Annotated in this window: 52 protein-coding genes, 1 pseudogene and 1 riboswitch (1 of these 54 cut by a window edge); of the genes and pseudogenes, 39 read left to right on the top strand and 14 right to left on the bottom strand. The window is 72.1% G+C overall.

What is annotated here, in order from left to right:
- Positions 1-1424 carry the 3' portion of an ABC transporter permease gene (locus tag H0524_RS05500; RefSeq protein ID WP_180197678.1) on the top strand. It extends 199 nt beyond the left edge of the window, so only the last 1424 of its 1623 coding nucleotides appear in the window; its start codon lies off the left edge, out of view; the stop codon is at positions 1422-1424.
- Between the two features lie 26 nt (positions 1425-1450).
- On the opposite strand, the gene H0524_RS05495 is transcribed toward H0524_RS05500, so the two are convergent.
- From H0524_RS05495 to H0524_RS05485, 3 genes are all read right to left on the bottom strand, one after another.
- The gene (locus tag H0524_RS05495; RefSeq protein ID WP_180197677.1) at positions 1451-2410 is read right to left on the bottom strand and encodes a hypothetical protein; all 960 of its coding nucleotides are present in this window, start codon (positions 2408-2410) and stop codon (positions 1451-1453) included.
- A 273-nt stretch (positions 2411-2683) separates the two neighbouring features.
- Complete coding sequence (locus tag H0524_RS05490; RefSeq protein WP_026322186.1) at positions 2684-3331, bottom strand: CatB-related O-acetyltransferase; 648 nt, start codon at positions 3329-3331, stop codon at positions 2684-2686.
- 97 nt (positions 3332-3428) lie between these two features.
- Positions 3429-4415 carry a LacI family DNA-binding transcriptional regulator gene (locus H0524_RS05485; protein ID WP_180197676.1) on the bottom strand — a complete coding sequence of 329 codons (987 nt, stop codon included), beginning with the start codon at positions 4413-4415 and terminating at the stop codon, positions 3429-3431.
- 161 nt (positions 4416-4576) lie between these two features.
- Here H0524_RS05485 and H0524_RS05480 point away from each other — a divergent pair, with 161 nt between their 5' ends.
- On the top strand, positions 4577-5791 hold the full coding sequence (locus H0524_RS05480; RefSeq protein ID WP_309225018.1) for an MFS transporter: 1215 nt from the start codon (positions 4577-4579) through the stop codon (positions 5789-5791).
- 74 nt (positions 5792-5865) lie between these two features.
- Positions 5866-6336, top strand: coding sequence for a hypothetical protein (locus H0524_RS05475; protein ID WP_180197675.1), 471 nt, complete (start codon positions 5866-5868; stop codon positions 6334-6336).
- Here the strand turns inward: H0524_RS05475 and H0524_RS05470 are convergent.
- Complete coding sequence (locus H0524_RS05470) at positions 6329-7984, bottom strand: FAD-binding dehydrogenase (protein WP_180197674.1); 1656 nt, start codon at positions 7982-7984, stop codon at positions 6329-6331. The genes H0524_RS05475 and H0524_RS05470 overlap by 8 nt on opposite strands.
- 192 nt (positions 7985-8176) lie before the next feature.
- Here H0524_RS05470 and H0524_RS05465 point away from each other — a divergent pair, with 192 nt between their 5' ends.
- From H0524_RS05465 to cobA, 16 genes and pseudogenes are all read left to right on the top strand, one after another.
- Positions 8177-9394: a CdaR family transcriptional regulator gene (locus H0524_RS05465; RefSeq protein WP_180197673.1), complete on the top strand. Its 1218-nt coding sequence runs from the start codon at positions 8177-8179 to the stop codon at positions 9392-9394.
- 141 nt (positions 9395-9535) lie between these two features.
- Complete coding sequence (locus H0524_RS05460; protein WP_018215709.1) at positions 9536-9880, top strand: hypothetical protein; 345 nt, start codon at positions 9536-9538, stop codon at positions 9878-9880.
- A 66-nt stretch (positions 9881-9946) separates the two neighbouring features.
- Positions 9947-10206 (top strand): annotated as a pseudogene (locus tag H0524_RS05455) (IS110 family transposase); the annotation flags it as partial.
- Positions 10207-10228: 22 nt separating this feature from the next.
- Positions 10229-10708, top strand: coding sequence for an HAD domain-containing protein (locus H0524_RS05450; protein ID WP_180197672.1), 480 nt, complete (start codon positions 10229-10231; stop codon positions 10706-10708).
- Positions 10709-10826: 118 nt separating this feature from the next.
- Positions 10827-10957: riboswitch (cobalamin riboswitch) on the top strand.
- A 380-nt stretch (positions 10958-11337) separates the two neighbouring features.
- Positions 11338-15006 (top strand): cobaltochelatase subunit CobN, encoded by a 3669-nt coding sequence (cobN, locus tag H0524_RS05445; protein WP_180197671.1) that lies wholly within the window; start codon positions 11338-11340, stop codon positions 15004-15006.
- Positions 15003-17195, top strand: coding sequence for a VWA domain-containing protein (locus H0524_RS05440; RefSeq protein ID WP_180197670.1), 2193 nt, complete (start codon positions 15003-15005; stop codon positions 17193-17195). Before cobN ends, H0524_RS05440 begins: the two co-directional genes overlap by 4 nt.
- On the top strand, positions 17195-17806 hold the full coding sequence (cobO, locus tag H0524_RS05435; protein ID WP_180197669.1) for a cob(I)yrinic acid a,c-diamide adenosyltransferase: 612 nt from the start codon (positions 17195-17197) through the stop codon (positions 17804-17806). Before H0524_RS05440 ends, cobO begins: the two co-directional genes overlap by 1 nt.
- Complete coding sequence (locus H0524_RS05430; RefSeq protein WP_180197668.1) at positions 17800-19158, top strand: cobyrinate a,c-diamide synthase; 1359 nt, start codon at positions 17800-17802, stop codon at positions 19156-19158. The genes cobO and H0524_RS05430 overlap by 7 nt, the downstream gene beginning before the upstream one ends.
- Complete coding sequence (gene cobI, locus H0524_RS05425; RefSeq protein WP_180197667.1) at positions 19155-19898, top strand: precorrin-2 C(20)-methyltransferase; 744 nt, start codon at positions 19155-19157, stop codon at positions 19896-19898. Before H0524_RS05430 ends, cobI begins: the two co-directional genes overlap by 4 nt.
- Entirely contained in the window at positions 19895-20716 is an 822-nt protein-coding gene (cobM, locus tag H0524_RS05420; RefSeq protein WP_180197666.1) for a precorrin-4 C(11)-methyltransferase, read from the top strand. The genes cobI and cobM overlap by 4 nt, the downstream gene beginning before the upstream one ends.
- Positions 20716-21858 (top strand): cobalt-precorrin-5B (C(1))-methyltransferase, encoded by a 1143-nt coding sequence (locus H0524_RS05415; RefSeq protein ID WP_180197665.1) that lies wholly within the window; start codon positions 20716-20718, stop codon positions 21856-21858. Before cobM ends, H0524_RS05415 begins: the two co-directional genes overlap by 1 nt.
- Entirely contained in the window at positions 21825-23210 is a 1386-nt protein-coding gene (gene cbiE, locus H0524_RS05410) for a precorrin-6y C5,15-methyltransferase (decarboxylating) subunit CbiE (protein WP_180197664.1), read from the top strand. The genes H0524_RS05415 and cbiE overlap by 34 nt, the downstream gene beginning before the upstream one ends.
- Positions 23207-24940 carry a precorrin-3B C(17)-methyltransferase gene (gene cobJ / locus H0524_RS05405; RefSeq protein WP_180197663.1) on the top strand — a complete coding sequence of 578 codons (1734 nt, stop codon included), beginning with the start codon at positions 23207-23209 and terminating at the stop codon, positions 24938-24940. Before cbiE ends, cobJ begins: the two co-directional genes overlap by 4 nt.
- A complete protein-coding gene (locus tag H0524_RS05400; protein WP_018724761.1) occupies positions 24928-25182 on the top strand; it encodes a 4Fe-4S dicluster domain-containing protein in 255 nt (84 codons plus the stop codon). The genes cobJ and H0524_RS05400 overlap by 13 nt, the downstream gene beginning before the upstream one ends.
- Positions 25179-25769 carry a precorrin-8X methylmutase gene (locus H0524_RS05395; protein WP_180197662.1) on the top strand — a complete coding sequence of 197 codons (591 nt, stop codon included), beginning with the start codon at positions 25179-25181 and terminating at the stop codon, positions 25767-25769. The genes H0524_RS05400 and H0524_RS05395 overlap by 4 nt, the downstream gene beginning before the upstream one ends.
- The gene (gene cobA / locus H0524_RS05390) at positions 25766-27421 is read left to right on the top strand and encodes a uroporphyrinogen-III C-methyltransferase (protein ID WP_180197661.1); all 1656 of its coding nucleotides are present in this window, start codon (positions 25766-25768) and stop codon (positions 27419-27421) included. The genes H0524_RS05395 and cobA overlap by 4 nt, the downstream gene beginning before the upstream one ends.
- A 69-nt stretch (positions 27422-27490) precedes the next feature.
- Here the strand turns inward: cobA and crcB (H0524_RS05385) are convergent, their stop codons facing one another.
- Together crcB (H0524_RS05385) and crcB (H0524_RS05380) are read right to left on the bottom strand one after the other, a co-directional pair.
- Complete coding sequence (crcB, locus tag H0524_RS05385; protein ID WP_180197660.1) at positions 27491-27856, bottom strand: fluoride efflux transporter CrcB; 366 nt, start codon at positions 27854-27856, stop codon at positions 27491-27493.
- Positions 27853-28356, bottom strand: coding sequence for a fluoride efflux transporter CrcB (crcB, locus tag H0524_RS05380; protein WP_180197659.1), 504 nt, complete (start codon positions 28354-28356; stop codon positions 27853-27855). Before crcB (H0524_RS05380) ends, crcB (H0524_RS05385) begins: the two co-directional genes overlap by 4 nt.
- A 169-nt stretch (positions 28357-28525) precedes the next feature.
- On the opposite strand from crcB (H0524_RS05380), the gene paaI reads away from it, so the two are divergent.
- Complete coding sequence (gene paaI, locus H0524_RS05375) at positions 28526-28969, top strand: hydroxyphenylacetyl-CoA thioesterase PaaI (protein WP_018724766.1); 444 nt, start codon at positions 28526-28528, stop codon at positions 28967-28969.
- A 92-nt stretch (positions 28970-29061) separates the two neighbouring features.
- On the opposite strand, the gene H0524_RS05370 is transcribed toward paaI, so the two are convergent.
- Positions 29062-30423 (bottom strand): right-handed parallel beta-helix repeat-containing protein, encoded by a 1362-nt coding sequence (locus tag H0524_RS05370; protein WP_180197658.1) that lies wholly within the window; start codon positions 30421-30423, stop codon positions 29062-29064.
- Between the two features lie 401 nt (positions 30424-30824).
- Between H0524_RS05370 and H0524_RS05365 the strand changes: the two genes are divergently transcribed.
- A complete protein-coding gene (locus H0524_RS05365; RefSeq protein WP_180197657.1) occupies positions 30825-32264 on the top strand; it encodes a hypothetical protein in 1440 nt (479 codons plus the stop codon).
- Positions 32265-32358: 94 nt separating this feature from the next.
- Here the strand turns inward: H0524_RS05365 and H0524_RS05360 are convergent, their stop codons facing one another.
- The 4 genes from H0524_RS05360 to H0524_RS05345 form a co-directional block, all read right to left on the bottom strand.
- Positions 32359-33165 carry a helix-hairpin-helix domain-containing protein gene (locus H0524_RS05360; protein ID WP_180197656.1) on the bottom strand — a complete coding sequence of 269 codons (807 nt, stop codon included), beginning with the start codon at positions 33163-33165 and terminating at the stop codon, positions 32359-32361.
- A gap of 209 nt (positions 33166-33374) precedes the next feature.
- Positions 33375-34727, bottom strand: coding sequence for an FAD-dependent monooxygenase (locus H0524_RS05355; RefSeq protein ID WP_180197655.1), 1353 nt, complete (start codon positions 34725-34727; stop codon positions 33375-33377).
- A 7-nt stretch (positions 34728-34734) separates the two neighbouring features.
- Positions 34735-35082: a TcmI family type II polyketide cyclase gene (locus tag H0524_RS05350; protein WP_018724771.1), complete on the bottom strand. Its 348-nt coding sequence runs from the start codon at positions 35080-35082 to the stop codon at positions 34735-34737.
- 78 nt (positions 35083-35160) lie between these two features.
- Positions 35161-35985, bottom strand: coding sequence for a BTAD domain-containing putative transcriptional regulator (locus H0524_RS05345; protein WP_180197654.1), 825 nt, complete (start codon positions 35983-35985; stop codon positions 35161-35163).
- A 392-nt stretch (positions 35986-36377) separates the two neighbouring features.
- Here H0524_RS05345 and H0524_RS05340 point away from each other — a divergent pair, with 392 nt between their 5' ends.
- The 12 genes from H0524_RS05340 to htpG all read left to right on the top strand — a co-directional run bounded on the left by H0524_RS05340 (position 36378) and on the right by htpG (position 48382).
- Positions 36378-36710, top strand: coding sequence for a TcmI family type II polyketide cyclase (locus H0524_RS05340; RefSeq protein ID WP_180197653.1), 333 nt, complete (start codon positions 36378-36380; stop codon positions 36708-36710).
- Positions 36707-38401: an acetyl-CoA carboxylase carboxyltransferase subunit alpha gene (locus tag H0524_RS05335; RefSeq protein ID WP_180197652.1), complete on the top strand. Its 1695-nt coding sequence runs from the start codon at positions 36707-36709 to the stop codon at positions 38399-38401. The genes H0524_RS05340 and H0524_RS05335 overlap by 4 nt, the downstream gene beginning before the upstream one ends.
- Positions 38398-39003 (top strand): acetyl-CoA carboxylase biotin carboxyl carrier protein, encoded by a 606-nt coding sequence (gene accB / locus H0524_RS05330; RefSeq protein ID WP_180197651.1) that lies wholly within the window; start codon positions 38398-38400, stop codon positions 39001-39003. Before H0524_RS05335 ends, accB begins: the two co-directional genes overlap by 4 nt.
- Positions 39004-39016: 13 nt before the next feature.
- Positions 39017-40393: an acetyl/propionyl/methylcrotonyl-CoA carboxylase subunit alpha gene (locus tag H0524_RS05325; RefSeq protein ID WP_180197650.1), complete on the top strand. Its 1377-nt coding sequence runs from the start codon at positions 39017-39019 to the stop codon at positions 40391-40393.
- A complete protein-coding gene (locus H0524_RS05320) occupies positions 40390-41109 on the top strand; it encodes an SRPBCC family protein (RefSeq protein ID WP_180197649.1) in 720 nt (239 codons plus the stop codon). Before H0524_RS05325 ends, H0524_RS05320 begins: the two co-directional genes overlap by 4 nt.
- On the top strand, positions 41102-41506 hold the full coding sequence (locus H0524_RS05315) for a cupin domain-containing protein (RefSeq protein ID WP_180197648.1): 405 nt from the start codon (positions 41102-41104) through the stop codon (positions 41504-41506). The genes H0524_RS05320 and H0524_RS05315 overlap by 8 nt, the downstream gene beginning before the upstream one ends.
- A gap of 22 nt (positions 41507-41528) precedes the next feature.
- A complete protein-coding gene (locus H0524_RS05310) occupies positions 41529-42800 on the top strand; it encodes a beta-ketoacyl synthase (protein ID WP_180197647.1) in 1272 nt (423 codons plus the stop codon).
- The gene (locus tag H0524_RS05305; protein ID WP_180197646.1) at positions 42797-44041 is read left to right on the top strand and encodes a beta-ketoacyl synthase N-terminal-like domain-containing protein; all 1245 of its coding nucleotides are present in this window, start codon (positions 42797-42799) and stop codon (positions 44039-44041) included. Before H0524_RS05310 ends, H0524_RS05305 begins: the two co-directional genes overlap by 4 nt.
- On the top strand, positions 44041-44400 hold the full coding sequence (locus tag H0524_RS05300) for an antibiotic biosynthesis monooxygenase family protein (RefSeq protein ID WP_180197645.1): 360 nt from the start codon (positions 44041-44043) through the stop codon (positions 44398-44400). Before H0524_RS05305 ends, H0524_RS05300 begins: the two co-directional genes overlap by 1 nt.
- A 356-nt stretch (positions 44401-44756) precedes the next feature.
- Positions 44757-45017 carry a hypothetical protein gene (locus H0524_RS05295; RefSeq protein ID WP_180197644.1) on the top strand — a complete coding sequence of 87 codons (261 nt, stop codon included), beginning with the start codon at positions 44757-44759 and terminating at the stop codon, positions 45015-45017.
- An 84-nt stretch (positions 45018-45101) separates the two neighbouring features.
- A complete protein-coding gene (locus tag H0524_RS05290; RefSeq protein ID WP_375371992.1) occupies positions 45102-46340 on the top strand; it encodes a D-alanyl-D-alanine carboxypeptidase family protein in 1239 nt (412 codons plus the stop codon).
- A gap of 131 nt (positions 46341-46471) precedes the next feature.
- Positions 46472-48382, top strand: a complete 1911-nt coding sequence (gene htpG / locus H0524_RS05285) for a molecular chaperone HtpG (protein ID WP_180197643.1) — start codon at positions 46472-46474, stop codon at positions 48380-48382.
- A 64-nt stretch (positions 48383-48446) separates the two neighbouring features.
- On the opposite strand, the gene H0524_RS05280 is transcribed toward htpG, so the two are convergent.
- Positions 48447-48782 carry a hypothetical protein gene (locus tag H0524_RS05280; protein WP_180197642.1) on the bottom strand — a complete coding sequence of 112 codons (336 nt, stop codon included), beginning with the start codon at positions 48780-48782 and terminating at the stop codon, positions 48447-48449.
- Positions 48783-48902: 120 nt separating this feature from the next.
- Between H0524_RS05280 and pdxY the strand changes: the two genes are divergently transcribed.
- The 5 genes from pdxY to H0524_RS05255 all read left to right on the top strand — a co-directional run bounded on the left by pdxY (position 48903) and on the right by H0524_RS05255 (position 53448).
- Complete coding sequence (gene pdxY, locus H0524_RS05275) at positions 48903-49754, top strand: pyridoxal kinase PdxY (protein WP_180197641.1); 852 nt, start codon at positions 48903-48905, stop codon at positions 49752-49754.
- A 133-nt stretch (positions 49755-49887) separates the two neighbouring features.
- Positions 49888-51225, top strand: a complete 1338-nt coding sequence (locus tag H0524_RS05270; protein WP_180197640.1) for a nicotinate phosphoribosyltransferase — start codon at positions 49888-49890, stop codon at positions 51223-51225.
- Positions 51226-51234: 9 nt separating this feature from the next.
- Positions 51235-51855 (top strand): L-threonylcarbamoyladenylate synthase, encoded by a 621-nt coding sequence (locus H0524_RS05265; protein WP_180197639.1) that lies wholly within the window; start codon positions 51235-51237, stop codon positions 51853-51855.
- 152 nt (positions 51856-52007) lie between these two features.
- Complete coding sequence (locus H0524_RS24475) at positions 52008-52580, top strand: hypothetical protein (RefSeq protein WP_309225016.1); 573 nt, start codon at positions 52008-52010, stop codon at positions 52578-52580.
- Positions 52581-52725: 145 nt separating this feature from the next.
- Positions 52726-53448, top strand: coding sequence for a GAP family protein (locus tag H0524_RS05255; protein WP_180197638.1), 723 nt, complete (start codon positions 52726-52728; stop codon positions 53446-53448).
- Between the two features lie 6 nt (positions 53449-53454).
- On the opposite strand, the gene H0524_RS05250 is transcribed toward H0524_RS05255, so the two are convergent.
- Entirely contained in the window at positions 53455-54672 is a 1218-nt protein-coding gene (locus tag H0524_RS05250; protein WP_180197637.1) for a D-alanyl-D-alanine carboxypeptidase family protein, read from the bottom strand.
- Between the two features lie 268 nt (positions 54673-54940).
- Here H0524_RS05250 and glpK point away from each other — a divergent pair, with 268 nt between their 5' ends.
- Positions 54941-56458, top strand: coding sequence for a glycerol kinase GlpK (gene glpK / locus H0524_RS05245; protein ID WP_180197636.1), 1518 nt, complete (start codon positions 54941-54943; stop codon positions 56456-56458).
- Here the strand turns inward: glpK and H0524_RS05240 are convergent, their stop codons facing one another.
- Positions 56459-57439 (bottom strand): DUF817 domain-containing protein, encoded by a 981-nt coding sequence (locus H0524_RS05240; protein ID WP_180197635.1) that lies wholly within the window; start codon positions 57437-57439, stop codon positions 56459-56461. It lies immediately after the preceding gene.
- Positions 57440-57671: the final 232 nt, after the last annotated feature.

The raw sequence follows: 57671 nt of genomic DNA, 5'->3' as shown, positions 1-57671 counted from the left end.
ACGGGCCGATCTTCAACGCCGACCTGGGCTCGATCGTCGTCGCCGAGGCGTACCTGACGTTAACCCTGCTCGCCGCCCTGGTCAGCACGTTCGCCGTCGTCCGGCACACCCGACAGAACGAGGAGACCGGCCGGGCGGAGTTGCTCGGTGCGGCCGTCGTCGGTCGGCACGCGTTGCTCACCGCCCCGTTGCTTGTTGTCGTCGGGGCAAACGTCGCCGCCGCCCTCCTCCTCGGGCTGGCCTTCGCCGCCGCCGGCCTGCCGCTGGCCGGATCCCTCGCCGCCGCCGGTGCGGTCGGCGGCGTCGGCGTCGCCTTCACCGCGGTCGCCGCCGTCACCGCCCAGCTCACGGTTACCTCCCGTGGTGCGAACGCGTTGGCCGCGGCCACCATCGGGGTGGCCTTCCTGCTCCGCGCCGCCGGGGATGTCCTCGGTGAGCGGGACGGCCTGCAACTGGTGAGCGCCTGGCCGTCCTGGCTCTCCCCGCTCGGCTGGGGCAACCAGGTACGCGCGTTCGGTGCCGAGCGGTGGTGGGTTCTGGGCCTGCCGATCGTGTTGCTGGTCGGCGCCACCCTGGCCGCGTTCGGTCTCGCCCGTCGGCGGGACCTCGGCGCCGGGTTGCTCAGTGACCGGCGGGGGCCGGCCCGTGCCGCCGCCAGCCTGCTCAGCCCGAGCGGACTGCTCTGGCGGCTGCACCGCGGCGCCCTGGTCGGCTGGTCGGTGGCGGTGGTGATCCTCGGGATCTCGATGGGCTTCGCCGCGGACGAGGTCAACGACGTGATCGCCGAGAATCCGGCCGCCGCCGAGCTGATCGCCGCGATGGGCGGCGGGGTCGACGACCTGGTTGACGCGTTCCTCGCCGCGATGCTGGGGATGTTCGCGTTGGTCATCGGCGCGTACGTGGTGCAGGCGTTGCTGCGTACCCGCGCCGACGAGTCCGGCGGCGTCCTGGAGGCGGTACTCGCGACCGCGGTGGGCCGGGTTCGCTGGCTGGCCACCCAGGTGGTGGGCGCCGTCCTGGGCGCGGCGGTCCTCGTGCTGCTGGCCGGGCTCGCGACCGGCCTCGGCTACGGACTCGCGGCCGGTGATCCGGGCGGGTGGGCGCTCCACCTGGGCGGGGCCGGGCTGCTGCAGCTACCGGCGTTGCTGGTGGTGGCGGGTTTGGTGACCGCGCTGCTCGGGTTGGTTCCCCGGTGGTCGGTGTCGCTGTCCTGGGCGGTGCTGATCGGATTCCTGCTGTTGGGGCAGCTCGGCGCGGCGCTCGACCTGCCGCAGGCGGTGCTCAACCTCTCGCCGTACACCCATGTTCCGGCGGTGCCGGCGGTCGAGGTGACCGTGCTGCCGCTGGTGCTGCTCACCGCGGTGGCCGGTGCGCTGCTCGCCGCCGGGCTGGCCGGCTTCCGCCGCCGCGACGTCCCCAGCTGAGTGGCCCGCAGCCCGATTCCGGGACGTTAGCCGGAGACCTCCGGCTCCGCTTCGGACTCCGAGCGGGTGTGGCGTTGGCGTAGCAGTTCACCGCTCCACCGCGCGGCGTCCCGCTGTTCGGAGAGGGTCCGCTCCCGGGCGCGGGCCAGCTCCTCACGGACCGCCTCCGGGACGTCGGCGTCGGGCAGATCGGCGAGGATCGCCGACCAGCGTCGGTTGAGCTGCTCGGCGTAGCGGGCGCGGCGTAGCAGCTCCTCGTGCCGGCAGTCCAGCGCGATCACCCGTTCCCAGTAGGGCTGGAGGGCTTGGCGGACCCGCTCGTCGAGTTGCACCCACGCCTCGGGCCGGCAGGTGACCGTCTGACCGCCGCGTGCGAACGACCACGGCTCCTGCCCGGCGAGCTTCCGCTGCAGCTGCGCTTCCAACTCGCCGGCCCGGTGCGGTGCGACGGTGCGGGCGAGATCGGCGGCGATGCTGGTCAGCCGCTGGGTGGCCGGTGGCAGAAAGTAGTGGGCGTACCAGGCCAGCTGATCCGGTCGCAGTCCCTGCGAACGCCAGGTGAGATCGGCGCGGATGGTGAAGGTGAAGACGTAGCCGCGGGCGAAGACGGTGATCGGACCGGCCGGCTCACGCCGCTCGATCGGGTCCTGTGGTGGGGGTGGGGCTGGGCCCTGTTTTGCCGCCGTGTCGACCGTACGGGCCAGCGTGAGCAGCCACCGCCACAGCCGCCCGGCAGCCGGTGCCAGCCGGGCGGCGAGTCGCCGGGCCGCCCAGGTCAGCTGGGCAGCGAACCGACGGGTCGCTGGTGCCAGCCGGGCGGTTACTCGCCGCACTCCGGCTGCCAGCAGGGTCGCGCTCCGTCGGCACGCCCGCACCGGCCGGGCCCAGCGGCCAGGCCGCGTGGCGTCCGGAGCGCCCGGGCGATGCTGATCCGGATCGGGGGCTTCGGGCGGCGGGGGCGCCTCCGCCGCCGGGCCGTCGGCCATGTCGCCTCCCTCGTCCGTCAACCGGTCCGCCGGGTCGAAGGGTGGTGCGGTCGGTGCCAGGTACGAGGGGAGTGCCGGCGGGTGCGGTGTCGCTGCGTACTCACGTTAACAAGGACCGGGCCAGTGGGGCGGCAGCGGCGCGGCGTGCCGATCGGCGCTCGGCTGACTGCGCGGGAGCCGGCGCGGCGGACGTCCGATGGTGGGCCGGCCTTGGGGCGCCCGGCCTCACCCCCGCAGCGGCCTCGCGTCGCTGTTGCGGGAGGACCAGAGTCCTCAGCTCGCTGGCGGCGCCACGGTCTCCAGGGCGTCAATGCTGCCGGACATGATCGTGCGAATGTGCTCGGTGATGAGTGGTAACGGCCAGTCCCACCAGGCAAGCGCCATCAGGCGGGCGACCTCCTCGTCGGGGAAGCGGCGGCGGATCACCCGGGCCGGGTTACCGCCGACGATGCTGTATTCGGGGACATCGTCAACAACGACAGATCCCGAGGCAACGATCGCCCCGCTGCCGATGCGGACGCCGGGCATTACCGTGGTGCGGTAGCCGAACCACACGTCGTTACCCACCACCGTGTCTCCTCGCCCGGGCAGGTTGGTGATGAGGTCAAGGTGTTCGCTCCAGGAGCCACCCATAATCGGAAACGGGAAGGTCGAGGGCCCGTCCATACGGTGATTGGCGCCGTTCATGATGAACCGTACGCCCTCGCCCAACGCGCAGAACTTGCCGATTACCAGCCGTTCCGGCCCGTAGTGATAGAGAACGTTGCGCACCTCGAAAGCCGTCGGATCGTCCGGGTCGTCGTAGTAGGTGAACTCCCCGACCTCGATCAGTGGCGAGGTGATCAGTGGCTTCAGCAGCACCAGACGTGGCTGTTCGGGCATCGGATGTAGGACACCCGGGTCGGCTGGAGTGCCTGTCATCGCAACGTCCTTCTGGGGGTGAAAAGGAGAAACCGGGACTGTAGCGCCCAAGGCGGGAGATTAGCACCGCGCCTGTTCTGCGGAGTAGCGCGTTGTGTCAGCCGCTCATCCGGTGCACCGGGCGGGACGGAAAGAGCGTTGGCGGCAGGGTCGCGTTGCCGGCCAGTACGGCGGTCACCGCCGCTGTCGCGATTCCGGCCACCGGGTGGGTGGACGTGGTGAGCGAGGGGTTGGTCATCGCGGCCAGTGGGGTGTCGTCGAAGCCGGTCACCGCGATGTCCCCGGGGACCTGGACGCCATCTCGGAGGAGCCCGCTGAGTACGCCGAACGAGGTCACGTCGCTGGCACCGACGATCGCGTCGGTGTCTGGCCAGCGGGCCAGCACCTCCCGGGCTGCGGCACGCCCGCGGCCCGCGGTGAAGTCACCTCGCACCAGCCGGGGCGGCAGCCCCGCTGCGCGCAACACTCCCCGGTAGGCGCGCACCGAGCGGCCGGCGCAGGGTAGCCAGCGAGAACCACTGATCATGGCGATGCGGCGGCGGCCCGTCGCGTACAGGTGCTCCACCAGCGCGGTGGTGCCGCCACCGTTGTCGATGTCGAAGGAGGCCACCACGGGGGAGCCGACGCCGAGCGAGGCGACCCGCCCGCGCAGCGTGGGCGGCACAGCGGCCAGGACCGTGGGGGTGGTGTTGACCAGGATCAGCCCGCTCACCCCGCGCTGTTCGCCGAGTTGGCGCAGCTGGGCCAGGTCCCGGGTCGGCAGCCAGTGCAGGGCCACACCGACGCCGTGCGGGGCGCACACCCGGGCGGCGGCGCCGACAACCTGGTCGACGTACGGGTCCTCGAGCACCCGGGGTGAGGTGCCGTGGACCACCGTGACCAGTCGCACACCGGTGCCCCGGACCAGGGCGCGGGCGGCCGGGTCCGGCACGTAGCCGAGCTTTTCGGCGGCGGCGGTGACCCGGTCGCGGGTATGGGCCGCGGCGTACCCGTTGTTGGCCAGTACCCGAGAGGCGGTGGCCCGGGAGACGTCGGCCACCCGAGCCACATCCGCCAGGGTCGGCGCGCGCTGCGGTGCCGGCATCGTGGTCCCCCCGTTCCCGTCGCCGGGGCGACGCTTGTCGTCAGGACATTATTGCTCGGCCCGACGACGGTGACCTGTGACTACTTTTCGGTTTGCAATGAGAACGTTCTCAGGGGTGTGCTCGTGCAGCCAGGCCAATACTGAAGCGAAAGGAACCTCTGGTGAGCAGCGTCACAACCTCGGCCGCGCCTGCTGCCGTACACCGGTTGGTGCGCACCGCCCGTACCGGTGTCGCGGTGGTGTTCGCCCTCAACGGCCTCGCCATCGGGTCCTGGTTCGCCCGGGTGCCGGCGGTCCGGGAGGCGCTTGACCTCACCGCCGGTCGGCTCGGGCTGCTGTTGCTCGCGATGTCGGCGGGAGCCGTACTGGCGATGCCCACCTCCGGTCTGGTCGCCCAGCGACTGGGCACCGCCCGGACGGTGGCGGTGGCGACCCTGTTGGTCTCCGTGGGCTTGGGGATCGCCGGCGTCAGCGCGAGCGCGGCGGGCTGGCTGCCCGGGGTGGCGGTGGGTCTGGTTGTCCTTGGCTACGGCACCGGTACCTGTGACGTCGCGATGAACATTGAGGGCGCCGTGGTTGAGCGGCGGCTCGGTCGTACGGTGATGCCACGGTTCCACGCGGCGTGGAGCCTGGGCTCGGTGGCGGGGGCTGGCCTCGGTGCGGTGGCCGCTGAGGTGGGGCTGGCGTTGGCGGTCCACCTGCCGCTCGTTGGCGCGGCGGTGCTGCTCGGCACGGTGTCCGGCACCCGGGCGTTTCTACCGGTCCCCGAGCCGGCGTCGGACGCCGACGGGGGCTCCCCGGCGGCCCGCCGCCGAGCGGTGCTGGCCGCCTGGCGGGAACCACGGACCCTGCTGATCGGCCTTTTTGTGCTGGTAGCGGCGTTCAGTGAAGGGGTCGCCACCGACTGGGTCGCGGTCGCGTTCGTCGATGGCTACGGCGTCACCGAGGCGGCCGGCGCCGCCGTCTACGGCGTGTTCGTGATCGGCATGACCGTGGGACGGACCGTCGGCACCCTCGCCCTGGACCGTTGGGGCCGGGTGCCCGTGCTCGGCGCCACGATCCTGCTCGCCGTGGTCGGCGTGATCGTGGCGGTGCTGGCCGGTTCCGGACCGGTTGCGGTCGCCGGTGTGGCGCTGTGGGGCCTCGGCATTTCCCTCAGCTTCCCGGTGGGGATGAGCGCGGCGGCCAACGCGGAGGAGCACGCCGCGGCCCGGGTCAGCGTGGTGGCCGTGATCGGCTACACCGCGTTCCTCGCCGGGCCACCGCTGCTGGGCCTGATCGGGGACCGGGTCGGGACGCTGCACGCCCTGCTGGTCGTGCCGGTCCTGCTGCTGCCGTCGCTGGCGTTGCTGCCGGTGACCCGCCCTCCCCGCTGACCGTCCCGGCCCGGGGGCAGCGAACGCTCGGACGGCCGGTGCGTATCCTCAATGGACGTCGTTGGGAGGCGCAGTTGATCCGAACCCTTGCCCACCACCTTGCCGGTGCCGCCGCCGCCTGGCTGGTTTTTGTGGGACAGGTGCTTCTGCTCTTCCTCGGACGCCATGGGTTCCCCCTGATAAGTGATGTGGATCGCAATTATCCGGTCAGCGTGCTGGGAATGACGGCGCTGCTCGTGCTGGGGGGCGCCGTCCTGGTGCCGACGCTGTTCGTGCCGGCCAGTCTTCTCGGTGAGGTTGCCGCAAAGCGGCGCGGGGCGCTCACCCGATGGGTGGTCGCGTTGGTCGCGGCCGGCGTCCTGGCCCCGACCTACGCGGCCGTCCTGGCGGTGGCAACCGACGCGTCGCCGGGCCGCACCCTGCTGACGTGCCTGGTCGCCGCGGTCGCGGTGCTCGGCCCGACCGCGGTGCAGGTTGGCGTCGCCCACGGCCTGTGGAGCTACACCTCGCAACGGCGGCCCCGCCCGGCCCAGCCGGTCAGCTGAGCTGGCGGGCGGCGGCGCGGCCGGCGACCCGGCCGGAGAAGAGGCAGCCGCCGAGGAAGGAGCCCTCCAGGGCGTTGTAGCCCATCATGCCGCCACCACCGAACCCGGCCACCTCGCCGGCGGCGTAGAGGCCGGGAAAGGCGTCGCCGTCACGGGTCCGGCAGCGACCGTCCAGGTCGGTCTCCAGCCCGCCGAGGGTCTTGCGGGAGAGGATATTGAGCCGTACGGCGATCAACGGCCCGGCCTTCGGATCCAGGAGGCGATGCGGCGCGGCGACCCGCAGAAGCCGGTCACCGCGGTAGTTGCGGGCGGAGCGGATCGCCTTGACCTGGGCATCCTTACCGAAGGTGTTGGTGAGCTGCCGGTCCCGTTCGGTGACGAGCGTACGGATCCGGCCGACCTCGATCGCCGGCACGTCCGGGTCGGCGATGCGGTTCATCCCGGCGACGAGGTCGTCGAGGGTGTCCGCGACGACGAAGTCCTCGCCGTGCCGCTTGAACGCCTCGACCGGCCCGGGAGCACCGGCCCGTACCCGGGACAGCAGCAGCTTGAGGTCCTTGCCGGTCAGGTCCGGGTTCTGCTCGGAGCCGGAGAGCGCGAACTCCTTCTCGATGATCTTCTGGGTGAGCAGGAACCAGGAGTAGTCGTAGCCGCTGTGGCGCAGGTGGCGCAGGGTGCCGAGGGTGTCGAAGCCGGGGAAGTACGGAGCCGGCAGCCGGTTGCCGGCGGCGTCCAGCCAGAGTGAGGAGGGGCCGGGCAGGATGCGAATCCCGTGGTTCTCCCAGATCGGATCCCAGTTCCGTAGCCCTTCGACGTAGTGCCACATCCGGTCCGGGTTGATGATGTTGGCGCCGGCCTCCTCGGCGATGCCCAGCATCCGGCCGTCCACGTGGGCTGGCACTCCGGCCACCATCCGCTTCGGCGGGCTGCCGAGCCGCGCCGGCCAGGCCCGGCGGATCAGATCGTGGTTGCCGCCAATGCCACCGCTCGTGACGATGACGGCCTGGGCCCGGGCCTGGAACTCGCCGACCACGGTGCGGCTGCTCGGCCGGCCTCGCTCGGCCGTGGTCGGCTCCAGCCGGCGGCCGTGCACCCCGACCACCGCACCGGCTTCCACCAGCAGCCCGTCAACCTGGTGGCGGAACGCGAACCGGATCCGCCCGGTGTCGACGTGCGCCCGTACCCGTCGCTCGAACGGCGCCACCACGCCGGGACCGGTGCCCCAGGTGATGTGGAACCGTGGAACCGAGTTGCCGTGCCCATCGGGCCGGCCGTCGCCGCGTTCGGCCCAGCCGACCACCGGGAAGACGCGATGCCCGTACTGCCGCAGCCAGGACCGCTTCTCTCCGGCGGCGAACTCCAGGTACGCCTCGGCCCAGGCGCGCGGCCACCGGTCCTCGTCCCGGTCGAACTGGGCGCTGCCGAACCAGTCCTGCCGGGCCAACTCGAGGGAGTCCTGGACGCCCATCCGCCGCTGCTCGGGGCTGTCAACCAGGAACAGCCCGCCCAGGCTCCAGAAGGCCTGCCCGCCCAGGTTCTGCTCCCCCTCCTGGTCAACGAGGAGCACGCTCCGGCCGAGGTCTGCTGCCTCGGCGGCGGCGACCAGCCCGGCCAGACCGGCTCCGACCACGACGATGTCAGCTTCCACGGCTGCCTCCTATCGGTGCGGCGGGCATTGACCCGCTTCCGGGCCGATCGCGGGGAGCGGGGCGGCGCCGGGGGTTGCCCCACCGTGCCGCAGTCAACCGGGTGACGCCACCACTTCCGCGCCCGGTGAGCATGAGTATTGTCAATCCGCGCGGTCCGGGGGTGGTCGGGCCGGCTGTCAGCGCGAGGGGCGGTGACCGGGGTGGGCCTCGCGGAACGGCTGATCGTACATCGGCTGCTCACCGAGCGTAGCTCGACTCTCGTGGACGAGCTGGTCGGCGCGGTCGTCGACCAGGTCCCGATCTACCGAGAACTCAGCGACACCCAACTGCGGGAGGTCACCGCCATCACCCGGTGGGCCGTCACCCGGCTCACCGAGATGTGGGTCGACGGCACTCGGCTGACCACCCGGGACGTCAACCGCTTTCGGGGCATCGGCGCCACCCGCGCCACCGACGGTCGACCACTGCTGGCGGTGCTGCGCGCCTATCGGGTCGCGGCGGCCGTCATCACGGACGCCATCGCCGCGCATGCCCCGCCCGGGCTGACCGTCGCCGACCTCGCCGCGCTGGTGCAGGCCCTGGTCGCCGCGCTCGACGAGTTGTCCGAGGCGTTGGCCAACGGCTATCAGCACAAGGCCGCCGAGTTGATCACCGACCGGCGCCGGCTGATTGACGAGTTCCTGCACGATCTGCTCGCCGGTCGTCAGACCTCGTCCGGCGCCCTCGCCGACCGCACCGAGCAGCTCAACGTCCGCGTTCCCACCAGCTTCGGCCTCCTCCTCGCCGGTGGCGATCCGAAGAGCCCGGAGACCCACCCGGCCCGCGTCGCCACCCTCGTGGCGTCGCCGGCCGCCGGCGCGGACCACGGCCCGGTCGACCTGAGTACCGGTGCGCTGTTGAGCACGGTGCGGGCCGGCGCGGGTGTCCTGCTGCTCCCGGACGGGCACGAGCAGTCCGAGGTCGTGGCGGCCGTGGCCGCTGGCGGTTGGCGGGCCTGTCTGATCAGCGGCGCCTCCCCGGCGACCCTGCCCCAGGACTACCGGGCTGCGGTAGCCGCGCTCGAGCACGCACCCGTGGCGGCGTTCGCCCGCCGGACCGTGCTCGACCGCGGCGACGCGCTCACCGTCGCGGTACTGCACGGCACGCCTCCCGTTGACCGTGCCGCACTGCACGCCGCGGTTCTCGGGCCGGTGCTCACCCCCGCCAACGCCCACCTGCTCGAAGGGCTCGACGCGTACCTCACCCACGGGTCGGCGATCGAGGCCGCGACCGCGGTCGGACTGCACCCGCAGACCATGCGCCATCGGCTCCGCCGGCTCACCGAGCTCACCGGTCGCAGCCTGACCCACTCCTGGGACCGGCTCGTGCTCGCGGTGACGCACGCCTCACTCCCGCCCCCGGGACGGTGAGCCGGCCGACGCCTCCCTGCGGGCTTGGGCCCACCCGCCGGCAGCGCGTCCTCAGCGCGTCATCAGGGGGCGTACAGGCGGCGCTCAGCCAAGGGTGGTGCACTGGAGGCCGGCGGCACCGGAGATGCGAGGAGGAGCGGCATGGGCTGGTTCAGTCGGAAGCGGTCGCGTACCTGGGAGTCTGACGGGGTGCCGACGAAGCTCGACCGGGAGGGCACCCGCGCGGACCTGGTGGCGCTGGAGCAGTTCGTCGCCAGCCGGACCGGGGTCGAGTTCTACCTGGAGCCGGAGACGACGGCGACGGACACGACGGTGGTGGCGATCGCGCACGACGGCGAGTGGATCCGCCGCCGTACCGGGTCGCCGCGGGTTGCCGCGTCACTCGCCCGCCGGCTGGCCCTGCCGCTGTACGAGGCAGCCAAGATGGGCTATCCGGAGCGGATGCGCGCCTGGAACCGGGCCCACCCGGAGCGGCGCCTCCGGTAGCCGCCGTGACCGTTACCTTTTTGATCGTCCCCACCCGGGGGCCCTCGGTCACCCGGCCCGGTATGACGATCCGGCAGCAGCATCCGCGGCGAGCACCCACCGCGAGGCGGCAACAAAACCTCAAACGAGCGTTCTTCCTCGCCGCGTTCGCAGCCCTCACCGACCCCGTCAGCCGCGCCTACTACGACCGCAAACGCGCCGAAGGCAAACGCCACGACGCCGCCCTCATCTGCCTCGCCCGACGCCGCTGCAACGTCCTGTTCGCCATGCTCCGCGACAAGATTCCCTACCAGCCAAGACCAATCGTCGCGGTCACCCCCGGCTGACCACATCAGGCAAAATCCGCAGATGACCCGGCCCCTGCTCCTGCTCGACGTCGACGGTGTCCTCAATCCCTACGGAACTGTTCAACCACCGGCCGGCTACACCGAGCACCACCTGTTCCCCGACGAGGAACCCGTCCGTGTCAACTCCGCACATGGCGCCTGGATCACCGAAGCGAGCACCGTCCTGGACGTCGCCTGGGCCACGGCCTGGAACGACGAAGCCAACCAGCTCCTCGCACCGCTACTGCACATCACCTCCCTGCCCGTGATCACCATGCCAGCCGCACCGTTCCACCCCAGCGACAAAATCCCGCTCATCGCCGCCTACGCCCAGCAACGGCCCGCGGCATGGATCGACGACCTCCACACACCCCAAGCCCACACCTGGGCCGCGACCCGCACCAGCCCCACCCTGCTGATCACCCCCGACCCAACGATTGGCCTGACCCGTGACGCCATCGACCACATCATCGTCTGGGCCAAAGCCCTCGATGCGCGTTGACAAACCCATTAGGGACACCCCCGGGGCGGCGGCTCCGGGACTGGTCGACCGCTGCTCTGCCCTCGTTTCGTTGACCGGGACGTATTGGTGTGGCAGAGTTCGCGGCCGGACGGCAGTGAAGGAAGCCGGTGTGAATCCGGCGCGGTCCCGCCACTGTCACCGGGGAGTGATCCCCCTTGTGGAGCCACGACCGTGCGTCGCGCGGTTGGAAGGCCGGGGGTGAGCGTCGATCCGGGAGCCAGGATACTTCGGCCGTCGGTGCACCCCAGGGCGTGGATACCCGAGGAGGACCCGATGACGTGTAGCGTCCCATCCATCGACAGTTGTCGCATCAGTCTGGCCGGCGGCGGTATGCCCGCCACCGGTCCGCGGCCCGACCCCGCCGCGATTGGTCCCGCTGCCGCGATTGGTTTCGCCGCCGCGACGGGTCCCGCCGCCGAGAACGTCCCTGCTGCCGTGCGGGGGGGCCGCCGTTCTCGGCCCTGCTGCCCGCGGTTGATCGCCGCCTGACGCGCGCCCGGTCGGCCCGCCCGGTCGGGTGGCCCGAGACGGTGCCCGCGAAGCCGAATCACCTCCCGCTTCACTGATCGCCCGCGCCACAACGTGGGCGTCACTCTCCGGAGTTTGCTGTGCGCATTCTGCTGCTCTCCACCGCCGACACCGACCTGCTCGCCGCGCGGGCCAGCGGGGCCGACTATCGCCTGGCCAACCCGAACCGCGTGGCCGTCGACGGCGTCCCGGAACTGCTCGACGGCGTGGACCTGGCCGTCGTACGCCTGCTCGGCGGTCGGGCCGCATGGCCGGACGGACTGGCCGCGGTCCTCGCCGCGAACGTGCCGACGGTGGTGCTGGGCGGGGAGAGCGTCCCCGACGCCGAGCTGACCGCCGCCTCCACCGTGCCCGCCGGTGTCACCACCCAGGCCCTGTCCTACCTGGTCGAAGGGGGACCGGAGAACCTGGCGCAGCTGGCCCGGTTCCTCTCCGACACGGTGCTGCTCACCGGCGCGGGGTTCGCGCCCCCCGCACCGACCCCGGCGTACGGGATGCACGGTGCCCGGTCGACCAGCCCGGACCGGCCGACCGTCGGAATCGTCTTCTACCGGGCGCACGCGCTCGCCGGCAACACCGCCTTCGTGGACACGCTCGCCGACGCCGTGGAGGCCGCGGGAGGAAACGCGGCGCCGATCTTCTGCGGCTCGCTGCGCGGGCTGACCGCCGGCGCGGGCCCACTGGAACTCTTCGCCCGCTGCGACGCGCTGCTGGTCACCGTACTCGCCGCCGGGGGCACCGTGGCCACCGACGCGGCCGGCGGTGGCGACGAGGACGCCTGGGACGTGGGCGCGCTGGCCGCCCTCGACCTGCCGGTCATCCAGGCGCTCTGTCTCACCAGCACGCGGGAGCAGTGGGCCGACAGCGACGCCGGGTTGTCCCCGTTGGACGCGGCGATGCAGGTGGCGATCCCGGAGTTCGACGGGCGGATCGTCACCGTGCCGTTCTCGTTCAAACAGCTCGACGCGGACGGGCTGTCGGTCTACGCGCCGGACCCGGAGCGCGCCGCCCGGGTGGCCGGAATCGCCGTCCGGCACGCCCGGCTGTGGCACCTGCCGAACGCCGGCAAGCGGGTGGCGGTGGTGCTCAGCTCGTACCCGACGAAGCACTCCCGGGTCGGCAACGCCGTCGGCCTGGACACCCCGGCCAGCGCGGTGCGGCTGCTCGCCGCGCTCGCCGCCGCCGGCTACGACCTCGGCGCGGCGCCCCTACCGGACGACGGGGACGCCCTCATCCACGCCCTCATCGCCGCCGGCGGCCACGACGTCGAGTGGCTCACCCCCGAGCAGCTCGCCACCGCCAGCGCACGGGTACCGCAGGAGACGTACCGGCGGTGGTTCGACCAGGTGCCGGCGCAACTGCGCGCAGACATGGTCCGCCACTGGGGGGAGCCGCCGGGCGAGCTGTACACCGACGGCGGTGGCCTCGTCCTGGCCGGCCTGCGGTTCGGCAACGTGGTCCTGCTGATCCAGCCGCCCCGCGGCTTCGGGGAGAACCCGATCGCCATCTACCACGACCCGGACCTGCCCCCGAGTCACCACTACCTGGCCGCGTACCGGTGGCTGGCCGCCCCCGCCACGGCGGGCGGCTTCGGCGCGGACGCCGTGGTGCACCTGGGCAAGCACGGCACCCTGGAGTGGCTGCCGGGCAAGGGCCTCGGGCTGGCCGCCGACTGCGCTCCGGACGCGGTCCTCGGCGACCTGCCGCTGGTGTACCCGTTCATCGTCAACGACCCGGGGGAGGGGACGCAGGCCAAGCGCCGCGCGCACGCGGTCGTCGTCGACCACCTGGTGCCGCCGATGGCCCGCGCCGAGACGTACGGGGACCTGGCGAAGCTGGAGCAGCTACTCGACGAGTACGCCACCGTGCAGGCGCTCGACCCGGCGAAGGTGCCCGTCGTCCGGGGACAGATCTGGGAGCTGGTGCGCACCGCGGAGCTGCACCACGACCTGCACCAGTCGGAGATGCCGGCCGCCGACGACTTCGACGACTTCGTGTTGCACCTCGACGGCTACCTCTGCGAGGTCAAGGACGTGCAGATCCGCGACGGCCTGCACGTGCTGGCCGAAGCACCTGGCGGCGAGGCGCGGGTCAACCTGGTGCTCGCCGTGCTGCGCGCCCCACAGGTGTGGGGCGGGACCCGGGCCCTGCCCGGCCTGCGGCAGGCCCTCGCCGCCAGCTACGGCCTGGACGAGTCCGCGTTGCTCGCCGCGCCCGGAGCCCGGGTGCGGGTGCCGGCCGCGCTGACCGACGCGGCCGGTGGGCCGGCCGGCACCGCCGCCGACGCCGTCGACCTGATCGAGGGTCTGGCCCGGCGCCTCGCCCTCGGGATGGAGACGCTCGGCTGGCCCCCCGACCGGGTGGAGGAGGTCGTCGTCGAGGTCACCGGCCGGGCGATTCCGGCAGCCGCCGCGGTGCTGCGCTTCGGCGCCACCGAACTGGTGCCGCGGCTGGAGCGCACCACCGACGAGCTGGCGCACACCCTCGCCGCCCTCAACGGGCGGTTCGTGCCGCCCGGCCCGTCCGGGTCACCCACCCGGGGCCTGGTCAACGTGCTGCCCACCGGTCGCAACTTCTACTCGGTCGACCCGAAGGCGATCCCGAGCCGCAACGCCTGGGACGTCGGCGTGGCCCTGGCCGACTCGCTGCTGGCCCGGCACCTCGCCGACACCGGGACGTACCCGCGCTCGGTCGGGCTCACCGTGTGGGGTACCAGCGCCATGCGCACGCAGGGCGACGACATCGCCGAGGTGCTCGCGTTACTCGGCTGTCGACCCACCTGGGACGACCGGTCCCGACGGGTGACCGGGGTCGAGGTGGTGCCCCTGGCCGAGTTGGGACGCCCCCGCATCGATGTGACCGTCCGCATCTCCGGCTTCTTCCGGGACGCCTTTCCGCACGTGGTGGCGCTCATGGACGACGCGGTACGACAGGTGGCCGCGCTGGACGAGTCAGCCGCGGACAACCACCTCCGGGCGCACGTGGCCGAGGACCTGGCCGGGCACGGCGACGAGCGCCGGGCCACCGCGCGGATCTTCGGATCGAAGCCGGGCGCCTACGGGGCCGGGCTGCTTCCGCTGATCGACGCCCGGAACTGGCGCAGCGACGCCGACCTGGCCGAGGTGTACGCGGTGTGGGGCGGCTACGCGTACGGGAGGGGGCTGGACGGCCGGGAGGCCCGCACCGACATGGAACGCGCCTTCGCGCGGATCGCCGTGGCGGTGAAGAACCAGGACACCCGGGAGCACGACATCGTCGACTCCGACGACTACTTCCAGTACCACGGCGGGATGGTGGCGATGGTCCGGCACCTCACCGGCGCCGCACCGGCCGCGTACGTCGGCGACTCGGCGATGCCGCACGACGTGCGGACCCGCACCCTCAGCGAGGAGACCCGCCGGGTGTTCCGGGCCCGGGTGGTCAACCCGAGGTGGATCGCGGCGATGCGCCGGCACGGCTACAAGGGCGCCTTCGAGCTGGCGGCCACCGTCGACTACCTGTTCGGCTACGACGCCACCGCGGGCGTGGTCGACGACTGGATGTACGAGCGGCTCGCCGAGGCGTACCTGTTCGACGCCGAGACCCGGGAGTTCCTGGAGCGGTCCAACCCGTGGGCGTTGCGGGGCATGACCGAACGGCTGCTTGAGGCCGCCGACCGGGGGCTGTGGGCAAAGCCGGAGCCGAGCACCCTGGACCGGCTCCGGGAGACGTATCTGGCCAGCGAGGGCGATCTGGAGGAGCGCGGATGAGCACGACGAGTGAACCGGGCCTGCGGGTTGCACGGCGGCCGCGCCCGGAGGCGGCCGTGGCGAACTACCCTTTCTCGGCTGTACTCGGCATGGCCGACATGCGCCTGGCGCTGCTGCTGAACGCGGTCAACCCGGCCATCGGCGGGGTGCTGGTACGGGGCGAGAAGGGCACCGCCAAGTCGACCGCGGTGCGCGCCCTCGCCGCCCTGCTGCCGCCGGTGGTCCGGGTCGCCGGCTGCCGGTTCGCCTGCGATCCGCAGACGCCCGACCCCGGCTGCCCGGACGGGCCCCACCCGGCGGCGTCGGCGACCGAACGTCGCCCAGCCGCGTTGGTCGAACTGCCGGTCGGCGCCGCCGAGGACCGGGTGGTCGGCTCGCTCGACCTGGAGCGGGTGCTCGCCGACGGGGTCCGCGCCTACGAGCCCGGCCTGCTCGCCGCCGCCCACCGGGGGGTGCTCTATGTCGACGAGGTGAACCTGCTCCACGACCATCTGGTCGACCTGCTGTTGGACGCCGCCGCGATGGGGCGCTGCCACGTCGAGCGGGAGGGGGTGTCGGTCCGCCACGCGGCCCGGTTCCTGCTGGTCGGCACGATGAATCCGGAGGAGGGGGAGCTGCGTCCACAGTTTCTCGACCGGTTCGGGCTGACCGTGGAGGTGACCGCCAGCCGTGACCCGGCCGTCCGGGTGGAGGTGGTGCGGCGCCGGCTCGACGCCGACGCGGACCCGGCCGGCTTCGCCGCCCGCTGGGCGGGGGAGGACGCGGCGGTCGCCGGGCGGGTGGCCGAGGCCCGCGCCCGGCTGGACCGGGTGGTGTTGACCGACGCGGCCCTGCGGCAGATCGCCGAGGTCTGCGCGGCGTTCGACGTGGACGGGATGCGGGCCGACATCGTCACCGCCCGGACCGCCGTGGCACACGCCGCCTGGCAGCGCCGGGACCGGGTGAGCGCGGAAGACGTGCGGGTTGCCGCCCGACTCGCCCTGCCGCACCGTCGCCGCCGGGATCCGTTCGACCCGCCGGGACTGGACGAACAACGCCTGGACGAGGCGCTGAACCGGGCACAGGAGGAGCATCCCGACGACCCGGACGACGGCGCCGGTCCCGGCCGCGGTCCGGGGGATGACGCCGGTCCCGACGGCGGTCCGGGCGGGGGCACCGGTCCCGGGGATACGGGCGGCCCGGCTGGCGACACCGGACCCGAGCCGGACACCGGTTCCACGGCAGACATCCACCCCGACGGCAGCACCGGCCCCGCGGCTGATCGGTCCGGTCCGGACCGAGCCGCGGTCCCCGAGGACGGTGCCCCCGGGCCCGCGCACCCGAGCCGGGACGCGTACCCGAGTGGGGTCCCGTACCCGGTGGCCGCGCCGCAGCTGGGGCTCCGGGCGCGGCTGTTCACCGCGCCCGTTATCGGGGAGGGGGTGCCGGGCCGGCGGTCGCGGGCACGGACCGGGCGGGGTCGCACCACCGGCGCCCGGGTACCGGCCGGGCGTCCCGGTGCGCTGCATCTGCCGGCGACGATCCGGACCGCCGCCGGGCACCGGGTCGCCCGGGGACGGGCCCGCGGACCGCTGCGGATCCGCCCGGCCGACGTGCGGGAGGCCGTCCGGGAGGGGCGGGCGGGCAACCTGGTGCTCTTCGTGGTGGACGCCAGCGGTTCGATGGGCGCCCGGCAGCGGATGAGTGCCGTCAAGGGCGCGGTGCTCGCCCTGCTCACCGACGCCTACCAGCGTCGGGACAAGGTGGCGGTGGTCGCCTTCCGCGGTGCTGGCGCGCAGGTCCTGCTGCCCGCCACCGCCTCGGTGCTCGCCGCCTCCACCCGGCTGGCCGAGCTGCCCACCGGTGGGCGTACCCCGCTCGCGGAGGGCCTGCTCGCCGCCGCCGAGCTGCTGCGGGTGGAGCGGTTGCGGGACCCCCGCCGGCAACCGTTGACCCTGGTCCTGACCGACGGTCGGGCCACCGCCGGCGCCGACCCGTTACCCCGCGCGGCGCGGGCGGCGGCGGTGCTGCGCGCGACCGGCGCCCCCTGTGTCGTCGTGGACTGCGAGTCCGGCCCCGTCCGCCTCGCCCTGGCCCGCCGCCTGGCCACCCAGTTGGCCGCCGCCCACCACCCCCTGCCCACCGTGACGACCGCCCCGTTGGCGGCGTTGGCGACCGCCGGCTTCGCCGCGGAGCGGAGCGTGCGCTGATGCCGCAGGGTAAACCGACCCACGTGCCAGCCGACGGGCTCACGACCCGGCAGCGGCGGAACCGCCCGTTGCTGATCGTCCACACCGGATCGATGAAGGGGAAGTCCACCGCCGCCTTCGGCCTCGCGCTGCGGGCCTGGACCGCGGGACTGCCGATCGGGGTGTTCCAGTTCGTCAAGAGCGCCAAGTGGCGGGTGGGCGAGGAGAGCGCGTTCCGCGCCCTCGGCGAGGTACACGAGCAGACCGGTCGGGGCGCCCCGGTGAGCTGGCACAAGATGGGTGAGGGCTGGTCCTGGATCCAGCGCGACGGTACGGCCGACCACGCCGCCGACGCCCGCGAGGGGTGGCGGCAGATCCAGCGCGACCTGACCGCCCAGCGGTACGGCCTCTACGTGCTCGACGAGTTCACCTACCCGATGAAGTGGGGCTGGGTGGACGTCGCCGAGGTGGTCGACACCCTCACCACCCGAACCGGCTTTCAGCACGTCGTCATCACTGGTCGGGACGCCGACCCGCGCCTGGTGGCCGCCGCCGACCTGGTCGCCGAGCTGACCAAGGTGAAGCATCCGATGGACGCCGGCCAGAAGGGCCAGAAGGGCATCGAATGGTGAGCGTCCCCTGGGCCCTGCCGCGGGTCGTGGTCGCCGCACCGGCCAGCGGCCACGGCAAGACCACGATCGCCACCGGGCTGCTCGCCGCGCTGCGCCGCCGAGGCCACCCGGTCAGTCCACACAAGGTCGGCCCGGACTACATCGACCCCGGCTACCACGCCCTCGCCGCCGGCCGGCCCGGCCGCAACCTCGACCCGTGGCTGGTGGGGGAGGAGCGGATCGCCGGTCTGCTGCGGCACGGCGCGGCCGTGCCCCGCCCCGCCGACATCGCGGTGATCGAGGGGGTGATGGGGCTGCACGACGGTGCGGTCGGCCACCGCGGGTACGCCTCCACCGCCCACGTCGCCCGGCTCGTCGCCGCGCCCGTGCTGCTGGTGCTCGACACCACCGCCCAGGGGCGCAGCGCCGCCGCCCTGGCCCTCGGAATGGGCGCCTTCGACCCGGCGGTGCGAATCGGCGGGGTGGTGCTCAACCGGGTCGGCTCGCCCCGGCACGAGTCGTTGCTGCGCGAGGCCCTGGCCGAGGTCGGCGTACCGGTGCTGGGCGCGGTCACCCGGGCCGTCGAGGTCGCCGCCCCCGCCCGCCACCTCGGCCTGGTGCCGGTCGCGGAGCGGGCCGCCGAGTCGGTCGCCGTGGTTGACGCGTTGGCGGACCTGGTGGGAGCCACCGTGGACCTCGACGCGGTGCTGGAGTTGGCCCGAAGCGCGCCGCCACTGACCGCGCCGCCCTGGGACCCGGCCGCCGCGGTCGGCGGGGCGGCCGGGTCCGACCGGCCGGTGGTCGCCGTCGCCGGTGGCCCGGCCTTCACCTTCGGCTACGCCGAGACGACCGAGCTGCTCACGGCCGCCGGTGCCACCGTGGTGCCGTTCGATCCACTGCGAGATGGGGCGCTGCCCGCCGGTACCCGGGCCGTGGTTGTCGGCGGGGGCTTTCCCGAGGTGTACGTGGAGGCGCTCGCCGCCAACACCGGGCTGCGCGCCGATCTGGCCGCCTTCGACGGGCCGGTGGTGGCCGAGTGCGCGGGTCTGCTCTACCTGGGACGCGAACTGGACGGGGTGCCGATGTGCGGCCGACTCGACCTGACCGCCCGAATGACCGGACGGCTCACCCTCGGCTACCGGTCGGCTGTCGCCGCTGCCGACTCGGTGCCGCACACCGCCGGTGAGCTGGTCCGTGGGCACGAGTTCCACCGCACCGGCACCGATCCCGGTCACGGTGCGCGGCCGGCGTGGCGCTGGGACGGGGCCGCGCACGGCTTCGTCGCCGGCCGGATCCACGCCTCGTACCTGCACACCCACTGGGCCGGCCAGCCCCGAGCAGCCCAGCGGCTGGTAGCGGCGGCGGCCCGATGACCGCGACGCTGACCGGGGTCGGGGTGGGCCCCGGCGACCCCGAGCTACTCACCGTGCGCGCGGTGCGGGTGCTGCGCGAGGCTGACGTGGTCTTCGTACCCGTGCTGGACCGGCCGGCGGGCGCCGCGGCCCCCGGCCGGGCCGAGACCACGATCGCCCCGTACCTCCCGCCGGAGCGGCTGCGCCGGCTGCCGTTCGCCCTGGACGACCGGGGCGGGGTGACCCGACGGCGGGAGAGCGCGTGGAACGCCGCCGCGCAGGCGGTCGCCACCGCCGTTGACGACGGGGCCCGGGCCCTGGCCTTCGCCACCATCGGCGACCCCAACGTCTACTCCACCTTCGGCTATCTGGCGCAGACCCTCCGCGAATTGCGTCCGGCGGTCGTCGTGCGCACCGTCCCCGGCATCACGGCCATGCAGGAACTCGCCGCCAGAAGCGGAGTTCCACTCTGCGAGGGGCGAGAGCCGCTGACCCTGCTGCCGGCCACCGCCGGGCTGGCGCTCTTCGCCGACGCGGTCGCCGGGCCGGGCACGGTCGTCGCCTACAAGGGGTGGCGGCGGCACCCGGAGTTGCTGGCCGAGCTGCGCCGACAGGGCCGGCTCACCAATGCGGTGCTGGGCAGCGGGCTGGGCCTGGCCGGCGACCGCGTCGGCCCGGCTGCCGAGGCCGGCGACGACCCGCCGTACCTGTCGACACTGCTGGTCCCGGCCCGCCGGGACCGCCGAGGGGGGAAACTGTGAGCGGCACCGTCTGGTTCGTGGGTGCGGGACCCGGCGCGGCAGATCTGCTGACCCTGCGCGCGGCCCGGGTGATCGCCGCTGCCGACGTGGTGGTCTGGGCGGCCAGTCTGGTTCACGCCGACGTCCTGGCCCACGCCCGATCGGACGCCGAGATCGTCGACTCGTCGCGGTTGCCGATGGAGGGGGTGCTCCCCCTGTATCGGCGGGCCGCCGCCGACGGGTTGACCGTGGCCCGGATCCACTCGGGCGACCCGGTGCTGTGGGGCGCGGTGCAGGAGCAGCTCGACCTGTGTCGGGCGCTCGGGTTGGCCGTGGAGATCGTGCCGGGGGTCTCCTCGTTTTCCGCGGTCGCCGCCCGGATCGGTCGGGAGCTGACCGTTCCCGAGGTCGCGCAGTCGGTGATCCTCACCCGCCTGGAGGGTGGGAAGACGCCGATGCCGCCGGGGGAGCGGGTCCGCGATTTCGCCCGGCACGGCACCACCATGGCGTTGTTCCTCTCCGCCGCCCGCTCCGGTCAGGTGCAGGCCGAACTGCTCGCCGGGGGTTACCCGGCCGACACCCCGGCGGTCGTGGCGTATCAGGTGACCTGGCCGGACGAACTGGTGGCGCACTGTACCGTCGGCACCCTCGCGGCGACGGTCAAGGAACACCGGCTCTGGAAGCACACCCTCATCCTGGTCGGGCCGGCGCTGGCGGCCGCCGGTACCCGTTCGCATCTCTACCATCCGGGGCACTTCCACGGTCACCGGCGGGCGGAGCCAGCCGCGCGGGCCGCCCTTCGCCGGGAGGCCACCACCCGGGCGGATCGGCCGACCTGATGGCCTACGACCCGCCGCCGTTGCGCGAGCCGGACCTGCCGCGTACCGCGAAGGTCCGACCCGTGGCGCTGCGCACCGGCTGGACCACCGGCGCCTGCGCGACGGCCGCGACGAAGGCCGCGCTGACCGCCCTGGTCACCGGGGTGTCGCCGGAGGAGGTCGAGATCGGACTGCCGGCCGGGCGGCGGGTGTGCTTCCCGGTGGCCCGCTGCGACCGTACGGCTGCTGGCGCCGAGGCGGTGGTGGTCAAGGACGCCGGCGACGACCCGGACGTCACCCACGGCGCCGAGCTGACCGCCACGGTCGGCTGGCGGCAGGTCCCCGGACTGGCCCTGGCGGGTGGGTCCGGGGTGGGCACGGTGACCAAGCCGGGGCTGGGACTGCCGGTCGGCGGGCCGGCGATCAACGACACCCCACGCCAGATGATCGGTGCGGCGGTCGCCGAGCTGGTCGACCTGGCCGTCCTCGGCGTCCGGGTGGTGATCAGCGTCCCGCGAGGCGAGATCATGGCTCGGAAGACCACGAACCGCCGGCTCGGCATCCTCGGCGGCATCTCCATCCTCGGTACGACCGGCGTGGTCAGACCCTTCTCCACCGCGTCCTGGCGGGCCAGCGTCGTGCAGGCCGTACAGGTGGCGGCCGCGCAGGGAGAGTCGACGGTGGTGCTGTGTACGGGTGGGCGGACCGAGCGGGCCGCCCGAGCGCTGCTGCCGGAGCTGCCCGAGGTCTGCTTTGTGGAGGTGGGTGACTTCACCGGCGCGGCGGTCACCGCCGCCGTCACCCACGGTCTGTCCGGGGTGGCCTTCGTCGGCATGGCCGGCAAGCTGGCCAAGCTCGCCGCCGGGGTGCTGATGACCCACTACACCCGCTCCAGGGTGGATCTGTCGCTCCTCGGCGGGGTGACCATCGAGGCGGGCGGCACCGCTGACCTGGCCGCTGCCGTCACCGCGGCCAACACCGGTCGGCACGCGTACGAGTTGTGGGAGGCCGCCGGCCTGCTCGGCCCTGCCGGTGCGGTGCTCTGCGGTCGGGTCCGCGCGGTGCTGCGACGCTTCGCCGGGGACGCCGTCGCCGTCGACGTGGCGATGGTGGACTTCTCCGGGCGGCGATGCGTGGCCGCCAGCGGGCGGTGGGCCCGGTGACCGGTACGCCGGGGGCGGATCGACGGGAGGCCGGTGCCGACGGCGCCGGTGACTCCGTCGTCGCTGGTGCTGGTGCTGGTGCCGGTGCCGGTGCCGGTGCCGGAGCTGGAACTGGAACTGGAACTGGAGCTGGAACTGGAACTGGAACGACGGTGGTGACGGTGGCCGGTGTGGACGCCGCCGGTAACCCGGCGCACCCCGCCCTCGCCGCCGAGCTGGTGCGGGCGGGGCTCGTGGTCGGTGCGGCCCGGCACCTGGCGGCCGCGGCGGTGCCGGCCGGCGCGGAGACGGTTGTGCTCGGTCCGTTGCCGCCGGCCCTGGAACGGCTGACCGCCGCGGTTGCCACCGGCGTCCCGGCCGTCGTTCTCGCCAGCGGTGATCCGGGTTGCTTCGGGATCGTGCGGCGGCTGCGGGCGGCCGGGCTGCCGGTGCGGGTGTTACCGGCGGTGTCCAGTGTCGCTGCCGCGTTCGCCCGGGCCGGGCTCTCCTGGGACGGCGCGGCCGTGGTCAGCGCCCACGGCCGGGACGCCCGATCGGCGCTCAACGCCTGCCGGGCGCTGCCCCGGGTCGCGGTGCTCACCGCGCCGGGTGCGGGGGCCGCGGAGCTCGGTGCCGGCCTGGCGGGCTGGTCCCGTCGGCTGGTGGTGGCCGAGCACCTCGGTACCGACGCCGAACGGATCACCTGGACGACCCCGGCGGAGGCGGCGGCTGGTAGCTGGACTGATCCGCATGTGCTGCTGAGCCTCGGTCCCGGACCGGGCGGAGCGGCCCGGGTGGACAACCAACCGGCCGCCGCCCCGGCCGCCGGGTGGGCGCTGCCCGAGGGGGCGTACCGGCACCGCGATTCGATGATCACCAAGGCGGAGGTACGGGCGTTGGTCGTGGCCGGGCTGCGGCCCCGGCTCGGCCGGCTGGTGTGGGACGTGGGTGCCGGCAGCGGCTCGGTGGGCATCGAGTGTGCCCTGCTCGGCGCGGCGGTCGTCGCGGTGGAGCGGGACCCGGCGGCCGTGGACCTGGTGTACGACAACGCCGCTCGGCACGGCGTGGACGTACGGGTGGTTCCCGGTGCCGCCCCGGCCGCCCTGGCCGGGCTCCCCGACGCTGACGCGGTCTTCGTCGGCGGGGGCGGCACCGGGGTGCTCGCCGCGGTGGCGGCCCGCCGACCGGCGCGGGTGCTCGTCGCGCTCGCCGCGCTGGACCGGGTCGCCCCGGCCCGGGACGTGCTGCGCGTCGCCGGCTACACCGTCAACGGTGTCCAACTCTCCGCCGCCCGCCTCGCCGACCTGCCCGGCGGGTCGATCCGTCTCGCGGCCACCAATCCGGTGGTCGTCCTCACCGGGGAGCTCCTGTGAAACACGTTGATTGCACCGAGGCGCGGTCGGGCCGGATCGGGCTGGTCGCGGTCACCGCGGCGGGACGCCGGCACGCCCGGGTCCTCGCCGATGCCTGGCCGCAGGCCCGGCTGCTGGAGGCGGAGAGCGCCGCCGCCGGACTCCGCGCCGCCTGGTCGGAGTGCGACCAGATCGTCGCCTTCCTGGCCACCGGGGCGGTGGTCCGCCTCCTGGCGCCGCTGCTCGACGACAAGCGCAGCGATCCGGCGGTGGTGACGGTGGACGAGGCGGCCCGGCACGCGGTGGCCCTGCTCGGCGGGCACGCCGGCGGTGCCAACGTCCTCGCGGCCGAGGTCGGGGCGCTACTCGACGCGGCACCGGTGGTCACCACCGCCACCGACGCGGTCGACCTGCCCGGCCTGGACACCCTCGGCTGGCCGGTCGAGGGGGCGGTCGCCGCGGTGAGCCGGGCGATCCTGGACGGCGAGCCGGTCACGGTGGTCGCCGACGCGCCCTGGCCACTGCCGGCACTGCCAACCAACGTCCAGGTCGCCCCGGCCGGCCCCGCCGGTGCTCCCGGGGTGGGCTATCGGGTGCTGGTCACCGACCGGATCGTGCCCGTGGATGGGCGGACCGCCGTGCTCCGGCCCCCCTCCCTGGTCGCCGGGGTCGGGGCGAGCCGCGGCGTGCCCGCCGCGGAGGTGCGTGCCCTGCTGGATCGGGTGCTCGCCGCCGCGGGCCTCAGCGCGGCGAGCCTGCGCTGTCTGGCCAGCGCCGACATCAAGGCCGATGAGGACGGTATCCGCAGCACCGCCGCCGCGCTGCGGATACCCCTGACAACGTGGTCCGCCGCGGAGTTGGCGGCGGTTGCGGTGCCCAACCCCAGCGAGGTGGTTCGCGCCGTGGTCGGCACGCCGAGTGTCGCGGAGGCCGCGGCGTTGCGCGGTGGGGACGCCGAACTGCTGGTGCCCAAGACCGCGACCGCGATGGCGACCGTCGCGGTCGCCCGGCATGCGCCGCGCGGCCGGCTCGCCCTGGTCGGCCTCGGACCCGGTGCGGCCGAACTGCGTACCCCCCGGGCGGTGACCGAGTTACGGCGGGCCGCCGTCGTGATCGGTTTGGACCAGTACCTGGACCAGATCCGCGACCTGTTGCGCCCGGGGACCCGGGTGCTCGCCAGCGGGCTCGGCGCCGAGGAGGAGCGGGCCCGGTCCGCCGTCGCCGCGGCCACCGCCGGCCAGGCCGTCGCCCTGGTCGGATCCGGCGACGCCGGGGTGTACGCGATGGCGAGCCCCGCCCTGGAGTACGCCGACGAGCGGGTCGATGTCGTCGGCGTGCCCGGGGTGACCGCCGCCCTCGCGGCGGCGGCCCTGCTCGGGGCGCCGCTGGGGCACGACCACGCCTACCTGAGCCTCTCCGACCTGCACACCCCGTGGGAGGTGATCGCCCGTCGGGTTACCGCCGCGGCGCAGGGGGACTTCGTCGCGGTGCTCTACAACCCGCGCAGCCGGAACCGGGACTGGCAGTTGCCGGCGGCGCTGCGGCTCCTCGCGGCGCACCGACCGCCGGATACACCCGCCGGTGTGGTCCGCAACGCCAGCCGAGCCGGGCAGCGGGTGCACCTGGCCACCCTGGCGACTCTCGACCCGGCGACCGTCGACATGTACAGCGTCGTGGTCGTGGGCAGTAGCCAGACGCGCCGGGTCGCCGGCCGGATGGTCACCCCGCGCGGCTACCGGTGGCGGACGTGACCGGCCCCGCTCCGGTGCGGGTCGACGCCTGCCAGGGCTGCGGGGCCTGCCTGCTGACCTGCCCCACGCACGCCATCCGGCCAGTGCCCGGCGGGCTCGTCATCCGGGCCGACCGTTGCACCGGTTGCCTGGAGTGTCTGGAGATCTGCCCGGTTGGTGCCATCCGCACCACCGGCCCGCGACAGGAGGAGTCGATGTGCATCACCCCGGACCACGCCGCAGCGGTGCGGGAGGACGGGTGAGCCGGCCGGTGCATCCGATCGAGGTCGAGTCGTACCGGATTCTGCGGGAGCGGGTGGACCTTCGGCACCTGGCGCCGCTGACCCGCGCGGTCACCGAGCGCGTGGTACACGCCAGCGCGGACCTGAGCTACGTGACGGATCTGGTCTGTGCCGAGACCGCGCTGGCCGGTGGGCTGGCCGCACTCCGGTCCGGCGCGCCGGTCGTGGCCGATGTGGCGATGGTTGCCGCCGGGATCACCGGCCGGGCGACGGTCTGCCCGGTCGCCGAGGCGGGCACCGCCGCGCTGGCCCGGCAGGCCGGGATCACCCGTTCGGCCGCCGCGGTGCGGATCGCCCTGGACCGGGTGGGTCCCGGTGCGGTGTGGGTGGTCGGCTGCGCGCCCACCGCGCTGACCGAACTGCTCGCCCTGGATGCCCGGCCGGCCCTGGTGGTCGGCCTGCCGGTGGGCTTCGTCGGCGCCGCAGAGTCGAAGGCCGCGCTCCGAGTCAGCGGTCTGCCGGGAATCTCGAACCGGGGCGAGAAGGGCGGGTCGGCGGTGGCCGCCGCCGCCCTCAACGCCCTGCTCTATGTGGAGGGGGAAGAGTGACCGCACTGGTCATCGTCGGGCACGGCACCCGCAGCGCCGAGGGGGTGGCGCAGTTCGCCGCGCTGGTCGAACGGGTCCGCACCCGGGCCGGCGGTACGGTCGGCGACGTCGAGGGCGGCTTCATCGAGCTGTCCCGTCCGCCCCTGACCGACGCGGTCGGCGCGCTCGCCGGCCGGGGGCACCGGGCGCTGGTGGCGCTGCCACTGGTGTTGACCGCGGCCGGGCACGGCAAGGGCGACATCCCGGCGGCGCTGGCCCGGGAACAGCAGCGCCACCCGGGCCTGTCCTATGCCTACGGCCGACCGCTGGGCCCGCACCCGTTGCTGCACACGGCTCTCCAGGAGCGGATCGACGCCGCGCTGGCCGGCGCCGAGCGGGCCGACACGTGGGTGGCGTTGATCGGGCGTGGCTCCACCGATCCGGACGCGAACGCCGAGGTTGCCAAGGTGGCCCGGTTGTTGTGGGAGGGCCGGGGCTACGCGGGCGTTGAGCCGGGCTTCATCTCGCTCGCCGAGCCGTCCGTGCCGGCGGTCCTGGATCGGCTGCGCCGGCTGGGGGCGCGGCGGATCATCGTCGCCCCGTACTTCCTGTTCGCCGGGGTGCTACCGGATCGCATTCGGGCCCAGTCCCAGGAGTACGCCGCGGCGCATCCCGGGCTGGACCTGCGGGTGGCGGACCTGATCGGTGACTGCGACGCCCTCGCCGACCTGGTGCTGGAACGCCACGCCGAGGCGGTGCGGGGCGACATCCGGATGAATTGCGACACCTGTGCGTACCGGGTGTCGATGCCGGGCTTCGTCGACAAGGTGGGTCGGCCGCAGACCCCGCACGACCACCCGGACGACCCGGTGGGCGGGCACGGTCACCAGCACCAGCACCAGCACCCCGAGCCCGTGCTGCGGCCGGGTGCGGTGGCGATCGTCGGCGGCGGACCGGGCCCGGCAGACCTGATCACGGTCCGGGGTCGGGCGTTGCTGGCAGTCGCCGACGTGGTGGTGGTGGACCGGCTCGCCCCGCAGGATCTGCTCGCCGGACTACGCCCAGGGGTGCAGGTGGTGGACGCGGCGAAGTCACCCCGGGGGCCGTCCGTCGGGCAGGACGCCATCAACACCGCACTGGTCCGGCACGCCCGCGCCGGGCGGCGGGTGGTCCGGCTCAAGGGCGGCGACCCGTACGTCTTCGGACGCGGGCACGAGGAGGTGTTGGCCTGCGCGGCGGCCGGGGTCCCGGTGACCGTGGTGCCGGGGGTGACCAGCGCGGTGGCCGCGGCGGCCCTGGCCGGGGTGCCGGTCACCCATCGCGGGACGGCGCACGAGTTCACCGTCGTCTCCGGGCACCTGCCGCCGGGGCATCCGGACTCGCTGGTCGACTGGGCGGCGCTGGGCCGGGCCCGGGGCACCCTGGTGGTGCTGATGGGGGTCGAGACGATCGGCGCCGTCGCCGCGGAGCTGATGGCGCACGGGCGTGCCCCGGACACCCCTGCCCTCGCCGTACAGGACGCCGGCCACCCGGGGCAGCGCTCGTTGCCGGCGCGCCTGGATGAGATCGCTGCGGTGACGGCTCGGGCGGGGGTGTGTCCCCCGGCGGTCTTCGTGGTCGGCCCGGTCGCGGCGTTCGCCGCGGAGCCCGCTCTGGCCACGTCGGGCCGGTGAGCTGACTCCCGGATGTCGTCCGCCGCGCAGGTGACCCACTCCGGTGGTGGGAAGCGCGGCGGGCCCGGCTCACGGCCAGGGCAGGGCGGTCGCCGCGAGGTGGCCGAGCGTCGCCGCGGCCACCGCGGCGGCGACGCCGAGTACCGCGTTGGCCACCGCTGGACGAAACCGACCGGCGGTGGCCAGGCGCAGGGTTTCGTAGCTGGCCGTCGAGTAGGTGGTGAGGGCGCCGCAGAGCCCGGTGCCGAGCAGCACGCCGGCCGCCGGCGGGAGCGGGAGTCCCAGCAGGAACCCGAGCAGCAGCGAGCCGGCCACATTGACGGTCAACGTGCCCCAGGGGAAGCGGGCACCGAAGCGGTCCTGTACCGCTCGGTCGGCGAGGTAGCGCAGCGGCGCCCCGACGGCCGCGCCGAGCGCGACGAGCAGCACGGTCATCCGCGCACCGCCCGCTGTCCCGCCCCGGTCCCGCCGCCCGACGGCGTGAGCCGGTCGGTGGCCGTGTATCCGACCCAGACGGCGAGCAGTGCGCCGACCAGGGTCGCCACGAGGTAGGTCAGGGCGGTCGGCACCGCGCCGTCGGCGGCCAGCTGCCGTGCCTCCACGGCGTGGGTGGCGAAGGTGGTGTAGCCACCGAGCACCCCGACCCCGAGAAACGGCCGGGCCAGCACCGGTGGGTTGGCCCGCTTGGCGAGCACCGCCATCAGCACGCCGATCAGCAGACATCCGCTCAGGTTGACCGTGAACGTCGGCCACGGGAAGCCCGTGGGACCGGGTGGCAGCGCGGCCGAGAGGCCGGCGCGGGCCAGCGCGCCCAGCACACCGCCGGCGGAGACGGCGGCGAGCACCGCGGCCGGGTGGACGGCCAGCTCGGCTCGATCGGCGGGCACGGCCAGATCGACGTCGGGGTCAACGCGTCGCTGCTCCGGTCCGGACACCCGTACCCCCCATCCATCCCGCCGTTGACCGAGCCCACCCTAACGGCGGGGCAGCACGGCCATGCGGTAGCGGGGTGCGCTCGGGCGGCGGGTGGAGCCGGACCCGCGGCGGTGGCGTACGGTGGCAAGATCGACGAACTGTCCGTCCGGCGCAGTGAGGAGAGCGGCGATGTCGGATCGTCCGCCACACCCGGACCATCCGGCTCCGGACCCGCAGCGGCGCAACGCCGCGTACGACATGTTCGCTGCCGATGTCGCCTCGCGTGCGCTCGGTATCGAGCTGGTGGAGGCGGCGGCGGGGGCGGCGGTGGCCCGGATGAGGGTGACCGGGGCGATGGTCAACGGTCACGGCATCGCCCACGGCGGCTATCTGTTCCTGCTCGCCGACACCGCGTTCGCATTGGCCGGTAACAGCCACGGACCGGTGACGGTAGCGGCCGGCGGTGACATCATCTTCGTGCGACCGGCGCGCGAGGGGGATCTGCTGCTCGCCCACGCCGCCGAACGCCTCCGCTACGGCCGCAGCGGGATCTACGACGTCACGGTCACCCGAGCCGACGGTGTGGTGATCGCCGAGTTCCGTGGTCGTAGCCGGGTCCTGAACGGGGACTGAGCCGGCCGGGGCGGCGGCGCGGCCGAGGGGTTCCGTCCCCACCACCAGGCGGCGGGAGCGAAACCCCTCGGGTCCGAGGTGTTCGGCTACTGCTACCCGGCGCAGTCGGGCACGTCTCCGGAGCAGTTGTTCGGCCGGTTCTTAGCCACCACGGTGCCGGTGGCGGTGTTGAGGTTCACCGTGCCGCCGACTTCGTTGAAGATTCCGCCACCGTCCTCGCCGGAGATGTTTTTGATGACCTTGGTGGTGAACAGACTGATGGTGCCGTCGCTGTCGTTGAAGATTCCGCCACCCGCCTCCTCCGCAAGATTGCTGACGATTTCGTTCTTGCGCAGCACGACCTGGCCATCGTTGTGTATTCCGCCACCCTCCCCAAGGGAGATGTTGTTCTTGATCAGAGTCTTTTCGGCCACGAGCGTGGAATCGGAGAAGATAGCTATTCCCGAGCCCTGGAAGGAGGTGTTCTTTACGATTTTCACCTGCTGTAGCGTGGCCTGCGCCTCGCCGAGGGTGATTCCGCCACCGTCATCGACGCCGGAGTTGCCGACGACTTCCGAGTGGGTGAGCCGGAGGATTCCGGAGTCGACGCTCAGTCCGCCGGCCTCTTCCGCCATGTTGTCGTTCACCACGCTCTTGTGCACCAGTGCGGTGCCGTCCTCGCGTACGTCAATGCCGCCACCGACATCCGTGGCGGCGTTGATGCTGATCTCTGTTTCGGTCACACTGAGGTGGCCGTTGCTCTGGATGCCACCACCCGCCGCCGCTTGATTGAGGGTGAATGTGGAGCCCTTGACCCTGGTGGTGCCGTTGTTGGCGATGCCGCCGCCGTTGTCCTCGGCGATGTTGCGGGTGATGGTGCTGTGTTTGACGGTCAACTCTCCGCCCTGGTTGACGAGGATGCCCCCGCCGTCCTCCTCAGCGACACCGCCAGTGATCTTCAATTTGTTGAGGGTGAGCTTGCCGCCGGTGTCGACGTTGAGGATTCTGAATTGATCGGCGGCGGTGGAGCGTTCGATGGTGGTGTGCTTGCTGCCGTTGAGGGTGATTGGGGTGGTGATCGTGGGAAGGCCGCTGCCATCGATGTTGGTGGTGAGCAGGTAGGTGCAGTCCTTGGCGAGGTCGAGGATGCCGCCGCCGCGGGCGTTGGCGAGGGTGATCGCGGCGATGAGTTTGTCCGCGCTGCAGGGGACGGGGGTGCCCTTGGCTTTGTCCTCCTTGCCTGTCTTGCCGTCGCCCCTACCCGCCTCGCGATGCCCGTCGGCGGAGGACCGGTCGCCGGCGGTGGGAGTGCGCCCGACGGCGTCGGCGGCCGGGGTGGCGGCGGCGGCGGTTAGGGCCAGGCCCGCCACCCCGGCGAGCCCGAGGGTCCACCATCGTCCCCTCGTCCGGCCTCCACCTGGCTGGTTCGGTTCGTGGTCGTGGTCGTGGTCGTGGTCGTGGTGCGAATGGTTCATCGCGGTCTCGGTGTCCTTCCCGTCGCGGACGAGCAGCAGGTCACCCGGGTGGTAGGGCCGGGTGCTGTTCCTCGACTACCAGGTAGGCGGTAGCAATCCCCTCGAGCTAAACCGACATAATTCCCAAACAGGCATGAATACGAGAAGATCTCCCTAAACGGGGTAGTAGTGCCGTCCTGGTTGCCAGTGAGTCATTGGAGCGGCGAGGTGCGAACGCCCGGCGATGCCAACCATCGGCGCTGTCTTCCAGAATGTGAGGTAAAGAGGTGATTTATTCACGTTGGCGCGCCTGCCCCCTCTTGGGTCCGTACCGTGACGTTCGGTGACGACCACGTGGTCGGTGCCCTACCGTCCGGAATCGTCCGGTCGGCTCAGGTGTGAGGGGAAGGCAGGAGAGCACGATGTCCACGTATCACGACAGCCAGCGACCGCCGCGGGGCCGGCGCCGGCCCCGACGGCTGCTCGCCGGCGGGTTGGTGGCCAGTGGCCTGGTCGTCGGAGCGGCGGGGTTGGCCGGCACGGCCGCGGCTCACGAGCGACCGTACGGCAGCGAGAACGCCTCCGTGACCCAGGGCGACTCCGCCGGTGAGGTCGGCGGAGAGTCCCTCGGGACGCCGGTGCCCTGTGGCAGCGCCCAGCTGGTCGCCGCGTTGGTCCGGGTCAACGCCGAGGGCGGCGGGGTGCTGCGGCTCGCGCCGAGATGCACCTACACGCTCACCGACGCCTTCCAGCAGCCCGACCTGTACGACGGCGGGATCCGGGACGCGCGGGAGGCGGCGGACGCGGCCGAGAACCCGGGTGCGGCCGAGAAGCCGCCGCGTAACCCGGCCGATGACAAGGCGGGACTGCCGGTCATCTACCACCCGGTCACCATCGAAGGTGAGCAGGCCACGATCGAGCGTGCGCAGGATGCCGAAGTGTTCCGCTTCTTCACTGTCCGTGACGCCGGTGAGCTAACTCTGCGTAACGTCCGGCTCGTCGGCGGTCACTCCGACGCCGAGGGAGGCGCCGTCCACGTGGTGCATGGCGCATCGGCGTTGATCGAGCAGGTGACGGCGATGAACAACACCTCGTCCTCGGCGGAGGGCGGCGGGGGAGCCCTGTTCAACGACGGCAACATGGTCGTCCGGGACAGCACGCTCATCAACAACCACGCCCTCGGAGCGGCGGGTAAGGGCGGGGGCCTGCTCAACAACGGGGTGTTGGCCCTGCACTCATCGACCTTCACGGGTAACAGCGCCACCGCCTACGGTGGCGGGCTGGGCAACTACCAGGCCGCGGCGGAGGTGCACACGAGCACCTTCGAGCAGAACTCGGCGGCGCAGGGTGGGGGGCTGGCCAGCTTCTCGGCCCGTACCCGCGTCTCCGACTCGACCGTCGTCGGCAACCAGGCGGGAACCGGGGGCGGGATCGCGAACTCGGACGCGCTGATCTTCCTGCGCGGAATGGAGATCCGGGACAACCTCGCCACCGGCAACGGCGGCGGCCTCTCCACCTCCCAGGGCCTCGTGCCGCTGGACGACAGCGTGGTGGCGGGCAACACGGCACACGGCTCGGGCGGTGGCATTCACGCAGCCAAGTCGAACCTGTTGGTCCGGGGCAGCACGGTCCAGGGCAACCGCGCCGTCGAAGCGAAGTCCACCGGCGGTGGGATCGCGGTCAGCATGGGCCGGGTCGCGCTCTACCGCAGTCAGGTAACCGGGAATCAGTCAACGCTGCCGGCGGGCGGCCTGCTGGTGGACAAGGCGCAGGCGACGCTGGACTCGCAGACTGTGGTCGGGGAGAACCAGCAGACCAACTGTCTGGGTAGCACCGGCCCGGTGCTGAACTGCTTCCGGTAACACCACTCGCGACCAGGTGGGGTATCCGACCGCACCGGGGACGGCAGCGCCGTCCCCGGTGCGGTCGGATACCCGTCGACCGGGGCCCGCGACGTCAGGTGCCCGAGCCGCTCTCGGTCGGCAGCACACCCGCTGGCTCGGGCGCCTTGGCCAGCGCCTTCGCCTGCTGTGGCCAGGTCGGCAGGCTCGCCGCGCCACGCAGGCCGGCGGCGCGAATCATCTCCCGCAGCGCCGGCTCGTCCAACTCGGCGAGTTGCCGGTAGGTGCGGATGCCGGCGGCGTGGAGCGCCGCGGCCATTTTCGGCCCGACCCCCTGGATTCGACGGAAGTCGTCCTTGGCGTCCGGCTCCGGTCCGGACTCAGCGGCAACCGGGGCCTGGTCCACCGGCTCGGCGTCGGGCGCCGCCGGGTGCGGGGCGACCACCGGGGGCGCCGTCGGGTCGGCGTCGGCTGTCTCCTCGGCCGGGCTGCGGTCGGCCGCCGGGGCATGCTCCCGGGCCGCTGGCCCCAGGTCGACCTGCTCCGACACCGACGCCGGTTCTGGCGCCGACCTCGGCTCCGGCGCTGACGCCGGCTCTGGCGCTGACGCCGGTTCTGGCGCTGACGCCGGTTCTGGCGCTGACGCCGACGTGGGTTCCGGCGCTGAGGTGGGTTCCGGCGTGGGCTCTGACGCCGTAGGAGTCGAGGTCGGAGCCGGTTCGGTCACGCTGGGAGCGTTGGTGTTGGTGTCGCGGTCGGTGGGGGCGGGCGCTCCTCCGACGGTCCTCGTCGTGGGTGCCGGCGTACCATCCCCAGTGGTGCCACCACCCCGCGCGGCTCTACGCCGGCCGCGGACCGCCCAGCCGGCGGCGGCGCCCACTAGCAGGGCCACGACAATCAACGGCCAGTCCGACCACGCCACGGCAGACCTCCCCTTTTCGATTAGCGAGTTAGTCGAGAAAGCTCGCCGCAGCTTGCCACATTCCCGGTGCGGTACGACAGCATGGCCTGGTAACACAGCGCGCAACCGGATCGGATCACACCCACGGTGTTCATGGCGCGACTCAACGTCGCCGGAAGGGTCGGTGGGAGGCGTGGCCGGACCCCCGAGCTGGGGTCCGGCCGTTGTGGTCAGTCCTCCTCCTCGCCCCGGTAGCTGTAGAAGTCATCAACAAACCGACGGGCGAGGCGCGGCACCCGGCTGGTGATGCCGAAGTAACCACGGGCCCCGAGCAGGGCGAGCCGCCCGACGACCGGTTTGTACATGGGGTCGTCGCCGCTGGTGCCGCTGCGGTTCAACGAGTCCGCCACCCGCGCGAAGCCGTACGGCAGCATCGCTGCCTCGTAGTCGGCTACCGCCTGCAACAGCGTCTTCTCCCCGGCGGCGGTGTGGCCCAACTGCCGGGTCAGTAGGGCGGCATCCCGCAGGGCGGTGTTCGCGCCCACCCCGCGCCCCGGCGTCATCGTGTGGATGGCATCGCCGAGCAGGGTGACCGTGCTGCTCTTCCAGGGTGGCACCGGCTCACTGGTGGAGACCTTGACCGGCAGGGCGCTGGCCGGGTCGGCGAGGTCCAGCAGTTGGCGAAGGTTCGGGTGCCAGTTGCGGGTCAGGCCGAGCGCGGTCCGGATCAGCTCCTCGCCGCGTTGGCGCATGATGTCCGGCGGGAACCGCCGGGCGGTACTCCAGACCACCAGGTTCACGTTGTCGCGGGTGCTGTCGTGCGCCCGGCCGGGCCAGCGGTTCAACAGCGCCACATCGGCCGGATCGAGGCCGTCCTTGAGTGCGCCCGAGCGGTCCCACGGAAACTCCATGACATGTAGGACACCCATCACCCCACCGTTGCCGAAGATGAGCGAGATGCCCTTCTCGATCCGCTCCGGCAGCAGCGCCCGTACCTCCTCGGTGAACGGGATCCGGGTGGCGATGTTGATGGTGCCCGCGTTTCGGGTGACGGCGTGCGGCAGATACTGGCGCCGGACCGCCGAGTGGGTGCCGTCCGCGCCCACCAGCAGGCTGCCGGTGGCGCTGTCCCCGTCCGCGAAGTACGCGGTGACGGTGCCGTCATCGCGCTGCTCGAAGTGGGTGAGGGACTTGTCGAAGTGGACCACGTCCTCCAGCCCGGTGAGCAGGACCTGGCGCAGGGTCATCCGGGCGACGGATCGCTCGGTGTTCACCCCGTCGGTCTCCGGTCGTAGCGGAAAGGACGCGGTCTGCCGGAGCCGTTGGGTGATGACGTTGAAGTAGCGGGGGGACTTCGCACAGGTGGCCAGGTAGGTGTGGAAAAGTTCGGACGACAGGCACTCGCGCAGCGCCCGGCTGCCAGTTGGTCCGATGCCGACCCGGTAGCCGAGTAGGCCATCGCCTCGGGTGCGGTACCGCTCATAGACGGTCACGGCGATGCCGGCCTGGCGCAGTCCCTGCGCCAGGCAGAGCCCACCGGTCCCCGCCCCGATGATCAGAACGTGCGGTTGGTCGCGGGACACGTGTGCGTCAGCCCGCCACGTGGGGCGCGGCGGCAGCCGTGGAGTCCCAACGGTAGAAGCAGCCGGCGATGGCGTCGCGCGGTGAGCGCCAGGTCGGCAGGTATGGGGAGGTGTGCGCGGAGAGTCGCTCGTTGACCTGTTGGTAGAGCGGATGGTTCCGGGCGCCGGCCAGGGTGTCCGGGTCTACGTCGGCGGTCTCCATCAGGTGGATGCACAGGTCATGCAGGCAGTACAGGGAGCGGTGCCGGACGCCGGTGAGGCTGGGTAACTCGGTGGCGTCGGACTCGGCGAAGATCTGTGCCACCCGTCCCTCCGCACCGGGGACGATCCTGCTGACGATCAGTAGTCGGCTCATTTTGGGATTCCTTCCGCCGTGGTGCCCCGTGCGGCCGGTCCGGGGCGCGTGCCGTTCTCCACGCTGCCGAGCCCCCTGTCACCTGCCCGTCACATCCATGTCCGTTCTGGTGACGCGGGGGGTCGGTGGCGGCCGACGTCCGTGGGGGTCACGGCTGGCCTGCCGGATCGGCCGGAGCGTCTCGTCGAGTAGGGCGGTCATCGCGGCGGACGGCTCCAGCCGTAACTCCCGGCGCAGCAGGTCGCGGTAGACGTAGAACGCGTGCACCGCCTCGAAGGCGTTGCCCTCGGCGAGGTGGATGCGGACCACCAGGCGGTGGGGTGTTTCGCGGAGCGGCTCGGAGGCCAGCGCTTCCAACGCCGCTTCGAGCGCCTCACCGTGCCGGCCCGCTGCCAGATAGTGGTCGGCCAGCTCCTCGAGCATGTGTAGCCGCAGCTGGCGTAGCCGCTCCCGCTCGGCCAACACCCAGTCGTCGTACCAGCCGGGCAGCAGGTCGTGGCGGCCCTTCGCGAGTACGGCCGCCGCGGTGTTCGGGTCGTCCCCGTCCCGGACCCGGGCGGCCATCCCGACCAGGGCATCCACGTCAACCTGGACGGCGGGCCCGAGCCGGAGGGTGTCCCCACTGGTATGCAGCGGGCAGTAGGGGTCCTGCCGTAACCGCCACAGGGCGGTGCGGAGTGAGGAGAGGGCGCGCTCCTCGGGGGTGTCTGGCCAGAGCAGCCCGGCGAGGTGGCTGCGGGTGGTGCCGGGGCGCAGGCCGACCAGCGCGAGTACGCGTTGGAGCCCGCGCGGTACGACCACCGGGGCGTCGCTGTGCAACAGCCGGAACCCGCCCAGCAGGTGCAGCCGGATCGGAGTACCCGGACGGTCCCCGGCGGTCGGCATGGACGGACCAGCGGCCATGGCGGACCCCCTGCGGAATGTTCCTCGGTGGTGTCTCCCGGCGCGGCTTCCCGTGACCCCACGGGTCGGGTAGCTGGTCCCGCGGCACGGCGTCGGGTCACGGCCACCGGGTTAACCGTGACGGAGATTATCAATTCAGTCACGCACCGTCAACATCTCGATCGGTGTGTAACTGCTATGAAACCCGCTCTGAACTGGGGATAGGCAACTATGTGCAGGTTGCATGTCACAGCTCCTACACAGTCAGCGTCAACGCACCGTCACCAAACTCTGGGCCGGGGACGGCTCCGGTGACGCGCCGGTGACGGTGGTGCGGCCATGGTGCGCATAGTCATCCGGCTTTTCGGCGTACGGCGCCGCCGGCGTCCGCAGCCGTTAGGGGAGGTTCATCGATGGAGCGTTCGTTGATCGTCGCGAAGGTCGACCCGAGCGCGGAGGAGCGGATCGCCGAGATCTTCGCCGAGTCCGACGCGACCGAGTTGCCTCGCCTGGCCGGGGTCCAGCACCGGTCGCTGTACCGGCTACAAGACCTGTACCTGCACCTCCTGGAGACGGAGCTGCCGGGGGAGAACGCGGTCGCCGGGGCCCGGCACCACCCGGAGTTCGTCCGGGTCAGTGAGCGGCTGCGTCCGTACGTCTCGCCGTACCTGCCGACCTGGCGGGAACCACGAGACGCGATGGCCCGGTGCGTGTACCGGTTCGACGCTCCCGGAGACCGGCCATGAACCCGACCACGCCCCGTGGCGGACAGCTCTGGTCCCGCTGCGGCGGCTGCGCCAGCCTGCTGTATCGCAAGCGGCTCCGGCGGAATCTGGACGTGTGCCCGGAGTGCGGCGCGCACTCCCGGCTCGACGCGCCGGCCCGCCTGGCGCAGCTGGTGGACCCCGGGTCGTTTTCCGCGCTCGGCGACCAGGCGCCGGAGGTGGATCCGATCGGCTTCGTCGACGTGCTCCCCTACCCCCATCGGCTCACTGCCGCGCGCAGTGGCACCGGGCTGGCCGAGGCGGTTGTCTGCGGCACCGCCACGGTGGCCGGGAGCCGTTGTGTGATCGCCGTGATGGACTTCCGCTTCCTCGGTGGCAGCCTCGGGTGCGCGGTCGGGGAGCTGATCACCCGGGCCGCCGAGCGTGCCCTCGCCGACCGGGTTCCGCTGGTGGTGGTGACCGCCTCCGGCGGAGCGCGGATGCAGGAAGGGGTGCTGTCGTTGATGCAGATGGCGACGGTCAGCCAGGCCGTCGCCGCGTTGCGCGAGTCCGGGGTGCCGAGCGTGAGCGTGCTCACGGACCCCACCTACGGCGGGGTGGCCGCCTCGTTCGCCACCAACACCGACGTGGTGGTCGCCGAGAGCGGTGCCCGGATGGGCTTCGCCGGTCCTCGGGTGATTCGCCAGGTGACCGGCCGGGAGCTGCCCGAAGGGTTCCAGACCGCCGAGTTTCTGCTGCGGCACGGCCAGGTTGATCTGGTGGTGCCCCGGCACGCCCTGCGCGGTTGCCTCGCCACGCTGCTCGCCGCCGCAGCCGGCGGGCGTGAACCGGTGGGTGCCGGGCCCGAACCGGAGGGCCCAGGCCGGAGCAGCCCGCCGGCGCAGGGTGCGAACGAGCGGGACGCCTGGGAGACGGTCCGGCTGGCCCGGCACCCGGGTCGGCCGACCACCCTGGACTATCTGGAGACGGCCTTCGACAGCTTCGTCGAGTTGCACGGTGACCGGCTGGGTGCGGACTGCCCGGCGGTCGTCGGCGGGCTGGCCGAGCTGGCTGGCCGGCCGGTCCTGGTGGTCGGCCACCAGAAGGGCCACACGACCGCCGACCTGATGTCCCGCAACTTCGGAATGGCGAGCCCGGCCGGGCACCGGAAGGCGCTCCGCCTGGTCCGGCTGGCCGCGCGGTGGGGGCTGCCCGTCGTCACCCTCGTGGACACCCCGGGCGCTGACCCGGGAGTGGGTGCGGAGGAACAGGGCCAGGCCGCGGCGATCGCCGAGAACATCCTGACCCTGACGATGTTGCCGACCCCGGTCGTAGCGGTGATCACCGGCGAGGGCGGCAGCGGCGGTGCGCTGGCGCTCGCGGTCGCCGACCGGGTGTTGATGCTGGAACACGCCGTCTATTCGGTGATCAGCCCGGAGGGGTGCGCCGCGATTCTCTGGCCCGACCGGTCCGCTGCCCCGCAGGCGGCCCGCGCGCTGCGACTGACCAGCGCCGACCTCTGGCAGCTCGGGGTGGTGGACGCGGTGGTACCGGAACCGGCGCCGGCCGCGCACCACGACCCACCGGCCGCCATGCAGGCGGTGCGGGAGGCGGTGCTGGCGCACCTGGTGCCGTTGCTCGACGTGCCCACCGCGACCCTGGTTCGCCGCCGAAGGCGACGGTTCCGTCGGTTCGGTGCCGCCGGCCGCGGAGCCAGGGCGGGTGCCCGATGAGCGCCGAACTGGCGCCGACCGGCGTCACGACCCTCAACGGTGACGCGACGGCGGACCCGGAACCACGGTCCGGCGGGGCCTTCGACGCGACCGCGGCCGGGGTAGCCAACGTTCCGGCGGACCTCGCGCTGACCGACCTGCGCCGTCAGGCCCGGGAACTCCTCGCCGAGTTGGCCGGGCCGATCCGGCGGATCCGGCTGGGCAGCGGCGACGCGGTCCTGGAGGTGGAGTGGCACGCGGTGGGTGACGGCGGGCAACCGCCCGCGCACCCGGTCCTCGCCGCGCCGCCGGTCGTCCCCGCGCACCCGCTCCTCGCCGCGCAACCGGTCGTCCCCGTGCAGCCAGCAGCCGTGCCCACCGCTCGGCACGCGGTGCGGTCACCGATCGTCGGCACCTTCTACCGGGCGCCGGAGCCCGGCGCGGCGCCGTTCGTCGCCGTCGGCGACCGGGTCCACCCCGGCCAGGTCGTCGGCATCGTCGAGGCGATGAAGTTGATGAATGAGGTGACCGCCGACCGGGCCGGGCGAATCGCCGAGGTCCTCACCGACGACGGTCAACCGGTGGAGTACGACCAGCCGCTGCTCGCGGTGGATCCGATCTGAGGCGGGTGGGCTGATGTTCGGCAAGGTACTCATCGCCAATCGGGGCGAGATCGCACTGCGGGTGCTGCGCGCCTGCCGCGAGTTGGGCATCCGTACCGCGGTGGTCTACTCCACGGCGGACGCCGACTCGACCGCCGTGCGGCTCGCCGACGAGGCGGTCCTGATCGGACCGGCGGCGAGTCGCCGCAGCTACCTGAACCCCGCGGCCATCGTCGAGGCCGCCCGCCTGGTAGGGGCGCAGGCGGTGCACCCCGGCTACGGCTTCCTCTCCGAGGACGCCGACTTCGCCGAGATCTGCGCGGACAACGGTCTCGTCTTCGTGGGTCCGCCGCCGCAGGTGATGGCCGCGCTGGCCGACAAGTCGTCCGCGCGGGCGCTGATGAGCCGCGCCGGCCTGCCGCTGCCACCGGGCAGCATCGCACCGGTGCCGACCGCCGCAGACGCCGCCCGGGTCGCCGCCGAGGTGGGCTATCCGGTGATCGTCAAGGCCGCCGCCGGGGGCGGTGGCCGGGGGATGACGGTGGTCTCCACGCCGGCCGAGCTACCGCGGGCGTACGCCCGAACCCGGGCCGCCGCCCAGGTGGCCTTCGGCGACGACCGGGTGTACGTCGAGCGGTACCTCGGCAACGCCCGGCACGTGGAGGTGCAGGTGCTCTGCGACACCCACGGCAACGGAGTGCACCTGGGGACCCGGGACTGCTCGGTGCAGCGCCGACACCAGAAGCTTGTCGAGGAGGCGCCCGCCCCCGCCCTGTCCACGACAACCCTGGACACGATCGCCGACAGCGCGCTACGCGGCGCGTTGGAGGTCGGCTTCACCGGTGCCGGGACGGTGGAGTTCCTGGTTGACCCGGCGGAACAGTTCCACTTCCTGGAGATCAATTGTCGGATCCAGGTGGAGCACCCGGTCACCGAGATGGTCACCGGAATCGACCTGGTGCACGAGCAGCTGCACCTGGCCGCCGGCGGAACGCTGCGGTGGCGGCAGGAGGAGATCGTGACGCACGGGGTGGCGGTCGAGTGCCGGGTCAACGTCGAGGATCCCGATCGGGACTTCGTACCGACCCCCGGCCGGCTGGAGCGGTTCGTCCCCCCGGGGGGCCCCTTCACCCGGGTTGACACCCACGGGTATCCCGGCTACGTCGTCGGCCCCCACTACGACTCGCTCCTGGCCAAGGTGGCGGTCTGGGCCCCGGACCGGGAGCTGGCCCTGAACCGGCTGGAACGTGCGCTCGGCGAGTTCGACGTCGCCGGCCCCGGCGTCCACACCACCATCCCGTTCGTCCGGCGGGTGCTCGACGACGCCGGCTTCCGCAAGGGCCGCCACTGTACCGGTCTGGTCGAGACGCTACTCGCTGACCTGCCCACCCATTCGAGGAGGAACGCATGACCGTCACCGACGGCCGCCCACTGGCCGCCGACATCACCGACATCCTGGTAGCCCACTGCGGGCTCAACCCCGACGACGCCGCCCGCACCCCGGCCGCCTCGCTGGAGGAGCTGGGCATGGACTCGCTCGCCCTGCTCGAGCTCTCCGCCGTGGTCGCCGACCGCTGGCAGGTGCGCATCCCGGAGGAGACCGGGCAGCTCAGCATCGCGGGCGTCGCGGATCTCGTCGCCCGCCGCGTCGAGCCGGCCGGGCACACCGAGAACGAGATCCTGATCGCCGCCCCCCTACCGCTGGTCTGGAAGGTCACCAACGACGTTGCCGGCTGGCCCGACCTGTTCACCGAGTACGCGGTGGCCGAGATCCTGCAGCAGGAGGGGAACACCGTCCGGTTCCGGCTCACCATGCACCCCGACGAGAACGGGATCGCCTGGAGCTGGGTCAGCGAGCGCACGGCCGACCCGGAGGGGCGGGAGGTCCACGCGCAGCGGGTGGAGCCGGGGCCGTTCGAGTACATGCGGATCCACTGGCGCTACGTCGAGGAGCCCGGCGGTACCCGGATGATCTGGACGCAGGACTTCGCCATGAAGCCCACCGCCCCGTTGAACAACGCCGAGATGACCGATCGGATCAACACCAACAGCGCGGTGCAGCTCGCGGTGATCAAGGAGAAGGTCGAGCGGCGGGCCGCGCAGGAGACGGGAGTCGGGGATGAGTGAGCGGGAGCCCGGGGTGGTGGCCGCGGCGGACGTGGCCGCCGACACCCGCCGCGGTGGCGAGCTGCGGGTACTGCTCGGTCCGCGTACCGTCGGCAGCACCTCGGGGTTCATGGGCGTGGCGACGCTGGGACCGGGGGAGCGGATCGCCGAGCACTACCACCCCTACAGCGAGGAGTTCCTCTACGTCGCCCGGGGTGCGATCACCGTGGACCTGGACGACGCGCCGGTCTCGCTGGCAACCGGCGAGGCGCTCTTCGTCCCGATCAATGTCCGGCATCGGCTGCGCAACACCGGCACCGTGGACGCCGAGGTCGTGTTCCACCTCGGTCCGCTCGCCCCGCGCCCCGAACTGGGCCACGTCGACACCGAACTCGTCGGGCAACGAGGTGGGTCATGAGCGTGCAGATCGGAGTGGCACCGTGACCGGGCGCCGCTCGGTGGTGACCGGCGTCGGGGTGGTCGCGCCGGGTGGCGCCACTCGGGACAGGTTCTGGAAGACGATCACCGAGGGGCGTACGGCGACCCGGCGGATCTCCTTCTTCGACCCGTCGCCGTTCCGGTCGCGAATCGCCGCCGAGTGCGACTTCGAGCCGGTTGCCGCCGGCCTCAGCATTCCCGAACAGCGGCGTGCTGACCGGTACGTGCAGTTCGCGCTCGCCTGCGCGGCCGAGGCCGTCGTTGACGCCGGCCTGGAGTTCACCGACGCGCTCCGGGAACACACCGGCGTGGTCCTGGGCACCGCCGTCGGCGGGACAATGGCGCTGGAACAGGAGTACGTCACGGTCAGCGACGGCGGCCGGAACTGGCTGGTTGACGCCGCCCTCGGCGGCCCGTACCTGTATCAGGCGTTGGTGCCGAGCAGCCTCGCCGCCGACGTGGCCTGCCGGTACGGGCTGCACGGCCCGGTACAGGTGGTCTCCACCGGCTGCACGTCGGGCATCGACGCGATCGGCTACGCCCATCAGCTCATCGTTGACGGCGAGGCCGACGTGGTGCTCACCGGTGCCGCCGACTCGCCGATCTCCCCGGTTACCGTCGCCTCGTTCGACGCGATCCAGGCGACCAGCCCCGACAACGACGACCCGGAGCACGCCTCCCGCCCGTTCGACGCCGACCGGCACGGCTTCGTCCTCGCCGAGGGCGCCGCGGTGCTGGTGCTGGAGGAGGAGGAGCGGGCCCGGCGGCGGGGCGCGCACATCTACTGCGAGGTCGCCGGGTACGCCAGCCGCAGCAACGGCTACCACATGACCGGGCTCCGTCCGGATGGGCTGGAGATGGGGCTCGCCATCACCGACGCGCTGGGCCAGGGGCGGATCCGGGCCGACCAGGTCTCCTACATCAGCGCACATGGTTCCGGAACCCGGCAGAACGACCGCCATGAGACCGCCGCGTTCAAACGGGCGCTCGGGGAGTCCGCGTACCGGGTGCCGATCAGTTCGATCAAGTCGATGGTGGGGCACTCGCTCGGTGCGATCGGTTCGATCGAGATGGCCGCCTGCGCGCTGGCCATTGAGTTCGGGGTGGTACCGCCGACGGCCAACTGGGCGACCCGTGACCCGGAGTGCGACCTGGACTACGTGCCGAACGAGGCGCGGGAACTGCCGGTGGACGTGGCGTTGTCGGTCGGCAGTGGATTTGGCGGCTTCCAGTCGGCGATGGTGTTCCGGAGGTTGTCGGTGGTGGCGTCGTGACCGCGCGGGCGGTGGTGACCGGGATCGGGGTGGTCGCCCCGAGCGGTGTCGGCGCGGACGCACACTGGCAGACGGTCCTCACCGGAACCCGGCGTACCGGGCCGATCACCCTGTTCGACCCCTCCAGCTATCCGACCCGTTTCGGTGGTGAGGTGTCGGGGTTCGACGCCGGCGCCTACGCCGACAACCGCCGGCTGGTGCAGACCGACCGGTGGACGCACCTCGGGTTCGCCGCCACCCGGCTGGCCCTGGCCGACGCGGGGCTGCCGTTGCGGGCCCCGGACCCGTACGGCTACGCGGTCGCCCTGGCCAGTTCGTCCGGGGGGAACCTGTTCGGGCAGCGGGAGCTGCAACGGCTGTGGGGCGGGTCCACCCGGACGGTCGGGGCGTACCAGTCGATCGCCTGGTTCTACGCCGCCAGCGTCGGTCAGCTCTCGATCCACCACCAGTTCAAGGGGCCGTGCGGGGTGTTGGTGTCCGAGACCGCCGGTGGGCTGGACAGTCTGGCGCACGCCGCCCGGGCGGTCCGTCGGGGGACCCCGGTGGTGATAGCGGGGGCGACCGAGTGCCCGTTGAGCCCGTACGCGCTCGCCTGTCAGCTCGCCTCCGGGATGCTCAGCGAGGGGGCGGACCCGGAGCGGGCGTACCAACCCTTCGACGCGGCGGCGAGTGGCTACCTGCCGGCCGAGGGGGGTGCGGTCTTCGTGGTGGAGGAGTTGAGCCATGCCCTGGCCCGCGGAGCCCGGGTCTACGGTGAGGTGATGGGGTGGGGTGCCACCCACGACGGCGCGCACACCACCGCGGACACCGCGGGCGATCCGGTGCAGTACGCCCGGGCGATGCGGCTGGCGCTGGACCGGGCCGGAGTCGGCGCGGATGCGGTCGACGTGGTGGTACCCGACGCGTTGGGGGTGCCGCGTTATGACCGCAGCGAGGCGATCGCATTGCGCGCTGTCTTCGGCGACCGGCTACCCCCCGTTACCACGCAGAAGTCGCTGACCGGGCGGGCCCACCAGGGGGGAGCCGCCTTGGACGTGGCGACCGCGTTGCTCGCCTTCGCCCATGACACGCTGCCCGCGTCCGCGGGACCGGAGGAGGTCGCGTCGGGGTGCGAGCTGGATTTCCTGCGGGAGCAGCGACAGCCGGTGAACCGGTTGTCGCTGGTCTGCGCCCGTGGTTTCGACGGGTTCAACAGTGCGCTGGTCCTGCTGGGGGCGGCGCCGAGCGACGGCGGTGAGTAGTGACCGAACTGGACGAACGAACGGCGGCGGTCCGGCCTGGTGCCGGTCCGGCCGGGGGGCGGGTGGTGTTCCTGGTACGGGTGCCGGCCGAGCGGACGGAGGCGTTCCTGGCCGCGTACGAGGCGGTGCGGCACCTCGTCGCGGACGGGGTGCCGGGACACCGGGTTGACCAGGTGTGCCGGTCGGCGGTGGACCCGGAGCAGTGGCTGATCACCAGCGAGTGGGCGAGTCTGGCGGATTTCGAGGCGTGGGAACGGAGCCCGGAGCACCGCGACCTGGTCCGCCCGATGCGGGAGTGCTTCACCGATGCCCGCTCCCTGCGTTTCCACATTCTTGCCCAGACTCCGACCCTGCCCTGACGGCATCCGGGCATCCCGCACCCTGGCTGGTGCGGGGTGCCCGGCCGGCGCGCGGCCCGACGCGTCGGTTGTCGCCTCGACGGGCAGGGCGGGTGCCAGCGTCACGGCAGGGTAGCGGCGTGCGCCCTGGACCCGGGCGAGGGCGACGCCTTCCGCTGGCTGCTCAGCCCGCAGGGGGGACGGCTGCCGGTTGGTGCTGGAGAACGAGGTCGGCGACCCGGGCCACCTGCCGCCGAGCGCCGCCGGCTTCCACCTGGCCCTGGAGCGGTCCCGGCCGAATTGGGTTGACTCTTCGCGTTCACAGAATGGCAAGGAGTGACTACCCCGTTGCCGGTGGTCCTCGATGGACACCCATAATGGAGTCCATGGTCGCTTGGGAATACGCACTGCTGGTCCGCCGCTACCAAGGGCAGGGCCGCAGCTTTCACGTCAGTTTCGTCTGGTACGGCCCAGACGGATCCCGCCGAGATGTCACCAGCTTCGGCGACACCGCGATCGCCCACCTCAACCGGGTCGGGCGCGAGGGGTGGGAGCTGGTCGCCGCGGCCGAGGACGTGAACAACGTCCAGGGCAGCACTGAGGTGCACCGCTATCACCTCAAGCGGCCGTTGGCCTGAGGCCGGGCACGGGCGGCGCACCTCCCGACGGCGGTACGGTGCCCGTGCCCGGTTTGCTGATCTTTATTAGCTAGGATCCCGGACGTGAGAAATCGGCTCCTGGCCGCTGCCTCAAGCGTCCTGCTACTCCCTGTCGTGGTGCCCGCGTCGGCCGCCGCCGTACCCACGCCGACGGTGGTGCCGTGCCCGCGGGCCAGCGGGTCGGCATCGACGCCGTCCCGGCCCTCCCCGCCGCCGGCGGTGGCTGAGGACCAGGTGGTCGGCGGGGCGGCACTGGCCACCGCTGGCCTGGTGGTCCCGGATGGTGCGGCCCAGCCGCCCGAGGTGACCGCGAGCTCGTGGCTGGTCGCGGACCTGGACACCGGTGAGGTGCTGGGTGCATGTGGCCCGCACGAGTACGCCACCCCGGCCAGTGTGCAGAAGTTGCTGCTGACCGCCGCCCTGCTGCCGGACCTTGACCCGCAGCAGGTGGTCACGGTGACGAAGGAGGATCTGGACATCGAGCCCGGCTCGTCGGCGGTCGGCCTGCTCGCCGGCGGGCAGTATCCGGTCGAGACGCTCTGGCTCGGCCTGCTGCTGCAATCCGGCAACGACGCGGCGAATGTCCTCGCCCGCCTCGGCGGCGGTGCCGAGGGCCGGGCCGGGGGCGTCCGCGCGATGAACGAGTTCGCTGCGGAGTTGGGTGCCCGGCAGACGCACGCGGTTACCCCGTCCGGGTTGGACGGGCCGGGCCAGTTCACGAGTGCGTACGATCTCGCCCTGATCGCCCGGGCCTGCTTCGCTGAGCCGGCCTTCCAGCGGTACGCGCTGACCGAAACCCACCAGATCCCGGATCAGGAGGCGCTCGGTAGGAAGGGCTTCCAGATCCAGAACGGGAACTCCCTCCTCGACCGATACCCAGGGGCGCTGGGCGGCAAGACCGGCTTCACGACGTTGGCCCGGCACACGTACGTCGGCGCAGCCGAGCGTGCGGGCCGGCGCCTGGTGGTGACGTTGCTGGGCGCCGAGGCGCGGCCGTTGCGTGGCTGGGAGCAGGGTGCTGCCCTGCTCGACTGGGGCTTCGCGCTGCCGCGGGAGCCGTCGGTCGGCCGACTCGTCGAGCCGGGTGAGCTGACGGCCGTGCCGGCCGCCGTCCCCTCGGCCGCTGATGCCCGGCCCGCTGCCGACGATTCGCTCCCGGAAGGGCTGACCGGACCCGGGCCGCTTCTGGTCGGGGCCGTGGTCGGGGTTGGTGGGCTGGCGGCGCTGATCGTGCGCCTGGCCCGTCGCCCACGTCGTGAGCCGGGGCGGCGTCGTCGTGGGCGGGGCCGCCGTCGGGCCTGATCAGGCCCGACGGGCCGGACGGGGCGTCGCCGCCCCGTCCCGCCGGAGGTGCTCGTATCCTTTCGGGCGACACGTCGTCGGGGGCGTCACCGTCCGCCGACGATCCGGATATGCGGACGAAAGGACACGGCGTGAGTAGTGAGACGTTGGAGTTCCAGGCTGAGGCACGCCAGCTGCTCCAGCTGATGGTTCACTCGATCTACTCGAACAAGGATGTCTTCCTACGCGAGTTGATCTCGAACGCCTCCGACGCGTTGGACAAGTTGCGCCTGGCGTCACTGCGGGACAAGGACCTCGACGTCGACACCGCCGATCTGCACATCGCGATCGAGGTCGACCGGGACGCGCGGACACTGACCGTGCGGGACAACGGGATCGGGATGTCCCGGGACGAGGTCGTCCAGGTGATCGGCACGATCGCCAAGTCCGGCACCGCCGAGCTGCTCCGCAAGCTGCGCGAGTCAGCCGACGCGGAGGCGTCGCAGGAGCTGATCGGCCAGTTCGGCGTCGGCTTCTACGCGGCGTTCATGGTCGCCGACCGCGTGGTCCTGGTGACCCGCGAGGCGGGGGCCACCGACGGCACCCGCTGGGAGTCGAGCGGGGAGGGCACGTACACGATCGCCTCAGCCGCGGACGTTCCGCAGGGTACGGCGGTCACGCTGCACCTCAAGCCGGTCGACTCCGAGGACAACCTGCACGACTACGCCGCCGAGTGGACAATTCGGCAGATCGTCAAGCGGTACTCCGACTTCATCGCCCACCCGATCCGGATGGCGGTTGAGCAGCCCGGCACCGACGGGGGCGAGCCGACCACCGAGGTGCAGACGCTCAACTCGATGAAGGCGCTCTGGGCGCGGTCCCGCGACGAGGTGGAACCGGCCGAGTACCACGAGTTCTACAAGCACGTCAGCCATGACTGGGCCGACCCGCTCGAGGTCGTGCACATGCGCGGGGAGGGCACCTTCGAGTACGAGGCGCTGCTCTTCCTGCCCACGCACGCACCGCTGGACCTCTTCTCCCCGCAGGGGCGACGTGGTGTGCAGCTCTACGTCAAGCGCGTCTTCATCATGGATGACTGCGAGGCGCTGATGCCGGGCTATCTGCGCTTCGTCAAGGGCGTGGTGGACGCGCACGACCTGTCGCTCAACATCTCCCGCGAGCTGCTCCAGCAGGACCGGCAGATTCAGGTGGTCCGCCGCCGCCTGGTCAAGAAGATCCTCGCCACCGTCAAGGACCTCAAGGCCAACCAGCCGGAGAAGTACCGCACCTTCTGGACCGAGTTCGGCGCGGTGGTCAAGGAGGGGCTGATCGACGACACGGAGAACCGGGACTCGCTCCTGGAACTTCTCTCCATCGCCTCCACCCACGATTCGGCCGAGCCGACCGACCTCGCCGGCTACGTCACGCGGATGAAGGACGGCCAGACCGACATCTACTACGCCACCGGCGAGAACCGCACCACCATCGAGAACTCGCCGCACATGGAGGCGTTCCGGGCCAAGGGCTTCGAGGTGTTGCTGCTCACCGACCCGGTCGACGAGGTGTGGGTCGAGCGGGTCGGCGAGTACGAGGGCAAGACGCTGCGTTCGGTCGCCAAGGGCCAGGTTGACCTGGACACCGAGGAGGAGCGCTCGGCGGCCGAGGCCGAACGGGAGCGCCAGCGCACCGAGTACGCCGACCTGCTCTCCTGGCTGGGCAGTACCCTCGCCGACCAGGTCCGGGAGGTCCGCCTCTCCGCTCGGCTGACCACCTCACCGGCCTGCGTGGTTGGTGACGCGCAGGACATCACGCCGACGCTGGAGAAGATGTACCGCGCCATGGGGCACGAGGTGCCGCAGGTCAAGCGGATCCTCGAGCTGAACCCGACGCACCCGCTGGTCAGTGGGTTGCGCAAGGCCCGGGAGCAGGGTGTCACCGAGGAGTCGCTGAAGGAGACCGCCGAGCTGCTGTACGGAATGGCGTTGCTCGCCGAGGGGGGCGAACTGGCCGACCCGTCCCGCTTCACTCGGATCCTCGCCGAGCGTCTCGCTCGTACCCTCTGATCCGGCGGGAGGGCGTCGGTGTTCCCGACGCCCTCCCGGTAGCGGTGCGCGCGGTGGCCGGTGCTCAGGCGGCGATGTCGCCGCGGTGTTGCTGCTCCGGCGCGGTGGGCCACGGCGGGCGGGGGTGGGGCGCGTTCCACTCGTCCGCCCGCCCTTCCGACCCGTCGACGGGTCGTTGCCCGGGTGGGGTCTGGGCCATGCGGAGTGCGCGTTGGGCGGACTGCCAGGCGGTGCAGGGCCAGCTTTGGCCGGTGCAGAGCAGGTTCACACAGTCGGTGCCCGTAGCGTCCGGCTGGTGCGCGTCCGCCACGCCGAGGGCCAGCCCCCACAGCAGCGGGTCGCTCACGTCGTCCGGGCGGCCGGCGCCGGCTGTGGGCCGGTCGTGGGTAGTATCGGACATCTCGGGTCCCCCTTCTGAGCTGCCGCGATACTACCTCCACTCCGCGCCGATCCTGCTGAACGGGCACGCCGGGGCGGGGGTAGTGGGAACTGGCGCGACCCCAACCACGATGATGGTCGGGTGCGAATCCTGTCTATCCAGTCGTCGGTTGCCTACGGTCACGTCGGTAACTCAGCCGCCGTCTTTCCCCTGCAACGCCTCGGGCACGAGGTGTGGCCGGTACTGACGGTCCACTTCTCCAACCACACCGGCTATGGGTCGTGGCGTGGGCCGCTGCTGGCACCCGCGGATGTCGCCGAGGTCATCGCGGGCATCGGCGACCGTGGAGTGCTCGCCCAGGCCGATGCGGTGCTCTCCGGATACCAGGGCGACCCGGCGATGGGTGAGGTGATCATCGACGCGGTCCGCCAGGTGAAGGCCGTGAACCCCGCCGCCGTCTACTGCTGCGACCCGGTGATGGGGGACGTGGGGCGGGGGATGTTCGCCCGTCCCGGCATCCCGGAGTATCTGCGTGACGCGGTCGTGCCGAACGCGGACATCATCACCCCCAACCAGTTCGAGCTGGAGTACCTTGCCGGCGGTCGGACCGAGACGCTGGCGGAGCTACTCGCGGCGGTGGACAAGGTGCGGGCGACCGGTCCACGGCACGTGCTGGTCACCAGCGTGCTCCACCGGGACCTGCCGGAGGAGCAGCTGGAGCTGGTGGCCGTCTCGGAGGAGGGCGCCTGGGCGGTGACCACACCGATGCTGCCGATCACGCCGAATGGTGGCGGTGACGTCACGGCCGCGCTCTACCTCGCGCACCTGTGGACCACCGAATCGCCCGCGACCGCGCTGGAGCGCACCAGCGCCAGCATCTTTCGGATCTTCGAGGCCACGTTGGCGGCGGATACCCGGGAGCTTCAGCTGGTCGCGGCCCAGGAGTCGATCGCCTGCCCGCCGCCGGGTTTCACCGCCCGCCGACTGCGCTGATCCGGAGCTGCGCGACCCGTTGGCGGTGCATGTTCCGTTCCCGGCACCCGCCGACCCTCCTTCGACCAGAGTTGGTGGTGTCCGGACCGCCCAGCGCCGGACGGTCCGGACACCCCGTGGAGGAGGAGGCGACATGACCGGTCTCCGGATCGACCTTTACGAGCTTCGGATGGCCGCCAGCTACCTGCGCCACGACCTGACCGCACCCGCCACCTTCAGCCTCTTCTCCCGCCGGCTGCCGGACCGTCGTGGCTTCCTGGTGGCCGCCGGACTCGACGAGGCGTTGACGTTCCTGGAGACCTTCTCGTTCGCTGACGACGAGCTGGCGTACCTGCGGGATGTCCATGGATTCGAGGAGTCCGCCCTGGCGGCGCTGGCCCCGCTCCGGTTCACCGGGGACGTGCGGGCGGTGCCGGAGGGGCGGCTCGTCTTCGCCGACGAGCCGCTGCTCGAGGTCACGGCGCCGCTCGCCGAGGCGCAGCTGGTCGAGACCGGTCTGCTGAACCTGATCACCTTCCAGACCACGATCGCCAGCAAGGCGGCCCGGTGTCGGCTCGCCGCAGGTGACGCGGAGCTGGTCGACTTCTCGTTCCGCCGTACCCATGGGCTGGCGGCGGGTGCCGGCGTGGCCCGGGCGTCCGCGATCGTGGGGTTCGCCGCGACCAGTCACGTGGAGGCAGCCCGTCGGTACGGGCTGCGGCCGTCCGGCACGATGGCCCACTCGTACGTGGAGGCGTTCCCGGACGAGCGGGCCGCCTTCCGCGCCTTCGCGAGCGACTTCCCGGTCAATCCGATCTTCCTGGTGGACACCTACGACACGCCCGCCGGCGTACGGGCCGCTGTGGATGTCCTCACCGAGCTGGGGTGGAACGGCCCGGCGGGGATCCGGCTGGACTCCGGGGACCTGGCCCCGCTGGCCCGGCAGGCCCGCGAGATCCTCGACACGGCGGGCCTGACCGAGGTCAAGATCATGGCCAGCGGGGGCCTGGACGAGGAGGTCATCGCGGGGCTGGTCGCAGCCGGCACCCCGATCGACGGGTACGGCGTCGGCACCCGGATGGGGGTCTCCGCGGACGCGCCGTCCCTGGACAGCGCGTACAAGCTGGTCAGCTACGGCGACCGACCGGTGGTGAAGCTGTCGTCGGGCAAGGCCACCCTGCCCGGCGCGAAGCAGGTCTTCCGGGACCCCGCCGGCACCGACGGCGACCTCCTCGCGCGGCACACCGAAGCGTCGCCGCCCGGCTGGGAGTCATTGCTCGTGCCGGTCATGCGCGCCGGACGGCGGCTGGACACCGCTGGGGCGGCCGAGGCGGTACGGGTGGCGCGGGACCGATTCGAGGCGGACCTGGCGTGGCTGCCCGAGCCGGCCCGACGGCTGATCACACCGGTGCCGCCCGCCGTAACGGTCAGCCCCGAGTTGGCCGGCCTGCACGAGCGGGTGGCAGCGGCGGCCCGCTCGGGTCACCACTAAGCTCGGCCCATGGCGAGGTACTACGACGTGCACCCGGACAACCCGCAGCCCCGGACCCTGCGGCAGGTCGTCGGGCTGCTCCGGGACGGTGGCCTGATTGCCTACCCCACGGACTCCTGCTTCGCCTTCGGCTGCCAGTTGGGCGATCGCCATGGGCTGGACCGGATCCGGGACATTCGCCGGCTCGACGAACGGCACCACTTCACGCTGGTCTGTCGGGATTTCGCGCAGCTGGGGCAGTTCGTGCAGATCAGCAACGCGGTGTTCCGGTTGGTCAAGTCCTGCATCCCCGGTAGCTACACCTTCATTCTGCCGGCCACCCGCGAGGTGCCGCGCCGGATGCTGCATCCGCGGAAGCGCACCGTTGGGGTGCGGGTGCCCGACCATGCCGTCGCCCAGGCGTTGCTGGCCGAGCTCGATGAGCCGTTGGTCTCCAGCACCCTGATCCTGCCCGGGGAGGAGGAGCCGTTGACCCAGGGGTGGGAGATCAAGGAACGGCTGGACCACGTGCTCGACGGCGTGGTGGACGCCGGCGACTGCGGCAAGGAGCCGACCACCGTGGTTGACCTGTCGGGGGATGAGCCAGCGGTGCTACGTCATGGCGCGGGCGACCCGTCCCGCTTCGAGTAGCTGGCCGCACCGGCGGCCAAGATCTGTGCGACCGGTCGGCCATGTGCCGGGGTGGTCTGCGTGTGTAGATCAATGTAGGGTCCCCAACCGCGAGCCATGGGAACCTCAGGGAACGGACTTCCGCCGTGCATGCGCAACGATGCTGGGTAACAGTGATCGCCACGCTGGTTGTCGCCTCCGTCGTCGCGGTGGTCGGATGGGTCGGTGCTTGGTCCACCATTGACGTTCGAATTCAGGGTGCCTATTCAGCTCGTGTGCTGAATGCCGACGAGGCCCAGCAGGCGTGGGCTGAGCTACACTCGTTCCCGTCTACGGGACCTCCGCCAGGAGAGAAGCTGCTGGTGGTCGCCGAATGGACCGACGAGCAGCGGACCCGATGGCCAGCCACCGACTGTGACTTCATTGTCTACGTGACTCACTCCGGGTTCATGTATGTGATGGCGCATCAGGGTGACGGCTATGCCCTCGGGTCGTCAGGGTTGGCGGAAAGGGCGGCACGTCACTATGTGGATATTCCAGTAATGGAGGACCACCCGATCGGCGGGTCAGCCTTCCAGGGGTCCAATTTCTTCATCCCTGCCGCGCATCCCGAGGTGGGGGAGCTGCGGGTCCTGCTCATGGGCGAGCACGAGGACATGGATCTGATCCGAGTCGGAATTCTCTTCACCTGTAACGACCGACTGATCAGGTTCACCTGGCTTGAAGCTGACAAGCTGATGAAGTGATTTCAGTAAACGTTGCGGTCGATATGCCCCTCCTGCGGTGGTGCAACATGGGTCGGTAAGACCGGCCGCACCCAGGGCGTGAGCCCAGAACAGCCCTGTTGCGACCGCCCTGGCATTGCACCCGTGACCCGGAGGGGAGCGCACCGTGGACCTGGCCCTGATCGGATCGCTCGTCGTCCTGGCCCTGATCGACAGCACCAGCTTCGGGACGTTGCTCATCCCGATCTGGATGATGCTGGCGCCGGGCCGGCTGCGCCCGAGCCGGCTGCTGGTCTTCCTCGCCACGGTCGCCGCCTGCTATCTCGTGCTCGGCGTGGTGTTGCTCGTCGGTGCGGCGGCCCTGCTCGACGAGGTGCGTCCCGTGCTGGAAACTACGCCGTTCCGGGTGGTGCAACTCGTGGTGGGGATCGGCCTGCTCGGTCTCGGCCTGGTCATCGGCCGGAAGCGAGCGTCGGGTGACTCCCAGCCGGGCCGCCTGCTGCGCTGGCGCGAGCGGGCGATGACCGGGGGCGAATCCGCCGCGGCGTTGGTCGGCCTGGCCCTGGCCGCCGTGACGTTGGAGGCCACGACGATGCTTCCCTACCTCGCCGCTATCGGGCTGCTCGGCGCCTCCGCGCTGACGCTACCCGGGAGCGTCGCCGTGCTCGCCGGCTACTGCGTCGTCATGGTGCTGCCCGCACTGGTGTTGCTGGCGGCACGCCTGGTCGCAGCCGGGCGGGTGCAGCCGGTGCTTGCGGCGGTCAACCGGTGGATGGTCCGCAACGCGGCCGGGACCACCGGCTGGATCGTGGGCATCATCGGCTTTCTCCTCGCGCGCGACGCCGCCAACCACCTGGAGCTCTTCGCGGCGCTGTCGCGGGTGACCTGAGCGTCATCAGTCGGCCATCCGTCGGCTTGCCCGGCGCCATCCGGCGAAGACGCCAACCAGGACGGTCCCCAGGGCAGCCACGCCGCCGATCAGGACCGACACCAGCGTCCCGGGTCCGGCACCAGTTTCGCCCTCGTCGCCGACAGCGGCGACCAGCTTGTCCTTGTTCTCGTCCTTCTTCGCCTGGTCCGGGGTGACCAGCTCGCCGACCGTCTCGTCGGGGGCGAGAGCGAAACCCCAGTTCAGCAACGCTGTCGCCTCACCCAGGCTGCCCAGCGGCGCGTTCTCCGCACCGAGCAGGGTCACCGCGAGCGTACGGCCGTCGCGTTCGGCCACGCCGACGTAGGTCTGCCGGGCCAGGTCGGTGAAGCCCGTCTTTCCGCCGAGCATCCCCGGATAGCTGCCCAGCAGGGTGTTGTCGCCGGTGAGGGCGAGTGCGGAGCGGCCCGGCGCGGACGGCAGGTTCGCCGCACGGGTGGCGATGTACCGGCGGAAGTCCTCGCGTCCGAACGTGGCCCGCGCGATCAGCGCCAGATCGTAGGCGCTGGTGTACTGGTCCGGTCCGTCCAGGCCAGAGGGTGTCGCCGCGTGGGTCTGGTTGGCCCGGAGTCGTGCCGCCTCCTCGTTCATCACCTTCACCCCACCCGGTCGGCCGGCGGCACCACCACCGAGCCGGGCCAGTACATTGGCCGCGTCGTTACCGGACTGCAGGAGCAGCCCCAGCCACAGCTCCTCAACCGTGTACCGGCCGCCCGCGACCACCCCCATCAGCGAGCTCGCCGGGTCGAGGTCGTCCAGGTCGTCGCGGGTTACCTCGACGACAGTCGTCGGGTCGAGCCGGGGCAGCAGGGCCGCGGCGAGCAGAAGCTTCTGCACACTCGCGGGGGTGCGGTGCTCGTGTGGGCCGCAGCCCCCCAGGACCTGGCCACTGTCGAGATCGGCGACGATCCAGGAGGTCGCGGTGACGGCCGGAGCTGTCGGGGTTCCGGCCGGCACGACCAGCCCGGTGGTGGCCAGCGCGGCACCGCCGACAGCTGCTTCGGTCTTGCCGACCGGCGGCGGCGAGGGTGTGCCGGCCGGCCGGGTCGACACCTCCACAGTGGGGCACGGCTGTGCTCCGGTGCTGGCTGTCCGGTCTCGGGCCGTGACCGGTGCGGCGGGCGATACGACGACGGCGGCTACCGCCACGACGACGGCTGGCACGGCAATTCGACGGATAGTCACATGAGGGACGGTAGTGGGGGCGCGGCCGGCTCCGCGGCGGTTGGGAGATGCACGGCGTATCGACGTCGGGGAGAACGATGTGCGCCGGGGCGCCCGCCTGTTCGGCATTCATGTCGGGCGTGCCGTTCCGCCACCCCGGGAGCACCTATGCATCATTTCCGCCAGAACCAGACCTGTTTTCTGTCCGATTTGTCGACCGATTTGCGGTACCTCACCCGCTCCACGTCTGATCGACTCATCCGGACGATCTGCGAAGGAGAGCCCCCGAATGGCCGATCTCGTTGCCGCCGTGGACCAGGGCACCACCAGCACCCGCTTCATGATTTTTGACCACGCTGGTAACGACCTGGGCCGCCACCAGCTCGAACACCAGCAGATCCTGCCGCGGCCCGGCTGGGTCGAACACAACCCGGTGGAGATTTGGGAGCGTACCCAGACGGTCATCCGGACCGTGCTGTACGAGCACCGCCTCACCGTCACCGACCTCGCCGCCCTCGGGATCACCAACCAACGGGAGACCACCGTGGTGTGGAATCGCCGGACCGGTCGGCCCTACCACAACGCCATCGTGTGGCAGGACACCCGGACCGACCGGATCGCCGCCGCCCTGGAGCGTTCGGGTAAGGGGGAGGTGATCCGTCGTAAGGCGGGCCTGCCACCGGCGACATATTTCTCCGGCGGCAAGATTCAGTGGATCCTGGAGAATGTGGACGGCGTGCGGGAGGCGGCCGAGCGCGGCGAGGCCATCTTCGGCAACACCGACACCTGGTTGTTGTGGAATCTGACCGGCGGTACCGCGGGCGGCGTGCACGTAACCGATCCGACCAACGCCAGTCGCACCATGCTGATGAACCTGGCGACGCTGGACTGGGACGACGAACTGCTGTCCTTCTTCGGTATTCCGCGGGCGATGCTGCCGCGGATCCGACCGTCGTCTGATCCGGATTCCTACGGTGTCACCGCCGCCCACGGCCCGTTCACCGGCGAGGTCCCGCTCACCGGGGATCTCGGCGACCAGCAGGCAGCGACCGTCGGCCAGGTCTGTTTCGCCCCGGGAGAGGCCAAGAACACCTACGGTACGGGCAACTTCATGCTGCTCAACACCGGTACGGAGCTGGTCCGCTCCCAGGCTGGCCTGCTCACCACCGTCTGCTACCAGTTCGGTGACCAGTCGCCGGTGTACGCGCTGGAGGGCTCGATCGCCGTGACCGGCTCGGCCGTGCAGTGGTTGCGCGACCAGTTGAAGATCATAAACTCGGCGGCGCAGAGTGAGACCCTGGCCCGCCAGGTGGACGACAACGGTGGCGTGTACTTCGTGCCCGCGTTCTCCGGCCTCTTCGCCCCGTACTGGCGCTCCGACGCCCGCGGCGTGATCGTCGGCCTCTCCCGGTTCAACACCGACGCCCACATCGTCCGCGCCACCCTCGAGTCGATCTGCTACCAGAGCCGAGACGTCGCCGAGGCCATGGCGAAGGACTCCGGGGTGGCGCTGGGGCGCCTCAAGGTTGACGGGGGTGTCACGGAGAACGACCTGTGTATGCAGCTGCAGGCCGACATCCTCGGTGTCCCGGTGAGTCGCCCGACGGTCGCCGAGACCACCGCGCTCGGCGCCGCCTACGCGGCGGGCCTGGCTGTTGGCTTCTGGCGCAGTACCGACGAACTGCGCGAGAACTGGAACGAGAGCCGGTGCTGGCAGCCCACCTGGTCGTCGGAGCAGCGCGAGGTCGGGTATGACCGCTGGAAGCGGGCGGTGCAGCGTACCTTCAACTGGGTTGATCTCGACTGATCAGTCCAGTCTGATCGCGTTGGGCGTCTCCGGAGAGGCTGGGCGGGAGCCCGGGTGACCGGGTACTCCCACCTCCGGCTCTCCCCGTTCCCCCACGGCACCGGGCAAGCCGGAGACGGGTCGTGGCGGATACACCCACGCCACCAACACCACCGAGATGATCATTAGTAGGAACCACGACCCAAGTTTGCTCGCGGACACCGGATGCCAGCCCTCGGCCTGGTTGGGGTAGGTCCATGCGTGCGCCCAGGTGGAGATGTTCTCGGCGAGCCAGATGAAGACTGCGACGAGCCCGAACGCGCAGAGCACCGGCATCCGCAGGCGGCGCCGGAAGACCCGGAAGTGCATGACGCAGCGGCCGAAGACCACCACCACCCCGACCGTGATCAACCAGCGCAGGTCAGCGAGATAGTGGTGGGTGAAGAAGTTGACGTAGATCGCCGCCGCCGCCACGGCAGTCAGCCACTGCCGTGGATAGCGGTCGAAGCGTAGGTCGAACAGGCGGTACACGCGCACCAGGTAGGAGCCGACCGCGGCGTACATGAAGCCGGAGAAGAGTGGCACCTGCCCGAGCCGGAGGACGCCATCATCGGCGTAGGCCCACGAACCGACCTCGGTCTTGAATATCTCCATGGTGGTACCCGCGAGGTGGAACAGGACCACCACCCGGAGTTCCCGCAGGGTTTCCAGCCGCGTGGTGACCATGACGACCTGGATCGCGAGCGCCGCGAGCGTCAGCGCGTCGTTGCGCGCCAGCACGGCGTCGTCGGGCCACCACAGTCGGGCCGCGACGACCACCGCCAGCATCGCGGCGCCGAATACGCAGGCCCAGGCCTGCTTGGCGGTGAAGGCGACGAGCTCAACCGCCCAGGCTCGCCAGCCGGTACGCGGAGCGTGCTCGAGCCACGCGTGTACCCGACGGTCCAGAACGCGCTCGGGACCGGTGAATTTCGCATCGTCGCCGGAAGGGAACGGGGTCATCCGCAATCGCTACCACTACGGCCCTGGTCGGTGAACGTTCACCGACCAGGGCCGCCTCGCCGTTGTCGCCCCGGGGTCGGGGTGGCAGCAGCCGTTGGAATTCGACCCGGAGATCGTTCCGGGGCGATCCACGGCTGCTGCCACCCCTTCCACACTGGCTGGATCAGGTTGCTGAAGCTCAGTTCTACTTCAGCGAGATCTCGCCGTAGGCGGCACCGGACACCTGGTTCCA

Origin of the sequence: Salinispora sp. H7-4 (assembly GCF_013416675.1) — a bacterium.
Lineage (GTDB): Bacteria > Actinomycetota > Actinomycetes > Mycobacteriales > Micromonosporaceae > Micromonospora > Micromonospora vitiensis.
Note: the sequence above shows the minus strand (reverse complement) of the source record. Positions and strands in the feature narration are given on the sequence as shown.

Excerpts from the sequence above, each read along its gene's own strand:
- H0524_RS05495 (WP_180197677.1), bottom strand. The coding sequence starts at position 2,410 with ATGGCCGACGGCCCGGCGGCGGAGGCGCCCCCGCCGCCCGAAGCCCCC.
- H0524_RS05490 (WP_026322186.1), bottom strand. The coding sequence starts at position 3,331 with ATGACAGGCACTCCAGCCGACCCGGGTGTCCTACATCCGATGCCCGAA.
- H0524_RS05485 (WP_180197676.1), bottom strand. The coding sequence starts at position 4,415 with ATGCCGGCACCGCAGCGCGCGCCGACCCTGGCGGATGTGGCTCGGGTG.
- H0524_RS05460 (WP_018215709.1), top strand. The coding sequence starts at position 9,536 with ATGGGCTGGTTCAGTCGGAAGCGGTCGCGTACCTGGGAGTCTGACGGG.
- H0524_RS05450 (WP_180197672.1), top strand. The coding sequence starts at position 10,229 with ATGACCCGGCCCCTGCTCCTGCTCGACGTCGACGGTGTCCTCAATCCC.
- H0524_RS05440 (WP_180197670.1), top strand. The coding sequence starts at position 15,003 with ATGAGCACGACGAGTGAACCGGGCCTGCGGGTTGCACGGCGGCCGCGC.
- cobO (WP_180197669.1), top strand. The coding sequence starts at position 17,195 with ATGCCGCAGGGTAAACCGACCCACGTGCCAGCCGACGGGCTCACGACC.
- H0524_RS05430 (WP_180197668.1), top strand. The coding sequence starts at position 17,800 with ATGGTGAGCGTCCCCTGGGCCCTGCCGCGGGTCGTGGTCGCCGCACCG.
- cobI (WP_180197667.1), top strand. The coding sequence starts at position 19,155 with ATGACCGCGACGCTGACCGGGGTCGGGGTGGGCCCCGGCGACCCCGAG.
- H0524_RS05415 (WP_180197665.1), top strand. The coding sequence starts at position 20,716 with ATGGCCTACGACCCGCCGCCGTTGCGCGAGCCGGACCTGCCGCGTACC.
- cbiE (WP_180197664.1), top strand. The coding sequence starts at position 21,825 with ATGCGTGGCCGCCAGCGGGCGGTGGGCCCGGTGACCGGTACGCCGGGG.
- crcB (WP_180197660.1), bottom strand. The coding sequence starts at position 27,856 with ATGACCGTGCTGCTCGTCGCGCTCGGCGCGGCCGTCGGGGCGCCGCTG.
- paaI (WP_018724766.1), top strand. The coding sequence starts at position 28,526 with ATGTCGGATCGTCCGCCACACCCGGACCATCCGGCTCCGGACCCGCAG.
- H0524_RS05370 (WP_180197658.1), bottom strand. The coding sequence starts at position 30,423 with ATGAACCATTCGCACCACGACCACGACCACGACCACGACCACGAACCG.
- H0524_RS05365 (WP_180197657.1), top strand. The coding sequence starts at position 30,825 with ATGTCCACGTATCACGACAGCCAGCGACCGCCGCGGGGCCGGCGCCGG.
- H0524_RS05350 (WP_018724771.1), bottom strand. The coding sequence starts at position 35,082 with ATGAGCCGACTACTGATCGTCAGCAGGATCGTCCCCGGTGCGGAGGGA.
- H0524_RS05345 (WP_180197654.1), bottom strand. The coding sequence starts at position 35,985 with ATGGCCGCTGGTCCGTCCATGCCGACCGCCGGGGACCGTCCGGGTACT.
- H0524_RS05340 (WP_180197653.1), top strand. The coding sequence starts at position 36,378 with ATGGAGCGTTCGTTGATCGTCGCGAAGGTCGACCCGAGCGCGGAGGAG.
- H0524_RS05335 (WP_180197652.1), top strand. The coding sequence starts at position 36,707 with ATGAACCCGACCACGCCCCGTGGCGGACAGCTCTGGTCCCGCTGCGGC.
- accB (WP_180197651.1), top strand. The coding sequence starts at position 38,398 with ATGAGCGCCGAACTGGCGCCGACCGGCGTCACGACCCTCAACGGTGAC.
- H0524_RS05325 (WP_180197650.1), top strand. The coding sequence starts at position 39,017 with ATGTTCGGCAAGGTACTCATCGCCAATCGGGGCGAGATCGCACTGCGG.
- H0524_RS05320 (WP_180197649.1), top strand. The coding sequence starts at position 40,390 with ATGACCGTCACCGACGGCCGCCCACTGGCCGCCGACATCACCGACATC.
- H0524_RS05315 (WP_180197648.1), top strand. The coding sequence starts at position 41,102 with ATGAGTGAGCGGGAGCCCGGGGTGGTGGCCGCGGCGGACGTGGCCGCC.
- H0524_RS05295 (WP_180197644.1), top strand. The coding sequence starts at position 44,757 with ATGGAGTCCATGGTCGCTTGGGAATACGCACTGCTGGTCCGCCGCTAC.
- H0524_RS05280 (WP_180197642.1), bottom strand. The coding sequence starts at position 48,782 with ATGTCCGATACTACCCACGACCGGCCCACAGCCGGCGCCGGCCGCCCG.
- H0524_RS05270 (WP_180197640.1), top strand. The coding sequence starts at position 49,888 with ATGACCGGTCTCCGGATCGACCTTTACGAGCTTCGGATGGCCGCCAGC.
- H0524_RS05265 (WP_180197639.1), top strand. The coding sequence starts at position 51,235 with ATGGCGAGGTACTACGACGTGCACCCGGACAACCCGCAGCCCCGGACC.
- glpK (WP_180197636.1), top strand. The coding sequence starts at position 54,941 with ATGGCCGATCTCGTTGCCGCCGTGGACCAGGGCACCACCAGCACCCGC.
- H0524_RS05240 (WP_180197635.1), bottom strand. The coding sequence starts at position 57,439 with ATGACCCCGTTCCCTTCCGGCGACGATGCGAAATTCACCGGTCCCGAG.